Below are 56555 nucleotides of genomic sequence, written 5' to 3' on the forward strand. Positions count from 1 at the left end.
ACCGCCAGGAAGCCGCCACGCTCGCCGCCTTGGCGGAGAAGGACGCGGTGCTGGTCGGCCAGGCTGAGCTGCTGCGCTCGATGCTGGAAGGCGTGGCGGCGGATGCGATGCTGGCGGGCAGGCGCGAGATTGAGGTGGGGATTGCCGCGATTGCGGCGACGTTGCGGGAGAGGCAGACGTTTTTGTTGTGAGGGGCTGGGACTGGCGACCTTCGCCTATCCTGAATGGCTGCTTAGCGCCTCATTTCGGACCTAGGAGTCGGCCGTGCCAATGCCTGAAAGCAGACATTGCCGACGGACAACGGGCGGGTCACCAAAGCGAAAGCCCTCTTTCTGACCGAAGCCGACATACGCATCCCAGGACGCGAATGGCAGCTTGGCGTCAGAAACGGCCAACCTTCGCCAAGTCGCGAATTACCACAGTTGGGCAGCAAGTTGACGCTCGTTAACGCCCAGCCGGACCAGCCGCTCGACGACCATGCGGGCCTCTTGCCTCATCGCGAGATCCGGCTAATCGAGCTCAGCGCCACACTTGGCGGCCTTCTGGTGCGGGACTCTTCGCCTAGCTAGGAGACGGCGTTCCGTCGCCAGCGGCAGCCTCCCCTCGCTGCTTCATCTGTGTTCGATACCAGATCGACCAGAGCGTTAGCCCGCCGTAGATGCCGTAGCCGATGACCGGCGAAACGACCAGATACCGCTCGATGGGCCAATGCCATGCGAGCCAACTGCGAAGCATCGTCTCCCCGAGAGTCCAGCCCCCAGATGAGCGTCATCAATCGAATCGACGTGCGCAAGCTCGGCCGTTCACGCCAGAGTGCCTCAAAATGCTCCTGGCCGTACTCGCGTTCCCTCGCAACCGTCGCCCGCGCCAGGTAGAAAACCATCGGCTTCCGGAACGCGAGCGACAACAGGAACACGACGCCTATGGCGCCCGACACGAGCGATTCGCGAAGCAGCAGGAGCCGCGCACTGCCTCCGAGCGCCATCACCATCAGCGACAACGCGATACCGAGCAAAACGAGCGCGCTCAGCGCATCGACGCGGCGAAATCTCGCGAACTCGATTAACCCCCACGCGACAGGCGGAACGGCGGACGCATAGAGCGCTCCTATAGTTCCGAAATGAGGAAGCGCCATGCGGTACGCGAGCCACGGCAGCAGCAAATTGACCCCGAGCTCCACAACAAGACCTGCGCGTATCCTCATGATCGCTCCATGCGCCTGGAGGAATGTGCTCTAAGTATAGGATTGCGCCGTATGTGCGTGCAATTCCGGAGGCGGCCTCGCACACATGACGACGCCATTTCAACCCAGCGGCGGCTATTTGCAGCCTTGCTCGACGATGGTCGCCTTCCAGTCCGCCGCGATTCCGTCGAGGGTCTCCTTCGCCGAGCCGCCATCCTTGAGCATGTAGGGTCCGAGACGTGCGTTCATCTGGTCGACGAGCTTGGCGTAGTAGGGCTCCGCCCAGAAATCTTTGACGACAAAGAGGCTCTGGTAGAAAGCGTCGTTGTAGGGAGTAGCGTTGCGGAATCTCGGCGATGCCAAAATCCGCGCGTCGGCAGTATAGCCGCCGAGGTCCGCCCATTTCTGCTGAGTGTCATCGCGAGATAGCCACTCCAGGAACTTCCTAGCTTCCTTCTGCTTGTGCGAATAGGACACGATCGAGATGCCCTGGCCGCCGAGCGCCGTGAAACGTTCCCCACCCGGGCCTGCAGGACTGGCGAAGAACCCTGTGACGGAAGCGTTCGGATTGATCGACGGATTTGCCAGCGCTGGGAAGAAGGCAAAGAAGTTCATGCTCATTGCCGCGAGATTTCCGGTAATGGCCAGGTCTTCCTCTCGATTGGAGGTATTGGCCCAGTCCGGTGGCGTGAAGGAATAGAGTTCCTTGTAAGCCTTCAATGCCCGAACAGCCTGCGGCGAGTTGACGATGCCGTCAACCGCGCAGGTGGCATAGTCGCCGAGTTCACCCCCGTAACTGAACAACTCGGACATGAAGCCCATGATCATCCCGTCGCTGTGCTGCTCCGTATAGATGGCGACGCCGTATCGCGGCGGATTGGCGTGTGGTCGGTAGAAGAACTCGGCGATGTCGCGCAGTTGCATCCAGGTCTTCGGCGGCGCGAGGTCATAACCATATTTCTGCCTGAAGGCCTTCATCTCGGAGGGATCCTCGAACCAGTCCTTGCGATAGGCCCAGCCGACCGCGTCGGCTTCGAGCGGGACGGCCCAGTAACGGCCGCTGCCCTTCGGGTATTCCGAGTAGTAGGTCATTGAGGCGGGCGTCATGACCTTGGTGAGGTCCAGTTGCCGCACGAGATCGGTCAGCTCGGCATAGTGGCCCTCCGTCGCGCCGGCTCCCAGCCACTGCGAATCGCCAACGACCATGTCGTAGGAGTCGCCATGGGCGTTGAATTCCATGAATGCCTTGTCTTGGAAGCCGGGCCAGTTGACGGTCTCGACCGTGACTTTGACTCCGGTCTCCTTCTCGTACTCGTTGGCGAGTTCTTGCAGATAGTTGGCCGGATCCCATTCCGCCCACAGGATGGTGAGCTCGGTCGCCGCTGCCGGCGGACCCGCCGGCAGCAGCGCTAGGCCCGCAAGCAGGCCGATCCACATTTGCTTGAACATCGCGCTCCTCCCGAAAGCACCTTGGCTACGGCGCAGCCGCTGCATGCGACAGCCGTTGCAGCAGGCCTCTTGCCTCCACCAGGTCAGGCGTGTCGAAACCCTCGTTGAATGTTGCGTAGGCGGGTGCGAGCAGGTCTCGCGCCTCGCTCGCGCGGCCGCGAACGAACCAGAGTCGAGCGAGGCGAAGCGCGGATCTCAGTTCGGCCAGTTTCGCACCTTGGTCGCGGGCGACAGCCAGAGCTTGGCGAAATGAGGCTTCGACGGCATCGTCTCGCGGGTCTACCCGCAATAGCAGCTCTCCTTTGGCGCTCAACAATTCCGGCAGCTGATATTTGGAGTCAGACCTGGCGAGCGCGTCGAACGCCTGCTCCAGAAGTGCAAGCCCTTCGCTTGCCTCGCCCCGCTCGCCACAGGCGCGGGCCAACGCGCAAAGATAGTAGGCCATCCCCATGTCGGCGCCAGTCACGGCGATCGCCGCGATCCCCTCGCGCAACTGGCGAATGCCATCGTCCAGCTGACCCAGACCGGCAAGCGCCCAGCCGAAGAAGACGCGCGCCTGCCCGAGCAGCAGCGGAATGGCGAACTCGGTGCACACTGCCATGGCCTTCTCCGCCCACCGTCGACCCTCATCGGGCTCGCGCCGCATCAAATGGATGACGCTGAGGGCCATCTGCGCCTGGGCCAGGCTCATCGGGTGCGAGACGCGCTCCGCCAGGGCGACGGCTTCCCGTGACTGTTGGATCGCCCTGTCCTGCTTGCCCCGTATGCAGAGCATCTGTGCGCAGAACGACCTGCAGCAGACCCCGGGATCGTGCCCGGTATAGCCCCACGCGAGGTGGCGATGCCGCTCGTAGTCGTAAGTGGCAAGGCCATAGCTGGCGAAGGATTCCGCCGCCTCGTAGTCGCCGAGATAGAAGTTGACGCCCCAGAGCTGGTGGTGCGCCTCCAGTAGGTAGGCGGAGTCATTGGATGCCTGTGCGAGCTCCATGCCGAGCGTCTTGCATTGCACGGCGAGCGATTCGGCGATGCGCAGGTGGCCGGAAATGGTACGGAAGGCGCTCTCACCGCGGACGGCGGCGAACAGCTGGGCTTTGTCGCCTAGGCGCTCGGCGAGTTCGCGCGCGGTCGCAAATGCCTGCAGAACCTCCGGATCGGCCCAGCCTTTCACGGAGATGAGGGCCGAGCCCATTGCCATCCACAGCGAGAGCTCCTGCCTCAGACGGGTCTCGGAAGCGGGCAAGGTCACAACGAGCTCCAGCCCTTTGCCGAAGTGGGTCGCGGCTTCGCGGTTGGCAGACCTTGCCATCGCTCGCTTTCCTGCCGTCAGCCACCACGACGCGGCCTCAGCCGCCAGACCGGCAAGCGTGTAGTGCTGCGCCACGGTCTCCGGCTCGGCCTCGGCGATCTCGGCGAACTCGGCTTCCAGCGCGGCGGCGACCTTCGCGTGGATCTGTTGGCGCCGGCTCTTCAGCAGGCTCTGGTAGGCCGTATCGCGCACCAGCGCGTGTTTGAATGTATAGGTCGCCTCCGGGGCGGTGCCCCCGCGGAACACCAGCTCTGCGTGTTCGAGCTGGTTGAGGGCATCGTCGAGTCGGTCCTGGCCGGCACCGCTTACTGCGGCGAGCAGACGGTATCTGAAAACGCGGCCGATGCAGGCGCCGATCTGCGCCGTCTCTTTCACGGGCGACAACCGGTCGAGCCTCGCCATCAGCAGATCCTGCAGCGTCGAAGGGATCGCAATCGCCGGCAGCGGCCCGATCGCCAGATATCGATCGCCCGCCTCGATCAGAAGGCCGGAATCGAGCACGGTCCGCGTGAGCTCCTCGACGAACAGCGGCACCCCTTCGGTGTTGGCGAGGATGCGGTCCGCGACGTCGCGGGGCAGCTTCTTGCCACCCGCCACCCGCTCCATGATCGCCGTGCCATCGCTCGGTTCGAGCCGCCCCAGCCGCAGCACGCCGACGTGCGGCCGCGCCTTCCAGCGGGGCTCGAATTCGGACCGCGCGGTGACCACCAGCAAGGCAGGCAGGTCGGCGAGCCGTTCCACCAGTGTGTCCAGCCATTCGGCCGATGTGGGGTCGATCCAATGGGCGTCCTCGACGAGCGCGAGCAGTGGCGCCTTCGTCGCGGACGCTTCGACCAGCCGTATCAAGGTAGCCAGCGTGCGCGCCCTGAGCGTCGGTGCCGGCAACTTCGGGAGCTGGTACCGCTCGCCTGCATCGATCGAAAGCAGAGCCGCCAGTAGCGGCAGCAACTCTCCGGGCTCGACGCCGGTCTCGCCTAGCAGCGCTGCGACCTTATCGAGTCGCGTGTTGGCGTTGTCGTCGCCCATCAACCCTGCCGCTCGCTCCAAATGCGCGATGAGGGGATGGAGCGCGCTGTTGGTGTGGTAGGCCGAGCAAAAATAGCGCAGTTCGGAATGCGGCTCGGCTGCGATCTGGGCGGCGAGCGCCGCGAGTAGGCGCGACTTGCCGATGCCGGCCTCGCCGCTGAGTAGCACGACCTGGCCTTGGCCCGATGTTGCGCAATGCCACCGTTCGAGCAGGAGGGCGAACTCCTCCTGCCGACCGACCAGCGGGGGCAGGACGGTGTGCCGCGCTTCGAACCGGCTCGCGGCGCCCGTCTCCCCAGCGATACGCCAGCACCGCACTGGGGCGCTGAAGCCTTTGAGACTCTGCTCGCCGAGATAGGTCGCGGTGAACAGTCCCGCGACGAGCCTTTGCGTAACCTCGGCGATCACCACAGAGCCCGGCTCGGCCAGGGCCTGCAGCCGAGCTGCAAGGTTGGGCGTATCGCCGACGACCGCCTCCTCTTGCGCCGCACCTTCTCCGATCAGGTCTCCGACGACGACCAGTCCCGTGGCGATGCCGACACGCGCGGCCAGCGGCGTTCCTCCGGGCTCGGTCAGCCGCGCGGTGGCGGACGCGGTGGCGAGACCGGCACGCACAGCGCGCTCGGCATCGTCCTCGTGCGCTTGCGGCCAGCCGAAATAGGCGAGCACCCCATCGCCCATCAGTTTGGCGACCCGCCCCTCGTAACGGGCGATCTCGCGCGACACCGCCTGCTGGTAGGCGAGGATGACCTCGCGTGTGTCCTCCGGGTCGAGCCGTTGGGAGAGCTCGGTCGAGCCGACGAGGTCCACGAGCATCACGGTGAGTTGGCGCCGCTCTGCGCGGCAATCCGAGACCACTGGCGGTGACGAAGCCGTCCGAGGCAGGGTCGCGCCGTCAGCGAGGGACGCAATGGCGCTGAGCAACTTGCGCCGATGGCCAATCGACGTGATCCCGAGCGCGGTCAGGTCCTCGGCGGTCAGCTTGGAAAGAACCTCCAGGTCAACGTCGTTGTTGCGGAAGACCGGTGCGTACTCACCCAAGCCGAGGTCTACCAGCCATGCCTCAATATCCACAGTGCCTTCTCCCAGGCGGTAGAGGCTTTGCCGGGAAACTATATCGCAAATGGGAAGCAGGGTCGTCCGTTTTGTGCGACTAGCAATGTCAGTTTTGGGGTCGTCGCGCTGTCCGACGTCCGCGTTGGGGTCGGATCAGGAAGCTGCTCGTGCAGAACTGAAGGTCAGCTTTTATAGATCTCGCTGTTAGGAGCTGGCGGTCCGCTTGCGGCCCCTACCAAGACGTTCGAGACCTTGATGTTAAACAATGGCGTACCTGTCCCCTCACCCCCCAGCCAGCCGCGGCAGCAAAAAAATCTCCGCCCCCGGCGGCAGTTCCTTCGACCACGTATCGCGATAAATCGTCCCATCGATCGCCACCGCAATCCCGCGGTCGATCCACGGCTCAAAGCCGGGATACTGTTCAGCCAGTTTCCTGAACAGCTCCCTGATGTCCTTGGCCTCGATCTCGACCTTGCTCTTGCCGCCGGCAAGCTGGCCGAGCGCGCCCCAAAGGGTGACTTCGACCATCGGCGCTACGGTGCGCTGATATTCAGGTGAGGCCGGCCTGCAAATGGCAGGTTCCTGCGCTTCCGGCCTTCGCCGGCCGAAGCACTCGTAGCTCGCCGCGCAGTCAAGGCTACGGCCGGCGTAGGCCGGTGCTCACGTACTTCAAGTACGCTCCGCTCCGGTTCTCGGAACCCGCCACTTTCGGCTCGGCCTGACCTGAATCTCAACACACCTTATCCCTCGCTTTCGCCCCGTCAGCCTCCCCGTTCCGCCTCGATCGCCGCCAGGATGCGGGGCGGCGACATCGGGATGTGGGTCATGCGCACGCCCGCCGCGTTCGAGACCGCGTTGGCGATCGCCGCCAGCGGCGGCACGATCGAGGTTTCGCCGACGCCGCGCACGCCATAGGGGTGGTTGGGGTTGGGGATTTCCAGGATCTGCGTGTCGATCATCGGCAGGTCGGAGCAGACCGGGATGCGGTAGTCGAGGAAGCCGGCGTTCTGCAGCCTTCCGTCCTTGCCGTAAATATACTCCTCGTTGAGCGCCCAGCCGATGCCTTGCGCGGCACCGCCCTGGTACTGGCCCTCGACATAGGTCGGGTGCACCGCCTTGCCGGCATCCTGCACCACCGTGTAGCGGATCACCCGGGTCGAGCCGGTCTCGGGGTCGACCTCGATGTCGCATATATGGGTGGCGAAGGAGACGCCGGCGCCGTCGGCGACGAGCTCGCTATGGCCGGCGATCGGCCCGCCGGTCTTGCCGGATTGAGCCGCGATCTCCTTTAGCGACAGCTTGCCGAGATTGCCATGCTTCTCGCCCTTGGCGACCGCGTGGCCCTGTTCCCAGACCACGTCGTCGACGGAAATGTCCCACATTTGTGCTGCGCGCTCACGCAGGATCTTGATCGCGTTGCGGGCGGCCGAGATGGTCGCCATGGAGGAGGAGAAGGTGCCGCGGCTGCCGTCGGTCATGTCGTTGTAGCCGAGGGAGGAGGTGTCGGCGACCACCGCCTTGAGCTGGGCATAGTCGATGCCGAGCTCCTCCGCCGCCACCAGCGACAGCGAGGCGCGGGACCCACCCACGTCCACCGTGCCGACGGCCAGCGACACCGAGCCGTCCATGCCGATGTTGAGGTCGACGCAGGTCTGGCCGCCGAAATTGAACCAGAAGCCGCAGGCCATGCCCCTGCCCTGGTTCTTGCCGAGCGGCGCCTTCATGTGCGCATGGTTCTTCACCGCTTCCAGCGTCGGGCCGATGCCGATCGGCCCATAGACCGGGCCGTAGGACGAGCGCGTGCCTTCCTGCGCGGCGTTCTTGATGCGGAAGTCGACCGGGTCCATGCCGAGCTCCTTGGCGAGCTCGTCGACGGCGCTTTCCACCGCGAACGCCGCCATCGGCGCCGAGGGCGCGCGATAGGCCGCGGTCTTGGGCCGGTTGACCAGCACTTCGTAGCCGACCGTCTTGACGTTATCGAGCTTGTAGCAGGCGAACGCCGTCATGGCGCCGATCTCGGCCCAGGAGCCGGCATAGGGGCCGGCGCTGTAGCGCAGCGTCGCTTCGCGGCAGTGATCGTGCCATCCTTGCGGGCGCCGATCTTGACGTCGATCGAGGTGGCGCTGGTCGGGCCCGAGGCGCGGAACACCTCGTCGCGGGTCATCACCAGCTTCACCGGGCGTCCGGCCTTGCGCGACAGGGCAAGCGCCACCGGCTCGGCCCAGACATGGGTCTTGCCGCCGAAACCGCCGCCGATCTCCGACGAGGTGACGCGCAGCTTCGAGGCTTCCATGCCGAGCAGCTGGGCGCAGTGCTGGCGGTAGACGAAATGGCCCTGCGTGCAGACCCACAGGTCGGCGGTGCCGTCGGACGAGACGCTCGCCACGCAGGCATGCGGCTCGATATAGCCCTGGTGCGTCTGCTCGGTCTTGAAGGAGCGCTCGACGATGAAGTCGGCGTGGCCAAAGCCCTGGTGGACATCGCCATGGCCAAACTGGCTGCGCTTGGTGACGTTGGAGGGTTTTACCGGCTTTTCCTCGAGGCCCTCGGTGAAGATCGTATCGTTGATCAGCGGCGCGTGGTGCTGCATCGCCTCGTCGACATCGGTGACATGCGGCAGGATCTCGTAGTCGACCTCGATCAGCTTCAGCGCCTGCCTGGCGGTGCGGGCATCGACGGCGGCGACCGCGCCACCGCATGGCCGTCATAGAGCGCCTTGGTGCGTGCCATGCAATTGTCGAGGATGTCGTACATGGCGGCATCGCCATCGGTGAGATCAGGCAGGTCTTTCGCCGTGATGACCGCTTTCACGCCCGCAAGCTTTTCGGCCTTCGAGGTGTCGATCTTGCGGATGATGGCGTGCGCATGCGGGCTGCGCAGCACGCGGCCGACCAACTGGCCGGCCATGTTGAAATCGGCGCCGTAGCGGGCGCGGCCGGTCACCTTGTCGACGCCGTCGGGGCGGACGGGGCGTGTGCCGACGGATGTGAATTTACGCCCGGAAAAACGCGGATCGAAATTCATCTTCAGGCTCCCTTCATCACATGTGCGGCGTCCTGGACGGCGCGCACGATCTTGTCATAGCCGGTGCAGCGGCACAGGTTCCCGGCGAGACCAAAGCGGATTTCCTCCTCGGTCGGGTCGGGGTTTTTCGCCAGCAGGTCCTTGGCCGCGATCAGGAAACCCGGCGTGCAGATGCCGCATTGCAGCGCCGCATGCTCGAGGAATTTCTGCTGCAGCGTGTGCAGCTGGTCGCCCTGCGCCATGCCTTCGACGGTCTCGATGCGCCGGCCTTCGGCCTCGGCGCCGAGCACCAGGCACGAGCAGACCAGCCGGTTGTCGAGGATGATCGAGCAGGCGCCGCAGTCGCCGGTGCCGCAGCCTTCCTTGGCGCCGGTCAGTCCGAGCCGGTCGCGCAGCACGTCGAGCAGCGTCTCGTCAGGCTGGCAGAGGTACTCTGTTATGTCGCCGTTGATTGTCGTCGAGACTGCAATACCAGCCATCATTTGCCTCCTGCACGTGCGTAGGCGGTCGTGGCGGCCCGCCTGGCCAGCACGCCCGCAACCTTGCGTCTGAAATCGATGGTGCCGCGCTTGTCGTCGATGGGGCGGCAGGCGCCGGCGCAGACTTTTGCCAGCCGCTCGAGGGCTGCTTCGTCGAGCTTCCTGCCGATAAGCGCTTCGGCGGCCTCCTCCACCAGCAGCACGGTCGGTGCCGCCGCGCCCAGCGCCACGCGGGCTGCCGTGACGACGCCGTGTTCGTCGATCGTCAGGTTCACGCCGGCGCTGACCACGGCAATGTCCATCTCGGTGCGCGGAATGAACCTGAGATAGGCATCGCCCGAACGCGGCGAGCGCTTGTCGAGCAGGATCGCCTCGATGATCTCGCCCTTGGCGAGCGAGGTCTTGCCCGGCCCGACCGGTACGGCCTCGACGGCAATGGTGCGCTTGCCAGTCGGCCCGGCGATCACCGCCCTGGCGCCGGCGGCCACCAATGCCGGCACGCTGTCCGCCGCCGGCGAAGCGTTGCAGAGATTGCCGGTTATCGTACAACGGCCCTGCACCTGCTTGGAGCCGATCAGCTTGGCCGCCTCGACGACACCAGGCCAGGCCTTCTTCAGGGCCGCGTTCTCGCCCAGCACGGCGCAGGGGACAGTGGCGCCGATGCTGAAGCCATCGGCGGTTTCGCGGATTTCGCTCAAGCCGGCGATCGACTTGATGTCGACGATCAAGTCGGGCTCAACGAAGCCGCCCTTCATCCTCACCAGCAGGTCGCTGCCTCCGGCCAGGATGGCCGCCGTGCCAGCCGATCCGGCCAATTGGCCCACGGCATCTTCGATTGAAAGCGGACGTATGTAGCGCATCGTCTCCCCTTGGATATGGCAATCTGAGCGACCGTTATAAACAATCGCCTTATAATGGCTATCCGGTTCGTCATTTGCGACGATTGGTCCAGCCGCCGCAAAATCGAGTCCCAAATCGCCCTGAATTGGCCTACGCCAGTGCATGTCGCCCAAAAAATCTAGGCGCCCGTGTCGGACTGGCCAGACCCCGTTCGTCCTTGGGACATCGAACAGGCATCATGAAAGGACAGGATATGCCCGGAACCGTACGTTTGCACCGTGTTCTCACCACCAGCCCGCAGCAGGTCTATCGCGCCTTCGTCGAAGCCGATGCGCTGGCCAAGTGGCTGCCGCCGAACGGCTTCACCTGCACCGTCGATCACCTCGAAGCCAAGGTCGGCGGCACGTTCAAGATGTCGTTCCGCAACTTCACCACCGGCGGCAGCCATGCCTTCGGCGGCGAGTATCTCGAACTCGTTCCGGGCGAGCGCCTGCGCTACACCGACCGGTTCGACGACCCCAATTTGCCCGGCGAGATCCAGGTGACCGTGATCCTGAAAAAGGTCTCGGTCGGCACCGAAATCGACATCACCCAGGCCGGCATCCCCGACGTCATCCCGGTCGAGGCCTGCTATCTCGGCTGGCAGGAATCGCTGCGCAACCTGGCAAAGCTGGTCGAGCCCGAGATCAATCAATAGGCGATCCGCCGCTGCGGCGATAGCGTGCATGGCAGCTTGGCGCATGCATTGTCTTATGCTGCGCTGGTCGACCCCCACTCCGTCTCGGCTTCGCCGAGACACCTCTCCCCCGATCGACGGGGTAGAGGAAAGGCGCCAAGCTTTTTTGCCGTCAACGCTTTTCCAACTAGGCTCCCTTCCTTTCCCTCCGGAGGGGGGAAGGTGGCGCTGCGAAGCAGCGACGGATTGGGGGAACCACCTGGCAATCAAGCCTCGGCCTGATCAGTCACGCCACAGAAGATGTGCGCATAGCGTAGATGAAATGAGGGGAGAGGTGGCTCGGCGAAGCCGAGACGGAGAGGGGGAACGCCCTATGCGATTGTCCTCGCCTTGCGACCGGCATATCAAGAACGCAGTGGAGGCGCAAAGCATGACCCTGACCAACCGGGACATTGTCGAGCTGACCGAGTGGCGGCGCAAGCTGCACCGGCAGCCGGAAATCTCCAACGAGGAGGAGAAGACCGCGAATGAAGTCGTCTCCTTCCTCGCCGACACTGGGCCGGACAGGGTGCTAACCGGCCTTGGCGGGCATGGCGTGGCGGCGGTCTATGACAGCGGCAAGGCCGGCCCGACCGTGCTGTTCCGCTCCGAACTCGACGCGCTGCCGATCGAAGAACTGTCAGGCGTGCCGCATGCCTCGCAGGTGCCGGGCAAGTCGCATATGTGCGGCCATGACGGGCACACCGCGATCCTGGCCGCCCTTGGCCGCCAGCTCGGCCGCGAGCGGCCGGCCAGCGGCCGCGTCGTGCTGATGTTCCAGCCGGCGGAAGAGACCGGCAATGGTGCTGCCGGCGTCGTCGCCGATCCACGCTACGGCGAGATCGCGCCCGACTTCGCCTTCTCGCTGCACAATCTGCCCGGCGTGCCGTTCGGCGAGGTCAGGCTCAAGCCCGGCGTGGTCAACTGTGCCTCGCGCGGCATCCGCATCGTGCTGGAGGGCAAGACCGCGCATTCCTCCATGCCCGAGACCGGCATCTCGCCCATGCTGGCGATCTCGGAGCTGATGCCGGCGCTGCCCGCGCTCGGCCGCGCCACCTTCGCCGACGACGATTTCTCCATGGTCACCGTCACCCATGCGCAGATGGGCGAAGCCGTGTTCGGCATCGCGCCTGCCCACGCCGAGGTATGGGCAACGCTGCGCACCCGCCGCGACGAGCGCATGGCGGATCTCTGCGCCGCCGCCGAATCCCTGGTCAAGGACATCGCCGGCCGACATCGCCTCTCGGCGCGCTGGGATTATCATGAGATCTTCGTCGCCAGCGTCAACGCCCCGGACGCGGTGGAACACCTGCAACGCGCCCTCGACGAAGAAGGCGTCGTGCACGGGCAGGAGGCCCTGCCGATGCGCGCCTCGGAAGATTTCGGCCTGTTCGGCCACAGCGCCAGATCGGCGATGTTCTTCCTCGGGGCCGGCGAGCGCCACCCTTCCCTGCACAATCCGGACTATGACTTTCCCGACGATCTGATCCCGATCGGCTCGAAAATCTTCATGCGCACGGCGCGCAATCTGCTGGGGTGAGTTCGCCGGACGTCGTTACGCGGACCTGAGGTAAGGGCGCTTCTGGACGCCCCGCTTTGCCTGGAAACTTGCGGCGGGAACCGGACGGCCGACGCGAAAGCCCTGGATCTTGTCGATGCCGAATTCGCGCATCAGCGCGATCTGTTCGTCGGTTTCCACGCCTTCGACCAGAATCTTGTGGCCGCGATTGCGCACCAGCGCGATGATGTCCTGCAGCATGGCCATGCCTTTCGGCGTGCCGCAATCGTGCAGGAACGAGCGGTCGATCTTGACCGTGTCGAAATCGATCAGGCGCAGCCACGAAAGGCCGGCGAAGCCGGTGCCGAAATCATCGAGCCAGATCTTGATGCCAAGCAGTTTCAGGTCGCTGATGCAGCGCAGAATGTCCGAGTGCATCTCCATCTCGAGGCCTTCGGTGATTTCGAAGGCCAGCCTGTTGCCGGTCACGCCGGTCTCGCCCAGGATGGTCGCGACGGACGCGGCGAAGCCAGGCGTCTTGAGCTGGATCGGCGAGACGTTGACGCTGACGACACGCACGTGATCGTCCGCCAGCAGCTCGGCGCAGACCGTCCGTATCGCCCAGCGGCCGAGTTCCAGGATCGCGCCGGTGCGTTCCGCGACGGGAATGAACAGGCTCGGCGGAACCAGGGTTCCGTCCAGCATCTTGAGACGCATCAGCGCCTCTACCGCCTCGACACGACCCGACACGACATCCTGGATCGGCTGATAGACGAGTGAAACGAGGCCCTGCGCAATCGCGATCTTCAGCAGGGCCGCGAGGTTCTCGCTCTCGTCGCTGCTCTGCGGATCGGTCGGGTCGAACAGCCGGACGCAATTGCGGCCGCCGGCCTTGGCCAGATAGAGCGCGCGGTCGGCCTCGTGGATGATCTTTTCCAGCTTGGCGCCGGCTTGCGTCCTGGTGAAGGCAGCACCGACGCTCGCCGTCACGATCGAGACCCCGTCGCGCCTGAGCTCATGGGTGATCGCCAGGCTCTCCACCGTGCGGCAAATGGCTTCCGCCAGTTCCGTGACCTGTTCCTTCTTGTCCATGCGGGCGAGCACGATGAACTCTTCACCGCCATAGCGCCCGATCGAGCCATTGTAGTTCTTGATCAGATCGCTCAGCGCATTGGCGACATGGATCAGGCAGCGGTCGCCTTCCTGGTGGCCGTAGCAGTCGTTGAACTTCTTGAAGAAGTCGACGTCGATGAGGATCGCCGCGAACTTGCTGCCGAGCTTTTGCCAGTCGCTCCAATAATCGCGCAGCTTCTCGTCGATGGCGCGCCGGTTTTCCAGACCCGTGAGCGGATCCGTCCGCGACAGTCTGAGCAGCGCCTTGCCGCGTTCGGTGGCCTCCTTGTGCTGGATCTTGGCTTCCAGCGCGTTCAGGAAGACGTTGTAGCGCTCTTCGTTCAGCTTCCAGTTCACATAGGAGGTGAAGGTGAAGCATGAAACGTAGAACGTCCCGAATACCATCTTGTATGTCAGCGACGCTGGTACGAAATAATTCACAACGTACAAGATGGATAATATGATTGTCGACGTTATGATCGACACCTTGAAGCTGAACGTGAAGAAAAGATTGGCACTCATCATGAAAATGGTGCCGAAAACCATATAGTAGGCGACGCTTTCCTTGTCGGCCCCCATGGATGCCGGGCACAGCCAACCGATATAGCCAAAGATGATGGCCGCGGCGCAGGTCACATCAAGCCATTCCGTGGCGACGCCCCGGCGAAGCTGGGTTTCCAGGGTCAGCAGAGCGGTCAATCCCACCGCGAAGCGCGCTGTGATCGTATAGGCCGCCACGTCAGGTATCAGCAGCAGGTCCGATACCGAAAACAGCACATAGATGACGACGGCGATCCACAGCCCGGGCCTGGCGTCCTTCCTTCGCTTCGCCAGAGCTTCGACGCGGTAAAGGATGCGCAGTTCCGCCGCCCCCAATTCCTGGCGCGGATCATACGGTTCCACATCCGCCACATCGGCCAATCTGGATGACGCGCGTTCGTTCACAAGCCCCTGCGAAAGGGGGTTTTGCGCTCCGAACTCTTTTCCGGCTTCTGCCCCCACGCAGGACGACTCCTTGGGACGCGACACGATTGCCACGCGCTAAAATGCGATGGCTCCAGACAAGTTTGCGTTAACTCGAACCCAGAATCTTATCCGCAAGATTGCTAATAAATTGAGATGGTTAGCGGGAAATTAATCATAACGATAAAATGCCCCGAGGCGCCGTTGGCAAATGAAGTATTCTACGCAATAAGTTAACTGACTGTTAACCAAGGAGTCCTGGTGTGCAAACCGTGTTCGATGGCCAAAGCCTGATTACCGCCGAGATGATCGCCGGCAGTCTGCGTAAAGGCACACTCGAGCAACATGGCGAAGCGTTCGAGACCGCCCGCGCCGAGTTGGCCCTCATCCTCCACGCGACACAGCAGCAGATCGAGCAGCAGAAATTTCCCGCCGAGATCGTTCGCCGGCTGCTGTCGCTGCTCAGCGCGCTGCGCGCCAAGGTGCATCCCGACGTCTGGCAGGCCTTGATCCCGGTGGCGCAGAACCACCCGATCCTGAAGTACTTTCTCGAGGATCCGCTGACGCACTGGTCCTTCACCAAGCCCAGGGGCTATTCCGGCGACGCGCAGCTGCTCGACTACATCTATTGCGACCCGCACGTGGCCGAGAGCGTGGCCAGCGCCTCGGAGATCGGCAAGGCGCTTTACAGCCATACCCAGAACGTTCCGTCATGCGTGGCGGCACGCGAGCGGCGCGATCTCCTGACCCGCTATGTCGACGAGACCGCGGCCAGGAACGGCCCCGAAACCGAGGTGCTGGCGATCGCCGCCGGCCATCTGCGCGAAGCCAATCGCTCCGTCGCCTTGGCCGAGGGCGGCCTCACGCGCTGGGTCGCGCTCGACCAGGATCCGCAGAGCGTCGGACTGATCGCGCGCGACTTCCAGGGCACCGCGGTCGAAGCCATCGACGGCTCGGTGCGGACCGTGCTGACCAGAAGCCACAAGCTCGGCAAGTTCGACCTCATCTACGCCTCAGGCCTCTACGACTACCTCCAGCACAATGTCGCGGTGAAACTCACCAAGACCTGCCTGCAGATGCTGAAGCCGAACGGCACATTCCTGTTCGCCAACTACGCCGAAGGCACCCCCGACGCCGGCTACCGCGAAACCTTCATGGACTGGGTGCTGCTGCTGCGCTCGGAAGTCGACATGTGGAACATCGTCAACGCCAGCGTCGACCGCAACGCCGTCGAGGCAAAGGTGTATTTCGGCGAGAACCGCAATGTGCTGTATGCGGTGATTGAGAAGCGGGGGTAGGCGACGGCGCTGACATTCGGCGAGCGCGCCCTGCTAGAATTGTCGAACGCATGCGCCCAAATGTGACCTTCGTCTCGGCACGGCGAATAGCTGCTTGGCGCCTCACGCCCGCCGCTAGGCGTCCCTAGCCAGGCCCGCCAAAAGCTCCCCGTCGTTCACTAGAAGAACGAATAGGGAGAGATTCCCGATCCGGCATGAGGAAGAAGACCGTGTTGGAGATCGACATCAACTAGGTTGTACCATGTCATTCGACCTAACCAATTTACTTATCGTAGGCGCCGGATTCTCTGCGAATGCCGGCCTGCCAGTAGCGAGCGGCTTTACTCAAGATCTGCTTAACGTTAGGGGCCTTCGCCTGGACGGCCCCAGTGCGCGGCAGGTGGCGTTCATACGGAAGTTCGTGGACAAGGTCTTCGGCGAGGGCGCAAGCCGCAGCGCGGATGACTGGCCCGAGCTAGAGGACATATTTACGCTGATCGATCTTTCCGCCAACACTGGCCATCATCTTGGAACGAGGTATTCGGCGGCGGACCTTCGCGTTGTGCGTCGCGCCATCATCGTACGCATGATCCGCATGCTTTCGCAGGCTTACAGTCGTGGCCAGAAGCGGGGCGGTGTGGGTTGGACGGCGCTTGAGCGCCTGTTCACGGAGTTCGACATCACCTCCACTGCCGTATTAAGCATGAACTGGGATACGGTTTTTGAACGTGGCGTTGCCCGAAAACAAACAATCAGGCGTCTCGACTACGGTTGTCACGCGGCCGCAGTCGAATTCCTACGAGGCGAGGTCTCCTTTCGAAGCCTCAAAGGTAATGTCCTGCATATTCTGAAGCCACACGGATCGGTGAACTGGCTCTACTGCGATGCATGCAGAGAGATTTTCTGGGTCCCGCCAAGCGATACGGAGCATGTGGCCCAGGCCCTCTTCCGAAAGGAGGACTGGGGCGTCGTGCTAGGTGGATCCAAAATCAAAGCTCCGGTGACTATCTCCCCGTCCTGCCCGCATTGCGGGGCCAAAAGTCTTGGAACGCGGTTCGCGACGTTTAGCTACCGAAAGGCCCTTGATTTCCCGATGCATTCGGCGAGTTGGCGCACAGCCGAGGAATATCTCAAAACGACTGGAAACTGGGTTTTCATCGGATATTCGATGCCGCCGGCCGACTTTGAATTTAAGCACCTGCTCAAGCGCGTTCAGCTCACCGAGAAGGTGAGGCCGGACATCACGGTCATAACAGGCGGAGATCGGACCGCTGCTGACGCGACTATCGCGCGATACACAAAGTTCTTCGGCGACGTGAGCGGCGAACGCTTTTTCTTCCGAGAGGGGTTAGACGCTGCCGCGATGGCCCACCTTCGCGATATCCAGGTCCTCTCGGCTTAGGCCGGCGTCAACCCGTCAACCCGACGATGGGCAACTTGTGCCCCTCTAACCAAACGGTCGATCGAAGCTTCGCTGCCTCTACACTGCTATTCATAGGTGCAGATCTCTTGTATCTGTAGGCACTCGTTCGCTCAGCGGCAGGGACGCGTCCCAAACAACTCTGTTGTGGAGGTTTGGAAAAAAGAGATACAACCAGATGCGAGCGACCCGCTCGCCAAGCTGACCTAGGAGCAAAACGCATGGGCATCTTCCAGGGAGAGCGCGAAATCTCAAAGAATGTTGTTCAAGTTGGCTGTGAGTCTTGGGGAGAATTCAGGGGTAAAGTGATCACCGACTTCTTCTCCGACGGGTTGTTTCGGAAAGGGGACTATCTGTTTCGTGGCCAAGGAACGGACGGCTGGAAGCTAAGCACATCTTTTGATCGCTGGTATGGCGGCGACAGGGGACAAAAAGACGCTGTGGCGGACCTGCTGCTTCAGGAGTTTGCCGCCGAATGCGAACTTGAGGACATGCCGGATTCATTGCGGAATGACAAGATGGCGATGCTCGGACTCGGTCAGCACCATGGCCTTCCGACAAGACTGTTAGATTGGAGCGAAAGCCCGTTCGTTGCCGCTTTCTTCGCTTTTAGTGGTCACGTTCGCCAAGGGATCAATCTTGAAAAATACGTAGCCGTTTGGGTACTGGATGCGAAAAACGCTGCATGGACAGAGTCAGCAGGCTGTCCGATTGTGAAAGTTCCAGCAGTTTGGAACCCTAGAATAAAAAATCAATTTGGCAAATTTACCTATCTAAAAAATCCAGCTAATTCTTTGGAGGAGTATGTCGCGCAATTTGGACAGGATGAAGTACGACTTACCAAGTACACTATACCCGCAAATGATTTCCGAATCGCAATGTCGGAGCTTGACGCTATGGGATTATCTCATGCCCGTATTTATCCGGGTCTCGAGGGTTTCGCGAGAGCGGCAGAGGTCCGCGTCACGCTAGGTCGTATTTGAACTTCAATCTGGGTTCGCTCTTGCACCCAAAAACTCCGCATGAACCCTTCGGCAGAAACAGCATAGCCAGTACAATCGTCAGCCCCCGAAATCACTGGTGGGATAATCCGGCACGACGATCCGCGCCAGATCGAACACCGCGTACATCACGAAGGCACCCGGGATTGGCCCAAGCAGCGTGCCGGTGCCACCGACCACGGTCATCATCACCAGGCGAGCGTGCTACGTGAACTACCGACTGTATTTGGGCCAAAAGTGACATTCGTTTCCTACACGACGAATGGCCGCTTCGCGCCCATATCGGCCTTTGCAGTCCTCTTCGCCGCATCACCCAAATCTCGGGGTGGTCCCATATACGAATCAACGGTTTGCCTTTTCCGCAACCCGCACACGGATTGCCGCACCAAAACCCATGCGCTGCGCGCTGACCGCCCCATCGGTATCGCGGAGCCGCGAATCTGTGCTAAGCCGCCGCCCGATCAACCAACCCAAGGACGACAGCTGTGAGCGAACTGACCGTGGCCGAGGCGACCGAAAATATCTATGCCTCGCTCCGCGCGGACAATGCCGAGATCGACGCGCATATCGCGGCGCTTAAGGCAGCGCTGGCACGAGAGGGGCTGAAACAGGCAGTGTTCGATCCGACCAAGTTGGCGCAGAGCAACCGCTCGGGCCGCAAGTTGATGCAGGCCTATTTTCGCCAGCGCGGCGTGAGCGTGAGCTTTTCGGAGTAGGTGTCGATGCCGCTGGCTGGTGCTGCCAGGCAGAGCCAAGAACGGGCATCGAGCGAGATCGTCTCGCATCCGAGGACAGCCTGCCCGACAGCGGGTCTTGCCGGGGACGTTCGACATCAGACCCCGACCGCACGGGCCGCAATGACTGAAGGCATCCGATCGCAGATCGACCGCATCAGCGCGGCGGTCCTTGAGCTGGATGCGACGGACAGTCGCCGGGCAGCGATCGGCTGGTGGGCGGCGATGGTTGGGGCAGTCATCCTCGCCCGGGCGATCGACGATCCCGCGCTCTCGGATGAAGTGCTGGAGCAAACGCGTGCGTGGATCAACGCAGGGCTTGATCAACGATCAGCCAGTTAGCCATGATTGGCCCGATCTATTCGTTTGATTAGTCGCCCAGCCGCCCCTTGCTCAAGGCCCGCGCATATGTCTCCCTGTTCATGAGAGGCAGCTCGCCGGTCGCTTTGGTCGCGGCAATGTAGTTGAGCATCAGCTGCTGGGCTTCCTTGGACTGATCCCTCACAAGAAACTCAGCATGCTCGAGCTGCAAGCCCTCTTCGAGCGGGAGCGAGCTACCAAAGTATATGGATCGCTTAATGGCCCCGAGAGATTTCTTGGGTCGGCGACTCAGATATTCTGCACGTTCTATTGCGCGTTCAAGCACCTTGTCCTGAGGAACGACCTCGTCGACTGCGCCGAGCGCGAGGGCTTCTGCTGGCGTGAACGGCTTGCCTTCGAGAATGGCGGCTAACGATCGCTGGGCGCCAATTAGGCGAGGTAGTCGCTGGGATCCGCCACCGCCAGGTGTAAGCGCGAGGAGGACTTCGGAAAGGCCGATGACAAAGTCTCCGTCCGCCATGATGCGAAAATCACACGCCCAGGCGAACTCCGCGCCAACGGCAAGCGCTGAGCCGTTCAGCGCCGCAATGAAGATCGTCCTGCTAGCGTTCATCTTCAGGAAGGTCGCGTGGAAGCTGTCGAGCTGCAAAAGTGTCTTGAGTCGCGTCATTCCCGCGAGCGTTCTGACAATCGGCACTTTATTGATGAGTCTAGCCATGCGTGTGACGATTCCAGCGAGGCGTGTATTGATAGGCGGGAACCCGACACCACCCTGTTGGAGCCACGTAACATCGGAGTGGCTCAAGAACCGATCGGGGTGCGTGCCGGTGAAGACGACTGCATGAATGTTCGGGTCGCGGTCTGCGCGATCAACTAGCTCTTTTAGTTGCTTGGTAAGCGCAGCATCAAACAGTGCATGCGGGCCTCCATTGATGCGCGCGACAAGGACTGTGCCACGTTCTTCGACATCGATGTGACCATGGGTCCCTGTCTCGGTCTTACTGGATTTCGAGGCCGTCGCTGTCTCCAAAACGCTGGAGCTTTCGCCAGCGACCCGTTGTTGCATGACAATGACTTATATACATTATGATCATAATGCAATGGTGGAAATTGCGAGAGTAGACATGCGCTACGAAAAGGGCTGGAAGGCCGCATCCAACGCCGGATCGTGGAGATTGCAGCACAGAAGTTCCGCGCCACCGGTATCGCGGCCACGGGACTAGCCGGCATCATGAGCGACGCCGACCTGACCACCAACGGGGCTTTCTATCCACACTTCAAGTCAAAACGGCGCTGGTCGGCGAGAGCGTCGCCACGGTAATGGGAATCCAATCCATCCAGTTGGACGAGGCGCTGTAGGCCGGCGGGATTGAAGCGGTCATCACCGGGTATCTTTCACCCGGACATCGCGACCATCCCGGCTGGCAATTTCGGCGATGATCTCGTCGACTGTATAAGCAGCATTGATAGTGGCCGCCATGCTGTTGAACATGATTGCGGAAACGATCTGCGCCGAGCGAGGCCGTCTGGAAACGAGGGAATTGTTATCTCATCGTAATGACAACCTTGCCCTTGGCGCGTCCTGTTTCGACGTAGGCCAGCGCCTCATTGGACGCCTCAAACGGAAACACCCGATCGACCACCGGGCGGATCGTTCCGGATTCGATGAGCGAGGTGATCTTGCCCAGCTGGTCACCTTGCGCCCCCATGAAAAGGAACGAAAAGCTCACGCCATGGCGCCTGGCCTTGGCCCGGATGCCGCGACTTAGAAGGCGCAGCACCAGCCTCAGCACCAGATTCAGTCCCTTTTCCCGGGCGAATTCGGGATCCGGCGGACCGGAGATGGAGATGAGCTTGCCGCCCGGTTTCAGCACAGTGAGCGATTTTTCAAGCGTTTTGGCGTCCTGGCTGTTCAGGACGACGTCGTAGCCCGACAGGATTTTTTCGAAATCGTCTTTCCGGTAATCGACGACGACATCGGCGCCGAGCCCCTTGACCAGACCCGCACTCGCCGCGCTCGCCGTCGTTGCCACGATCGCGCCGAGGTGCTTTGCCAGCTGGATGGCGAATGTGCCGACGCCGCCGGAGCCGGCCTGGATGAAGACCTTCTGGCCTTTCCTCAAGCCCGCCCTTTCGACGAGCACCTGCCAGGCGGTCAGGCCGACCAGCGGAATAGAGGCCGCCTCTTCCATACTGAGATTTTTGGGCTTCAACGCCACGTCGGCTTCATCCATGGCGATGAACTCCGCGAACGCCCCGATCCGGCCGTCGCGCGGCCGCGCATAGACATCGTCGCCGGGTTTGAACTTGCGGACCTTCGAGCCCACGCGAATGACCTTCCCGGCCACGTCGTGGCCCAGGATGAACGGCCGGCGATAGGGCAGGATGAGCTTGAACTCTCCGGTCTTGACCTTGGAATCGAGCAGGTTCACCCCAGCGGCATGGACCTCGACCAGGACATCGCTGTCCCCGACTTCCGGTCCCGGCATCTCGGCCAGCCGCAGAACGCCCTTCTTGCTGTATTTATCGACAACGAATGCCTTCATGGCAGTGACTTTCTAAAAGTGATTTGGCGTGTCGCCCATGCGTGAAATCGTCTGCCTTCAGACCGGCAGACGGAACTGCTTGCGCAAGCCCATCCAGCCTGCTTCAGGCCGGCAGCTCGTTGATCTTCCGCAGGCTCTTGTCGACCACGGATTCGGGAAGGAAACGGCGCAGGAACCGAACCTGGCCCGCCTGTTTTCCAGCGGTGTAGCGCCTGCGCGGCATTGCATCCGTCGCGGCTTTCACCACCGCTCTTGCGACAATGTCGGGGGCATCGCCGCGTTCTATCCACTTTCGCATCAACGCTTCCATGCGAGGGCGCACCGTATCATAGACCGGAAGCAACCGATCAGGTCTCGTAACATTTTCTTCGAACGACGTTCGGGTAACGCCGGGCTCGACCAGCACCACCCGAATTCCGAACGTGCGTAGCTCGTGGTCGAGCGACTCGGAATAGCCTTCGATGGCATGCTTCGTCGATGCGTACAGCGCGTTAAAGGGAGATGGGATCAGACCCAGAATTGAACTCATGTTGATGATCCTACCCTTTCCTTGACGTCGCATGGTCGGCAACACCGCGTTCGTCACCCGCAGGACGCCGAAGACGTTCACGTCGAACAGCGCATGAGCTTGAGCGCTTGAGGACTCCTCCGCACCTCCGAGCAAACCGATGCCGGCATTGTTGACGAGCAGGTCAATGCGTTTGGCCTTGGCCAGCACCTCGTCGACCAGTTTTGACACGGAGGCTTCGTCCGTCACATCGCAAGCCAGCATGGTCACCCCATCAGGGCCGTTGCTGGCCGCACGGCGACTGGTCCCGAAGACAGTAAAGCCTGCTCGCGCCAAAGCCTCGGCGCTGGCACGGCCGATGCCCGAGGAGGCTCCGGTCACAATGGCGGTCTTGCCGGAATTCATAGTCATGTCATGCTCCAAAGCCACGAGGGCTAGCTTTTTCTCATTGATTGAATTAAGATCATAATATCAAATTACGACCATAATGCAATAGCAGAAAGGCAAGAGCAGCCATGCGCTACGAAAAGGGCCGCAAGGACGCGTCACGCGGCAGGATCATCGAAGTCGCCGCCGACCGTTTCCGGGGTGATGGCATCGCCGCGTCCGGACTGGCGACCATCATGAGCGACGCCGGACTGACCAACGGCGCCTTCTACCCGCATTTCCAATCCAAGGCGGAGCTCGTGCGTGAAAGCGTGGCGGCGGCCATGGAGCTTCAGGCCCAGCAATTGGCGCAGGCACTGGCCTCGGGTGGCCCGGAGGTGGCCATAGAGGCGTATCTGTCGGCCGAGCATCGAGACAATCCGGGGCAAGGCTGCGCGTCCGCCGCGCTGTTGCCGGAGCTGGCGCGTCAGCCACCGGAAACGCGCGCGGTCTATACCGACCGCTTGCTGGCTCTCGCGCACCAACTGGCCGCCGCAATTCCACAGGCCAAGGATCCGGAAGGCACGGCGCTGGCTGTCTTTGCGACGCTCATCGGTACGCTGCAACTGGCCCGCGCCGTCGAAGGGACGGAGTTATCGGATCGCATCCTCACAGCGGGCAAAGATGCGGCGCGGACGCTGATGCAATCGCGCTAGGACGACGCGCCAACCTTCAGGCGTCCGCACCTTGCTCTCAAAACTGCGCATCAGCCCTTGGGCAAAAACAGTACCGCCAAGATGATGGTCCGGCTGGAGATGACCGGGTGGCACCACGATCAGGGCGCCGCAGGTCGCGAAGCTGGTGGCCCAATACACCGGTCTCGGTTACTTTCAGAAGATGAACCTCCCACTTCGTCGCATCGTCCTCATCGTCGCGCTCCTCAACCTCGCCTATTTCGGGGTCGAGTTCGCTGTGGCGCTCACCATCGGATCAGTGTCTCTGTTCGCCGACAGTGTCGACTTTCTGGAAGACGCTTCGGTAAATCTCCTTGTCCTGCTGGCACTCGGCTGGTCGTTGCGCTCTCGCGCACGTGTGGGGATGGCACTGGCGCTCATCCTGCTCGTGCCGGGTCTGGCTACGCTTTTGACGGCGTGGGAGAAGTTCAACGTGCCAGTGCCGCCGCAGCCGATCGCCTTGACCTTGGCGGGACTTGGCGCTCTCGCCGTCAACCTCTCCTGCGCCTATATGCTCGCCGCCTACCGTCTTCATGGCGGCAGCCTCACAAAGGCGGCATTCCTGTCGGCCCGCAATGACGCCATCGCCAACATCGCCATCATAGCGGCCGGGTTGGTCACGGCTTTCGTCTGGCGCTCCGCGTGGCCAGATTTGGTGGTGGGTTTAGGAATCGCGGTTATGAACGCCGACGCGGCACGCGAAGTTTGGGGGCTGCCCGTGAGGAACACCGAGCGGTCGCCTGAGCCAGAGCTGTGGGCTACCGGATAGTAGCTCCTGCTAATTGAGGCGTTTCCTCGCAGTTATCCGCAGCAGCTGCCCTTGGCCGATGCAGCCATGTCCTTGAAAATCACGCAGTCCTGGCCGGGACCGCCGGCACAGGCGATGTTGCAGCGGGTCACAAAGCTTTCCAGCCGACGTTCGAGCAAGCGCAGTTCGGCGAGTTTCTGGCGGACCTCGTCAAGATGCACCTGGGCAATGTCGCGCGTCTCGACGCAATCGCGGCTGGTGCTGATGGATAGCTCCATCAGCACGCGCACCTGACCAATGCCGAAGCCAAAGTCCCGGCACTGCTTGATAAACGTCAACCGACCCAAATCGTCGTCGTCATAAATGCGTTGCCCTCCGGTCGTGCGAGGCGCGGGAGGCAGCAAACCGATCTCCTCGTAGTAGCGGATGGTCGGCGTCGTGACGCCGGCAGCCTTGGCGAGCGCTCCGATGGTGAGCACGCGGGCGTGAAGGTTCATCGCAATATACTCCTTGAACCTCAAGTTACTTGAAGGAGTACGCTATATTCGCACTGATCCAAAAGGAAGATTTCGTTGATGGGCTCTTTCGGAAATCGCGTCGCCCTCGTCCGTTGGACGTCGGCAATGCTGGCGATCTCGGCGCTCCTCTTCGCTGCCGCCGTCTTGATGGAAGGGAGCGGGCATCGGGAGCCCGCAAGCATAGCTGCGCAAAACGAAGCGGCCGGGGCTCAAGAACAGGGCGGCCATGATGAAGCGGCCGAGAGCTCTACTGCGAAACAAGGTGGCGAGAGCGCCGAAGTCGGCGAAACGGGCAGTCACCCCGAGCAAACGATCCTTGGCATCAACCTCGAAACCCCTTGGCTGACATGGGGGTTCGTCGGCATTTCGATCGTGCTCGCGGCCGCCGTTCTGAGGCTTGGCAAAGCGACCCTCTTGCTGGCCATTCTGCTGGCGGGTGCCGCGGCAATTCTCGATGGCCGCGAGGTCTTCCTGCAACTCGCTCGGGCCAACGCAGGCGTGGCGAGCCTGGCAGCGCTGACCGCCCTCGCTCACGCTGCGGTGGTCATCCTGGCCGTATTGGCCTGGCAGGCCGCTTCCACCCAAGCTGGCCCGGCAACAGGGAGAAATACGCGATGAGCAGCAGCAAGCCGATCGTTGCCCCTAGAACTCAGGCGGTCGGCGCTCTCCGCATCAGCCCTTTCGGCAAACAACTTGGTCCGGCACGCGATGCGCGCCAGATCCGCCATTCATCGGTATCCAGTGCCGCGACCGAAAGATCCGGCGTCCTTTGCCAGCACCAGTTCCGCATCGTCGGTGACATAGCGGACATAGCGATAGTCGCGGATGAAACTGATCCGCCCTTCCCGCCACTCCAGCCACATAAAATAGTCGGGCGTTGGGTTGGCCGGGTCTTCGAACACCGCGATCACCTCCCGGTCCTCAAGCCAGGCCGGCGTGAGCCATAGGCGATCGCTTCTTGCGTAAATTGTGAAGAACATGCCGACATCCGCCGCCCCTGAGCGCGGCGGGTGCAGGGACTGATGGAGTTTCACGTCGTCGGCAAGCAGCGCGCGCAAGCCGTCCCAGTCGCGCTGGTTGAACAGGGTGACATAGCGGACCACAGCGGCGGACGCGATGCGTGCATCGGGGAGCGCGGCAGCATCGGCATTGATCTCCCGAAGCCGGGCGCGACCGCGCGCCAGATGCCCCTTCACGGCATCGACCGTGATATCCAGCAGACCAGCGATCTCGGCCAGCGGCTCGTCGAGCACATCCTTCAGGATGATGACGCTGCGCTGGAGGATCGGAAGGTCCGCAAAGCGCGACACCGCGGTCTCTACGGCTTCCCTGCGCATCAGCGTCTCCATCGGGTCGGCCTTGGCGTCGTCGACAATTTCAAGGGCCGCCTCGATCGGCTCCGCGACGCGGATTGCGCGGCTGCGTAAGAGGTCCAGCGCACGGTTGTGGGCGATCCGGAACAGCCATGGTCGCAACTGCGGCACCTCGCACAGCTCGTCCAGGGCAACGAAGGCGCGGGCAAAAGTGTCCTGCACGACGTCTTCGCCGTCGATGACCGATCCCATCAGACGCGAGCAATAGCGGTGCAGCTCCGGCCGCAGTGCCGCGGCAAGGGCAAGCAGCCCCTCCCGTCGGTCGCGGTCCACTTCAGGCTTTCCGTCGCTCAAGCCGCCGTGTCCTCCATGATCGTTACGCCCGCGTCCCCATTGAGGCCGAAGACGACGCCTTCCGCATATTGCGGGTCCTCCAGCACGGAAATGACCCTGTCGCCGAATGCCCGGGGCGGCATCGGCGCGCCGAAGCGGGTCACGAATTGTTCCGGCGTGATGCCCAGCGAGCCGGCATAGGCCTCGGCCGCAACATCCCCGATTCCCGTGCCGAGGATAATCTGCCTTGGTACGATCGCCTGGAAGCGGATGCCGAGCTTCTTCTCCCGCGCCACGCCATTGGCATATTTGGCCATGAACCAGAGCATGCGCTTGGAGCCGCCATAACCGCCCGACATCTGCGACCCGCCAACGGCAGCTCCGCTCGATCCCACCAACACGCGGCTGCCTGGCTTGAGCGGCAGGTTCAGCGCCGCCTGCAGCCAGTAGAGGCCGGCTTTCACGTCAGTTTCCCAGGCAATGGAGAAATCCTCCCATTTCAGCTGATCCAATCGCCCCATGCGCTGCGTGGCACCAGCGTTCAGCACCACTATATCAGGGCGAACCTCGCCAAGGATGCGATAGGCCGCGTCCTCGTCCGTGACGTCGGCGGAGATCGTGGCGACCCCGAGCCGCGCACCGACCGCCTCCAGCGCCTCGGCGCCACGGGCGACCACGGTCACCTCAGCGCCATGTTCGACCAGTGCCTCGACCAATCCGAGGCCAAGGCCCCGGCTGCCGCCGGTAACCACGATTTTCTTGTCCTTAAGGCTCATCGACCCTGCTCCGTTGCTTCACTGTAGCTAAGACGTTTGGGGGAGGGAAAAGAGTCAGCACTGCAGTGAGATCCGGAGGTGGCGGCGGTCCGCGGCTTGCTGGCAGCGCTGGTGATAAGGCGGGGGGGAGAGGTTCGCGGCGAATAATACGCGCGGCCTCGAGGAGCGCATCGTCGCCTCTATCGCTTCCAGTCCGGCGCGCAGCAGCCCTGTCGGCCGATTGAATATGGCCCAAGGGTGACCTTCGTCTATTGCACGGCGAATGGCTGCTTCGCGCCGCCGGCGCATCCGCTCGGCTGGAGCGTGCCGCGCCACGTGCTACAATGTGATGGGTTGGGGATCCGCCATGGCACGCGTACGTCGCAAGCCGGAGGCTGCTCAAGCGAGACCGCGTGGCCTGGCTCGTAATCTGATTGCCTTTTTCGAAAAGTATCCTTTTGCGACCGCGATCGCCACGATCTCCGCCATCATCGTCGGCATTGTCGGCCTCCTGGATCTCCACGATCGCTTCGCTCCGGCTCCGCGGATCGAAGATGGACTGCATGTGAAGCTGGATGAGGAGGAGCTTGCGCCGCTGTCGGGGGGCACCATGATCAAGGTCGCCGGAGCCAGAGTCTTTTCGGAGGGCGTGAAGCTTCGCGCCCAGCTCTCGCTCAAGACTCCTGCCCCCGGATTGCCATCAACGCCATCGCCATCGCGCCGATCGACGCTGTGCCGCCCGAGGTTGTTGCGGCCGTGAAAGCAAACGCCGCCCCGCCCAATCGCAAGCCGGAAACCTGGGCAGGGGCGCGGCCGGTAAATACCTATCTCGGCGTCATAAAAGGCGGCGGGACCACGGTCGTCTACAATGACGCGAATGGGCAGTTCTTACCCTGTCGGCCGGAGAACCTCCTCGATTGCAAAGACCGGGCGCAAGTCATCGAGCTCAACCCGACCGATGCCACCTATACCCTGGACCTGCGGCTGCGCTATCTCGACGCCACGGTCAAGGGTCTCCAGATCATCGCCAGATACACTATCGATGGGGTTGATCATGAATCGCGTTCTGAGCCTCTGTATCTGCACAACTAGCCTGCTGGCGGGCGCGACATTGCCGGCCGTTGCCGGCATTGCCGATTGTCCGGTGGTTCGAAGCGAACAGCCGCTGCAGAACCTTGAGCATCTGTTCGACCTCAGGGCAGCATCGCCCTACGGCAGCCCCAACGAGGCGCCGTACCTCAACAACGAGGCGATGGAGGAGGACGGACCGGCCGACCAGAACCTCTTGAACATCTGGACGCAGCAGAACCCGGACACGCCTCTGCCCGTGGTGCGTTTTGGGGCCGCGGGAGCGCGACCGAAGTCGAGCTGCCGAGCGGCGACCTCGTGCTGCCAATCGATCGCTGGCCATGCATTCTTGCGCCGGGCGACGAAGCGATGCTGAGCGACGGCTTTACCGACCACTCAACCATGATCTTCCGGATCGAGGCCGACAAGAGGCTGGTGACCTTCATCGATCCGCGGGCCGAGGAGAACTTTCTTCTCTCCGCGAATAGCCTGCTGCAGGACTTTGGCGGCCGCTGGTTCACGGAAGGCGGCCGCAAGCTGTTCTCGGTCCCCTTCGACACCATGGACTCGGTTCTGAAGGAAGCGGTTCTCTTCCAGTCGATGGACGGAAAGACGATGATCGAAACCGCCGCAGCTCTGGCGCCGGGCGTCGCCAGGCCGGATCTCTACTATTGGCGCGACGCCGATTTCTTCGCCACGATGGACGCCTCGCAGGCGACAGGGGATATCGGATACCTCCTCGATCCACAAGCAAGCCCGCTGGTCGCCGCCCTGGGCAACTACGTCATGGCCCTTTCCGGGCTCACCAACCACCAGAACCAGGGGCTGATGGAGGGCTTCGATGAGGCGATCCAGGCCTTTCCGCACATCCTCTCGCGCAACCTCAACTTCCGTATCCTCTACGAACTGTACAGGGCAGGCGAGTACTCCCGCGCCGCCAGTTTCGCGGATTACTATCTCAAGGTGCGCGGCTTCAATGCGGACTTTGCGGTGATCGGCGCCGCCGCCTGCCATGAGATGGGCGATAGCGCCTGCGCGGAAGACCTGCGGGCCCAGGCCCGGGCCGAACTCGATCCGCGCCTGGGACGGATGTTTCGGGGCGAGACTTTTGCCGAAGACCGCGCCATGCTCGACCGGCGCGACTACGAGAACGCCAGCATCTACCTGATGCGCCGTCGCTATGAAATGCTCGAGAGCTGGTGACTTTGGGATGCTGCCCGTTCCCCCTGCGTGACATATCTTGTCGTCATTCTGGACAATTCCATCGCCTAGCGGTGCGAGCGGTTCCCGGTCCATGTGCTTGGAAAATTGAGGTTGCCAGCTTGAGACAGTCAGCCGACGGAGTTTGACTCAATCGCTCAAACCACCCGCACCCTCCCTGCAAAACTGCGCATCAGTCCCTTCGGCAAAAACAGCATCGCCAGGATAATCGTCAGCCCCGAAATCACCGGGTGGTAATCCGGCACCACGATGCGGGCCAGGTCGAACACCGCGTACATGACGAAAGCGCCGAGGATCGGCCCAAGCAGCGTGCCGGTGCCGCCGACCACGGTCATCATCAGCGGCAACAGCATCCAGTCGAGGTCGAAGACCGAATCCGGCCCGACATGGAAGATGTAGTAGGTGTAGAGGCTGCCGGCGACTCCGGCGATGAAGGCGCTGCCGGCGAAGGCGGCGACCTTGACCTTGAGCACGTCGATGCCGTTGGCCGACGCCGCCATCTCGTCGTCGCGCACGGCAATCAGCGCCAGCCCGTAGCGCGAGCGCATCAGGAGGCGGATGGCGAGTGCCGTGCCCACCATCAGGCCGAGCCCGACCAGATAGTGCGGCAACAGCGTGTCGAAGGTGCCGGCGGGCGCGATGACCCCGAAGGCGCCGCCGGTGAAGTCGCCGCCATTGATGAACATCACCTTGACGATCTCGCCGAAGCCGAGCGTGCCGAGCGCGAAATAGTCGCCGCGCAGTTTGGACAGCAGCGGCAGGCCGATGATGATGGCGGCGACGGCTGCGACCAGCCCGCCCAGCACCATCGTCACCGGATCGAAATAATAGATGCGCGGCCAGGCGTCATAGAGCGAGCCCCAGAGGTAATTGCCGCTCCACAGGATCGCGGTGGTGTAGGCGCCGAGCCCGAAGAAGGCGTGGTTGCCCAGGCTGATCTGGCCACCGAAGCCGGCGACGAGGTTCCAGCCTTGCGCCATGATGGCGTAGATGAAGACGAAGAACAGGAAGGAGAAGGCGTAACTATCGATCGCGCCGGGCAGCAGCGGCAGCAGGGCGAGCCCCGCGACGACGGCGACGGCTATCCCTATCCAGGCTTGTTTCGGCCATGCCCGTTCCAAGAAGACTTGCTTCAACATGGCGCTCAAGCCTTCTTGTAGGGCCGGCTGAACAGGCCTTCCGGCTTGAACATCAGCACCGCCAGGAACACGCCGTAGGCGATGGCATTGGTCCAGCCGCCGCTGATGAAATACTGCACATAGGCCTCGATGAGACCGAGGATGATGCCGCCGGCCAGCGCCCCGGCGACATTGCCGATGCCGCCCAGCGCCAGCGCCACCAGCGCCTTGAGGCTGAAGATGAAACCGGCGAACGGGTTGAACGGGAATGTGGTCGCCACCGCTACGCCGGCCGCGCCGGCCAGCGCGATGCCGATGGCAAAGGCGATGGCGTTGACGCGGTGCGGGCTGATGCCCATCAGCGTCGCCGCTTCCATGTCCTCGGAGGCTGCGCGCACCGCCTTGCCGACAATCGTCTTGCGCAGGAACAGCACCACCAGCCCGGTGCCGGCGAGCGCGATCAGGAAACCCATCGAGCGCGTGAAGGAGGTGCGCACGCCCAATATCTCGATGCCGCTCGCCGTGTAGGAGGTGACCACCGCGGCCGTGTTGCCACCCCAGACTACCGTCATCAGATTCTGGATCAGGAACATCAGGCCGACGGCGATGAGCAGCGAGATGTTGCGGTCCTCCTCGGCCGCCGCCCGGCGAAACAGGCCCTGATAGACCAGCCAGCCGACGCCGAGCCCGACCGGCACGACGATCAGCAGCGACAGGAACGGGTCGATGCCCAGACTGTAGAACAGCGCCCGCACGAAATAGGCGGCGAGGATGATCATCGCGCCCTGCGCCAGGAAGATCAGCCGCATGGTGCCGAAGATGAGGCTCAAGCCCACGGCGGCGACGCCGTACATGGCGCCGCCCAGCGCGCCGTTGAGCGACAGCTGCAGCAGGATGTCGGGAGGCGGAATGTTCTGCATCATTGCACCTCCAACACGCCCATATAGGCCTTCTGGATTTCAGGATCGGCGATCAGCTCGGCGCCCGTGCCTTGCATGGCGAGCTCGCCGGTCTTCAGCACGAAGCCGTAATCGGCCACTTTCAGCGCCTGATGGATGTTCTGCTCGACCAGCAGGATCGTGACGCCCTGTTTGTGCAGCGTCTCGATCAGCGCGAACATCTGCTGCACCACGATCGGGCTCAGACCCAGCGACGGCTCGTCGAGGATGAGCAGCGAGGGGTCCGACATGGTGGCGCGCGCGATCGCCAGCATCTGCTGCTCGCCGCCGGAGAGCGAGCCGGCCTTCTGCCCTGCCCGCTCCTTCAGCCGCGGAAACAGCGTGTAGGCCCTTTCGAGCGACTGCCTGAAGTGCTTACGCACCTTGGGCTGGAAAGCGCCGAGCTCGAGGTTCTCCAGCACCGTCATCTGGCGGAACAGACCGCGCCCTTCCGGCACATGGGCGATGCCCATGCCGGCGATCTCCTCCGGCGCCTTGCCGGCCAGCGGCACGCCCGTGAGAAAGATCTCGCCGCGCTTCGGCTTCAGCAGGCCGGAAATGGTCTTCAACAGCGTCGTCTTGCCGGCGCCATTGGCGCCCACGATGGCCACGATCGTGCCGGGGTCGACATGGATCGACACGCCCCACAGCGCGCCGACATCGCCATAGGCGACTTCCAGGTTTTTCACGTCAAGCAGCCGGTTCGCCAAGATAGGCCTCGATCACTTTGCGGTTGGCGACGATTTCGCGCGGGCTGCCGTCGGCGATCTTCTCGCCATGGTCGAGCACGATCACCCGGCTGCACACTTTCATGATGGCGTCGACCTTGTGCTCCACCCACAGGATCGAGACGCCGCGCTCAGTGCGCACACGGCGGATGACATCGACCATGCGCTGGATCTCGGTCGGGTTCAGCCCTGCCATCGGCTCGTCGAGCAATAGCAGCGCCGGGCTGGAGGCCACCGCCCGGGCGATCTCCAGCAGGCGCCGGTCGGACAGCGTCATATGCGCGGTGCGAACATCGCGTTTTGCGGTCAGCCCGACAAGCTCCAGCGCTTCTTGCGCTGCCGCCGTCGCATGCTTGACGCGCCCGCCTGATCCATAGACCGCGCCGACCATGATGTTCTCGAACGCTGTCATGGTGAGGAATGTGCGCACCAGCTGGAAGGTCCGCGCGATGCCCAGCCGGCAGATGCGATGCGGTGCCGTGCCGGTGATGTCCTGGTCGCGGAAGCGGATGCGCCCTTGCGTCGGCGTGTAGAGCGCGGTGATCAGGTTGAACAGCGTCGACTTGCCGGCACCGTTAGGACCGATCAGCCCGATCAGCTCATTGGCGCTGACGGCGATGTCGATGTTGTTGAGCACGACAAGCCCGCCGAACCGCTTCTGGACCGCCTCGAGGCGAAGCAGGGTTTCGTCAGGCTGCATCGTGTTTCCGTTTCTCCGGTGGACGTTGTCTTGTACGGAATTTGTCGAAGTCAGCGCCGCCCCTCACCTGCCTGCCCGTCCTCCACAGCAGCTGCCGTTGCAGCTGCGGAGGGTGGACCGGCATCCTCTCCCCGTAAACGGGGCGAGGAATGCTATCTCTTTCTCCCCGTTCACGGGGAGTTGAGGAACGGTCCGCGCAGCGGACGAAAAGCCAATTGCTTGGCTTTTCGAGTGACGAACACCCGGCAGGGCAATGAGGGGCAGCGCCGACGGCCGGACGAGTGTGCCCGCCCTCGTTCAGCGCTTGTCCCAGGCTGGCGCCGGTTTGTAGGTCCAGTTGCCGTCCGGGAAGATCAGCTGGTGCTTGCCTTGCCACCATTGCGTGGCGACGCTGGGGATGAGCGCAAAGCCGGTCTGGTCGAATTTGAGGTCACCAACCACCGTGTCCTTGAACTCCTGGCCGAAGATCGCGTCGTGGATCGCGCCGGCATCGGTCGAGCCGGCCTTCTCGATCGCTTGCGCCAGCACCTGTGCGTTGGCGTAGAAGGCGCCGACGGTCACGGAGTCCTTCTTGAACTCGGCCTCGTAGCGGTCGCCGAGTTCCTTGGCGCCATGATAGGGATAGCTTGACGACCAGAAGCCGTCGGTCAGGATGTAATCGGAATCCGCCCCGAGCGCTTCGTGGAACTCGCCCGTCCAGGTGCCCTTCCAGCCGTGCAGGTAAGGCACAGAGAAGCCGAGCTCCTTCATCTGGCGCAGCAGCGTCACCGTGTCGGCCGGCGAGCCGAACACCAGCATGGCGTCGACGTCTGCGGCCTTGAGCTTGGTGATCAGCGCCGAATAATCGGTGGCGCCGATCGCCCAGGGATCGTCGACGGCGAAAGTGTAGCCATACTTCTTGGCCGCCGCCTCGAAGGCGCCGCCAAAGCCCTTGCCGTCGGGCGAATCCTCGGAGACCAGCGCCGGGTTCTTCGGCTTCTCATTGGCCGGCAGCTTGTCCCAGATCTCGAACGGCACCTCGGCGCCCGGCCCCGGATGGAAGAAGAACAGCGCCGAATATTTCAGCTTCAGCGGCTGCCATTCGAACGGGAAGGCCGTCGTGATCATGTAGAATTTCTTGTACTTCTCCGCGACGATGGCGCCGGCAATGTTCATCGGTCCCGAATGGGTCGACAGCAGCGCATCGACCTTCTGCACCTTGATCAGGTTTTCCAGCGCCGACGCCACCTTGCCTTCCGAGCTTTCGTCGTCGGCGACGACGAGGCGCACCGGCAGCTTCTTGCCGGCCGACTTGACCATGATGCCGCCGGCCTTGTTGATGTCGGCCACTGCCTGCTCATAGGCCCATTTCTGCTCCTTGCCGTCGCCGGCCAGCGGCCCGGTCAAGGAGATCGGCGCACCGATGACGATCTCGGTATCGCCGGCATTCGCCATACCGGTGCCGGCCGCGAACGCGGCCGACAGGACCAGGCCCGCCAGCATTACTTTCAGACTGCTTCCCATTTCATCCTCCCAGGTTTTGGATCGGACGGACACCGTCGGTGTCCGCAGGCATGCCTCAGACGGTCGCTGCCGCGACCAGCCTGGTGTCGGTGAACTGCTCGAAACTGAGCGCCTTGCCGTCCTCCATTTCCCAGACATGGACGACGCGCGCCGACATCGGCTTGCCGGTCTTTTTGTAGACACCCGAATAGGTGCCGATGCCGACGATGGTGGTGCCGCCATCGACCAGTTTTTCGAGCTTCAGCGCGTAGCCGTCCCACTCCTCGCCGATGCGCTTGAAGACGCCTTCAATGACGGCGTCCGGACCGACATAGGTGCCGGCATAGGGAAAGCCCGCCATCTCGGTCCAGGCGGTGCGGCTGGTGACCGGCGCCATCATCGCCGCCAAATCCTTGGCGTCGGAGCCGGCATAGTGCGCCTTGATCGCTTCGTAGTTTTTGTTCATGGCGTTCCCCCGCGCGGTCAGACCGGTGCCTTGCCTTTGTCGTAGGCGGTTCTGGATTTCTTCTCGATGTGGGCGCCGGCCGGCTTGTTCTCGATCTTGCCCTGGCTTGTCACGCCGAGGAATTTCCCCGTCGAGAGCATGACGTCCCAATTGTAGAAGAACAGCGAGGCGACCGGGATGATGAACTCGCGGAAGCCGAACACATACTGGTTCTCGGCGAACTTCCAGGTCGTCGCCAGGTCGACGTCGCCATGGCCGCGCTGGATGCCGACGAGGTTCTGCCAGGCATAGCGCTCGGAAGAGAGATAGATGTGCTCGTAGATGTGATTGGGGCTGTATGTGTAATGCGCGGTGAGCCCGATCAGGTCCCGTGTCGGCGCCGGCGCGATGCCGGTCGGCGCGACCGAGGGATCGCCGAGCACGCCGGCCGACCAAATCTGCGCCACGCGCGGCTCGCCCGGGGCCTCGCCGGCTTCACGCACCCGTTCACGCACCGACAGCACGCGGCGCGTGCTGGTGTTGACGATGAAGGCCTCGTCTTCCGTTGGCCGGGCCGAGAAGATCATGTTGATGAAGAACACGTTGGAGGCGACCTCCAGCGCCTCGTACCAGTCGGCGCCCGCCTCGCTGCCTTCGCTCCACGCCACCGTGTCGAGCGATGTGAAGGCAAGGTCGATGGTGCGGCCGGTGTCGAGCGTGATCCTGAAAGTCTGGCCGCGCAGCGCATCCGTCGTCGCCTGCCGGTTGGTGGCGATGCCGGCGGCGAAATCGTCGAAATGCTTCCAGTCCGCCGGTCTGTTCTGGTCGTTCATCGCACTCTCCACATCAATCGGCAAAGGCCCCAATCAATCCACAAAAGCGAGCGTGGGCAGGTCGACGACGGTGGCGCCGCCATCGACGGTCAGGATCGAACCGTTCATCATCGCCGCCTCGCCGGATGCAACGAAGCAGATGACGTTGGAAACCTCTTCCGGTGTCGCCGGTCGGCCGAGCGGCACGTCCTTCGTCACCAGGCGATAGGCTTCCTCGATCGAGCCAAGCCCGTGCTTCTCGACGATCACCTCCATCTGCTCGTCGGCCATGTCGGTCGACACCCAGCCCGGGCAGATGATGTTGGTGCGCACGCCCTTGCGGCCATAGTCGCGCGCCAGCGATTTGCCGAAGCCGATGCAAGCATGTTTCATGGTGACGTAGCCGGCCGCATCCGGCCCGGCGAACAGGCCGGCGATCGAGGCGACGACGACGATGTTGCCCTTGCGCGCAATCAGGTCAGGCAGGCATTCGCGGGCGCAGACGAAGGCGGTGTCGAGATTGCTGCGCGTCGCCAGGCTCCAGGTCTCATCGCTCATCGAAATGGTCGGGCCGACGCCATGACCGCCGGCATTGGCGACGAGGATGTCGACCGGTCCGATCTTTTCATGCACTTCGGCAAGGGCCGCGCGCACCGCCTGGGGATCGGCGGCATCGCCCTGCACCACCAGCCCACCAATATCCCTGGTCACGGCCTCAAGCGGCTCGCGCCGCCGGCCCATCAACACCACCTTGGCGCCGTCGGCGGCCATGCGCCTGGCGACCGCCGCACCGATGCCGGTGCCGCCGCCGGTGATGAAGGCCGTCTTTCCAAGAAATCGCATGGTTCCATCCCGATTGCTGAGTGCGCCGGCTATGCGCCGATCTTCGCTGGGGATAGTGCGGCATCCCCGATTTGGCGTCTTGTCCGAGCGGGAACTTTGTTTTGACTGAGCGCGCACTTCGCGCCTGTCTGGTGTGACGTGCCGCGCAACCTTTCGATCGCGCGGCGGCCACCGCGCTAACTGCCGGCGGCCTATTTCTTCACCGCTTCGAGATCGATGACGATGTCGACATCCGGGCCGAGGCCGAAGCCGGACGCGGCCTTGGCCATCGGGAAGTCCGCGGTGCTGACTTTGCCGGTGGCGGTGAACGCCGCCTTGGTCAGTGTCGCATCCCACGGCGCCGGCGCTTCGTTGACCAGCGTCACGTCGAGCGTGATCTCCTTGGACACGCCGCTGATGGTGAGGTTGCCGGTGACCTTGCCGGTCTTGTCGTCGACCTTCTCGACCTTGGTGCTTTCGAAGGAGATCGCCGGGAATTCGGCGGCGTTGAAGAAGTCGGGACCTTTGAGATCGCTATCGCGCTGGTCATAGGCGGTGTGCACCGAGCCGACATCGAGCTCGGCCTTGACGCTGCTCTTCGACGGGTCGGCCTTGTCCATCACGATGGCGCCCTTCACCGCATCGAACTGGCCATGCGCGGTGCCATAGATGCCGTGCTTGATGGTGAAGGTGACCCAGGCATGCTGGCCGTCGATCTCGTAATTCTCGGCATAAGCCGCCGATGCGAAGGCGCACATCGAGGCAAAGGCAAGCGCGGCCGTCAGTTTTCTCATCGTCACGTAACTCTCCCCATTGTTGGTTGTCATTCCCTGGCTCAGGAAAAGCCAAGCGCGGCTCCGTGCGGCGCAAACAGCAGCGCCGTCAGGATCGCCAATATCGCCGGTATGGCGATCAGCAGACCGGCAACCAGCGGCCGCAACGGCCGGGCACCGGAAACAAGGCCCCGCAGCGGACCGGGCACCAAGGCGGCCACGGCAAGCGGCAAGGGCGAAAGCATGAGCGCCACCGGGTTCGCCTTCGGCGCCAGCAGCGCCACCTGGATCAACACCGTGGCGGCGGCAAAGATGAGGATCAGCTCGGCGCCCTTGCTCCAGCCGGCGGCCGTGCCGCCGCGCAGCACCGCGATGTACTGGACGAGGCACCAGCCGCCCGCGAGCGCGGCCAGCGATCCCAGCAATTGCCCGGTGACGATCGAGGCGCCGAGCACCGAGATGATCGCGCCGGCCAGGCATATAGCGAGCATGGCTGCAGGCACCAGGAACGGCTCCTCTGCCAGAGGCGATGGCGAGGCTTTCAGGGACAGCAGCATCGCGGCGCCGACGATCGCCAGCAGGCCGGCGATGAGCGCGGCGATCATCTGCAGGTCCAGCGCACCGCCGGCGATACGGCGCCAGCCGAGCCACAGCAGCGCGGCCGCAAGCATGACGGCGACAAGGTTGCTGGCGACGGCGGCGCTGAGCAGGCGTTCGGGCAAGAGCCCGGCGACGATGCCGGCAAAGGCGAGATAGATCAGCTTCTGGCTGGCCGCGACCGGCGGCACCACGGGCGGGCCAAGCGTGTCCCAGTAGAAGAACAGCAACAGGGCGGCCGCCACCAGCGAAAGCACGTGCGAGAACGGCGGCAGGGCAAACCGCGCCAGCAGCGCCATGACCATGCCAAGCACAAGCGGCAGCGCCGCCGTGGTGACCATCGGATTGCCCAGCAATGCGCTCAATGGCCGACACCTCTTTGGACATCTGGGAGGCTCGCGCAAAACGCGCGGCTTGATGCGACCTTGATCTAGGTCAACCGATCGCCGGGCGTCTTGTCCGAGCGGGAACTTTGTTTTGACTGAGCGCGCACTCGCGCCGCCTTCGGCTTGAAGCTGGCCGATACGCTCCATAACCCTCGGCATGACTGTTCATCAGCAATCGAGGAGGATGGCGTGAACGAGAGAATTGTGCCGCCGATCAGCGCCGCAGCAGCCGCCTTCCTGGCGCGTTCGCACCGGCCTTACATCAATGGCCGTTTCGTCGACGGCCTTTCCGGCGAAGGCCTCGCTGTCGACGATTCCGCCTCCGGCGAGATCGTCGCCCGCGTCCCCGAAAGCGGCCCCGAACTGGTCGACCAGGCGGTGCGCGCGGCGCGTGCCGCGCTCGAAGGCCCATGGGCGTCGATGCGGCCGGTCGACCGCCAGAACCTGATGCTGAAACTCGCCGATGCCGTCGAGGCCGACGCCGATCTGCTCGCTGAAATCGAAAGCATCGAGAACGGCAAGTCGCTCGGCGTCGCCCGCATGCTGAGTGCCGGCGGCACCGTCGACTGGCTGCGCTATTATGCCGGCTGGGCGACCAAGATCGAGGGCTCGACTTTCCAGGTCTCCATTCCCGTGCCACCTGGCGCCAGGCACCAGGCGATGACGGTGATGGAGCCGGTCGGCGTCGTCGGCGCCATCGTGCCATGGAATTTCCCGCTGCTGATCGGCATGTGGAAGATCGCGCCGGCGCTGGCCTGCGGCTGCACGGTGGTGCTGAAGCCGCCGCAGGAAACGCCGCTTGGCCTGCTCAGGCTCGCCGACCTGATCGAGGCATCGGGCTTCCCGCCCGGCGTCGTCAACATCGTCACCGGCAGCGGATCCGTCACCGGCGAGGCGCTGATCCGCCATCCCGGCATCGACAAGCTGACCTTCACCGGCTCGACGGAGGTCGGCAAGCGCGTCGGCCACGCCGCGGTCGACCGTGTCGCCCGCTTCACGCTGGAGCTCGGCTCGAAATCGCCGATGATCCTGCTCGCCGACATGCAGGAAGGCATCGAGCCGCTTATTGCCGGGCTCGGCATGTTCTTCAACCAGGGCCAGGTCTGCACCTCGGCCTCGCGGCTGCTGATCGAGAAGTCGATCTACGACCGCACGCTTTCGCGGCTGGCCGAGATCGCCGACGGGATGACGCTGGGTGCCGGCCGCGACGCTGGGGCCCAGATCAACCCGCTTGTCTCGGCCAAGCACCGAAGAAGCGTCGAGGGCTTTGTCGAGCGCGGCCTGGCGGCGGGCGTCGAACGGGTCAGCGGCGCACGGCCGGTGCCCGGCAAGGGCCACTATGTGGCGCCGACCATCCTGCATAATGTCCGGCCCGACATGGAGATCGTGCGCGAGGAGGTGTTCGGGCCGGTGGTGGCGGCGATGCCGGTCGCCGATCTCGACGAGGCGATCCGCATCGCCAACGACACGCGCTATGGTCTCTCGGCCTCGATCTGGACCCGCGACATGGGCAAGGCGATGACCGCCATCCACGGCCTCAAAGCCGGCACGGTATGGGTCAATTCGCACAACACGCTCGACCCCAACGCGCCGTTCGGCGGCTTCAAACAGTCCGGCATCGGCCGCGAGCACGGACGTGCGGCGATTGAGGGCTATCTCGAAACCAAGACCGTCATCATGCGGTATGCCTGAACCAAGACCGTCATCATGCGGTATGCCTGACACGATGAGCGCTGCGTACGACTACATCATCGCCGGCGCCGGCTCGGCCGGCTGCACGCTGGCCAACCGGCTGGTCAATGCCGGTAAGCGCGTGCTGGTCGTCGAGGCCGGCCCGGCCGACAACACCAGGCTCATCGACATGCCCGCCACCTTCGCCAAGGTGATCGGCACGGCGCGCAGCTGGATCTACGAATCCGAGCCCGAGCCCAGCGTCGGCGGCCGCCGGCTGCCGGTGCCGCAAGGCCGCACGCTGGGCGGTGGCTCTTCCATCAACGCCATGCTCTACATCAGGGGCCAGCCGCTGGATTACGATGGCTGGCGCGACCTCGGCTGCCCCGGCTGGGACTGGGACGAGGTGCTGCCTGTGTTCCGGCGGCTGGAGCGCAATGAGCGCCTGGCCGGTGAACGCCACGGCACCGAGGGACCGCTGCCGGTCTCCGATCCCCGCCACCGCCACCCGCTGTCATTGGCCTATGTGCAAGCCGCGCAGCAGGCCGGCTATCGCTACAATGACGACTTCAACGGCGCCGCGCAGGAAGGCGTCGGCTTCTACCAGACGACCACGGCGAATGGGGAAAGACAGTCGGCGGCAAAGGTGTTCCTGCGGCCGCTGGCCGGCAATGCCAACCTCACCGTCATCACCGATGCGCTGGTCACCGGCGTGACGCTGGAAAACGGTGCCGCAAGCGGCCTCGCCTACACCACGGCGGACGGCCAGAACCACGCGGCGACGGCAAAGGCCGAAGTGATTCTCACGGCAGGCGCGCTGGCGACGCCCAAGCTGATGATGCTATCGGGCCTCGGCCCGGCCGAGCATCTGACCGGGCTCGGCATTCCCGTCATCCGCGACATGCCCGCGGTCGGCCGCGACCTGCAGGACCATGTCGCCGCTCCCGTCTATGCGCTGACGCGGCAGCCGATCTCGCTGCTGGGCCAAGATCGCGGCCTGCGGGCGCTGCGCCATGGCTTGCAATATCTGATGTTCCGCACCGGCCTGCTCACCTCCAACGTCGTCGAAAGCGGCGGCTTCTTCGACACCGATGGCGATGGCCGGCCCGATATCCAGTTCCATGTCCTGCCGGTGATGATCGAAAGCGCCGAGCACGGCTCGATCGAGCGCCACGGCATGGAGCTCAACCCGTGTGTGCTGCGGCCAAAATCGCGCGGTACGGTCAGCCTGCGCTCGCGTGATGCGGCGGACCCGATCCGCTTCACCACCGGCTTCCTCTCCGACCCGGACGATCTTGCCTTGCTGCTCGCTGGCATGAAGATCGCCCGCACCATCCTGCGCCAGCCGGCACTGCGGGCGGTGGTCGCCGAGGAACTGTCGCCGGGCGCGGACGCCGACCTCTCCGACCAAGCGATTACAGACCACATCCTCGAACACGCCAAGACGGTCTATCACCCCTGCGGCACCTGCCGGATGGGCAGCGATGACGACGCGGTGGTCGACCCGCAACTGCGCGTGCGCGGCGTACCGCGCCTGCGCATCTGCGACGCCTCGATCATGCCGCGCCTGATCAGCGGCAACACCAACGCCCCGGTGATTATGATCGCCGACCGCTGCGCGGATTTTATTTTGGGCGGGTAAAGCGGCTGTTCAAGCCCTGCCGTTCGCAGCCTGTGCCGGCATGTTGAGCAACTGGCTCGTATTGTCGATCGAGAACTGCACACGTCCGCTGGCGCTCCGATGGCCGCCAGCCTGCTGTCCCTGGTGCCGGTCATAGTGCTAAGCCTGCTCGCGCAGCGCTTCATCGTCGATACGCTACGCGAAAAGCAGGGATCATGAGCACAGTCATCGTTATCGGCCATGTCAATTACGACCAGGTCTGGTCGTTGTCCTCGCCCCTCGCCTCGGGCGCGCGCATCGTCTATTCCGGCCGCAGCGTCAGGCTCGGCGGCGGCGGCTTCCACACAGGCACCCAGTTGGCCAGGCTCGGCAACCAGGTCCGGCTGATCAGCAATCTGATGGATGACGACCATGGCCGGGCAGCGCTCGCCAAATTGCAGGCGAGCGGCATCGATACCGGCTACGTTACCCTATGGGCCGGCGAAACGCGGTTCACCGAAATCCTGCTCGAGCCCAATGGCGAGCGCACCATTTTGAACCCCGGCGGCCAGATGCGCCCGCCCTTCGCCGCACCGGAGCCTGTCAGCGGCGACGCCGCCTACCTCAACGCCCTGGTGCTCGATGCCGGCCTCGTTGCCTCGCTGCGGACGATCCCGCTTGTCATTTCGCAGTTTCCGCTGCGCAGCGCCTCGCCTCGCCCGGCCGACATCGTCATCGGATCGCGCGCCGATTTTCCCGGCGAGGACACGCGAGCGATCTGGGAGCGAGCAGCAGTGATCGCCGGCCCTCGCCTGAAGACGCTGGTGCTGACCGACGGAACGCGCCCGATCTCGCTCTATGACGGCAAGGTGCTCAACCACGTCACGCCGCTGAAGCAGGTCTCCGTGCCCGACACGATCGGCGCCGGCGACTGCTTTACCGGGATCTTCCTGCACGGCCTGCTGCAGGGGCTGAGCCTTGAGCTTTCCGCCGAACAGGCCAGCCAGCAAACCGCCGAATGGCTGTCAGAACGATTCCGTACCGGCTGAGACAGGCGGTCCGGCAAGGCCGACTTTCATGAAAATGTCATAAAAATCAAATGGAAACCGGCATTCGGGTGAACTAGAAAACATGTCCTGGAGAGATCGTGACCGAGGCGGCGGCAAGCCGGCGCATCGTCGCCATGATCGGCGTCTTCCACCACCCAACGATGTCGCCGACCTTGTCGCCCGCGAAATCCATCCTGAAACCGCTTCCTTGCAAGAGACGTGACATGTGGCTGAGTGAATTCGAAATCGTCCTGCGCGACCGCGTCATTCCGAACGGCGCCGTCAGGATCGAAAACGGCCGGATCGCCGAGATCCGCGACAAGCCCGTCGAGCATGCCGACATAGAGGGTGGCGGCCGCCTGTTGCTGCCTGGCTTCATCGACATGCATGGCGACATGGTGGAGAGGGAAGTCGAGCCGCGCATCGGCGTGCATGTACCGATGCCGATCGGCATTGCCGAACTCGACAAGAAGCTCGCCTCCTGCGGCATCACCACCGCCTACGCCGCGCTCTCCTTCATCGGCGCCAGCGCCACCAGCGGCGTGCTGCGCTCGGAAGATCACACATCAGCGATCATCGACATCATCGCCGGGATGAAGGACGAATTGCTGGTCGACCATCGCATCCATGCCCGCTTCGAAGTGACGTTCACCCCGGCGATTCCCAGGCTGCAAAAGCTGATGGATGCCGGCAGGCTGCATCTGATCTCGCTGATGGATCACACGCCCGGACAGGGACAGTATCGCGACGTCGAACTCTACATCGCCCGCATCGCCAAGGAACGCGGCATGTCCGTCGCGGACGCATCCGAGGTCGTCGGCAAGCGCATGGCCGGCCGCAACGGCCAGGGTGATGTGCTGAATGCGCTGCAGGACCTGTCGGCCCGCGCGCGGGCCGCCGGCGTCGTGCTCGCCTCGCATGATGACGACACGCTGGAAAAAGTGGAACTGGTCCATGGCCTGGGTGCCGCGCTCTCGGAATTCCCGGTGACGCTGGAAGCAGCACAGGAAGCCCGCAGGCTCGGCATGCACACCGCCATGGGCGCCCCCAACGCGCTGCCTGGCGGATCCTATTCCGGCAATCTTTCCGCCCGCCAGGCCTATGAGGCCGGGCTGCTCGACATGCTGGCCAGCGACTATCATCCGGCCTCGATCCTGCCTGCCGTGCTAGGCCTGGCGGAACTGCGGGGCGATGGCCTCGCGGCGGCGACGGCACTGACCAGCGCCAACCCGGCGAACGCCCTGGGGCTCACCGATCGCGGCGCCATCGAGCCTGGCCTTCTAGCCGATCTCGTCGTGGCGGACCGCCATCCCGTGCCCCGCGTGCGCGCCACCTTCCGCGCCGGCCGCATGATCTACGGCGATGGCACGCTTGCACAGGCGGGGAGAGTAGAACGCCTTCCCCTCGCCATGGCTGAACGGCTACCGGCTGCCTCCCGGGAAAGCGCATAGCGCTTTCCCTCGGGAATTGCGTCAAAACAAAGAGATAGAGCAAGAGCAATTCCAGGAAAGTATGAGCGGTTTTTGGAGTGCGCCCCTCGGAGCGGACAGGATCAAGCGGCAGTTTTGACCATCTTCCGGGCGTGTTGGTCTTCGAACTGTTGCGGGCTGAGATAGCCGAGCGCTGAATGCAATCGGCGGGTGTTGTAGACCTCATCAATGAAGCGGGGAAGGTCCTCAGCGACGTCGGTGAAGGTTTCATAGGCCATCGGATAGATGGCTTCGACCTTCATCGTCTTCATGAAGCTTTCCGCTTTGGCATTATCGTAGGGATTGCCGCGCCGACCCATCGATCCAATAAGATCGTGCTCGGCGAGAAGATTGCGATAGAGGAGCGCGGCATATTGCGCCCCTCGATCCGAGTGATGGACGCAGCCCGGCGGCGGCTTTCGCCGTTCGATTGCCGCCTTCAATGCTGCAACGGTCAAGCGCGCGTCGATCGAACGGCCGATGGCGTAACCAACGACCTTGCGGGACCAGGCATCCAAGATGACCGCGACGTAGACGAAGCCTGCCGCAATCGCCACGTAGGTTATGTCGCTTACCCAAAGCCGGTTCGGGCCATCGAGTGTCACGTCCTTCGCCAGGTTCGGGAAGATCGGCAATTCATGATTGCTGTCCGTGGTGGCGATGAAGCGTCGCCTGATCCTGGGCTGCAGATCATGCTCGCGCATCAATCGTCTGATCTTCTTGTGGTTCACGACAATGCCGCTCTGCCGCAGCGCCGCCTGCATGCGGCGATAGCCGTAGGCTTCGAAGCTGTCGGAGATCTCACCCATCGTCTCGACGAGCGCTGTGTCATCCACGGCGGTTTCGGGCTGATCGTAGTAGGTTGATCGCGCGATCCCCATCAGCCGGCATCCTTCAGCGATGGAGACACCGCGGGGCCGGTGATCACGGATGTAGGCCCGCTTCTGGGACGTGGTGCGCTTTTCAGAGCCCCCTTTAGAAACTCGATTTCCAAGGCTTGCCGGCCTACCAGCCGCTCCAGCGCGGCGATCCGAGCCTCATAGGTCTGCATCGTCTCGGCCGCCGCTACATCCTCGTCGAAGGCGCCGGCCTCGTATTTCTGGACCCAGATACGGATCAGGTTACGCGCTAGTTCGTGCCGCCTGGCCAGACCATGAAGCGTCTCGCCGGAGAGGAACTCTTGCACTACCTGACGTTTGAACTCGATGCTGTGCGCGCGATGTGCAGTCATGGCTTCCATCTTTCGAAAGCCCGGCTTCCAAGTCAATTCTGCTTAGTCAAGCTGTCCGCTCCGAAGGGCGCATTCCATTTCCCGGGAAAAGTGTGAAACGGCTTTCGCACAGAAGTTGCGTCAAAACAAAGAGTCTAAACGTCGAGCACGACCATCATGCCGCGCACTTCGGCCATTTCCAGCAGCATGTCCTGCAGGGTTTCGACGGTCAGCGCTGCACCCGTTATGGCCACCAGCTCGGTGATACTCTCTCTCATGGAAATGACCGCGACTCCGGTTTTCTCGGAAAGCAGTCGTCCAATGGCTGCTCGGATCTGGGCATTCTGGTCAGGCATGATTCCCCCTTCATGCTGGATGACGATATAAGTTTTCTCCAACGGTATGCTTTTTTCGCAACTTCTGCGAGCTTTAGCCTAGGCTTGCAAGCCGTCTTGGCATGTCTGATCTCTATTATTTGTCCGACAGTTGCTTAGCGACGACAGTGACGGCGGCGCCCACGGCTTGCCGTCCGCTTCCATGACCGCAAGCAGGGCCAGCGGCACTTCGTGCCGACTGAGCCCGATGAGGGGCTTGTCTTGCACCGTTACCGGCAATTCCGTGGATGTGTCGAAAATGCAGCACATGCCTGTCGGCTCGTTCAGAATCTCAAAACGGTCCAATGCAAGCCTCTCCATCCCCCGGGAGCCTTGTAACGCGCGCGCCCATCAGAGGTTGCATGAGGGTGGACGTTTTTTGCGGCAGTGAACCGTGGATCGTACGGCATGCGGCCCGACAGGACCGCCCATGGCGCCATGGAAATCGCTTCGCACCATTTTAAATCTTGACGCGTGTCAATTTTTTATAAAACATGCGCAAACGCTGATGGGGCTAGGTCAGCGCTCTGGGAGGAGAAATGCCTGGCATGGAAAAGGTCCCGACCGGGTCCGTTGTCCGCGAGACGTTCGGCGCTCGCAGGGCCGGAGGCCGCGCGGCGTCGCCAATCCCGGTATGGCTCTCGCAGCACCAGCCGCGGGCGTCCGTGGGCATGCCGATGAGACACATCAAACAAACAAGAAGCGGAGGAACAAAATGCGTATCTTCAACGGCCTGACGCTTGGCGCGGGCCTGCTGGCAGCCATCATCTCGGCGCCGTCTTATGCCGAGGACGCACCGAAGGTCGCGGCCATCGTCAAGGGCCTCGACAACCCCTTCTTCCAAACCATGCAGAAAGGCATCGAAGAGCAGGGCAAGGCCAGCGGCGTCAATGTCAGCGTCCAGGCCGCCGCCAATATGGGTGACGCCACCGGCCAGGCCGACCGCCTGACCGCCATGGCCATGCAGGACTTCGATTGCTACCTGGTCAACCCGATCAGCGTCTCCAACCTCGTCCAGGCGCTGGTTCCGGTCGCCCAGAAGAAGAAGCCGATCGTCAACATCGACTCGACCATCGACGCCGAACAGGCCAAGGCCGCCGGCTTTGCCGTCTCCACCTATATCGGCACCGACAATGTCGCCGCCGGCGCGCTGGCCGGCGAGGAAATGCTGAAGCTGGTGCCGAAGGGCGGCAAGGTCGCGCTGATTGCCGGTATCGTCGGCGATGTCGGCTCAAATGCCCGCATCAAGGGCTTCAAGCAGGCCGTCGAAGGCAAGCTCGAGGTGGTGGTGATGGTGAGCGCTGACTGGGATCGCGAGAAGGCGTTGACGGCAGCCACCGACATCCTCGCCGCTCATCCGGACCTCGCCGGCTTCTTCGCCGCCAACGACATTATGGCGCTCGGCGTCGAACGCGCCGTGCAGACCTCGGGCAAGGACGTCAAGGTGATCGGCCTCGACGGCATCGTCGATGCGCTGAAGTCGATCGCAGCCGGCGAGCTCTCGGCCACCGTCGCCCAGTATCCCTATGTCGTCGGCGCCATGGGCGTCGAGGCCTGCCAGGCGGCGGTCAAGGGCAAGCAACTGCCCGCCAACGTGCCCGCGCCCGTGCTGCTGATCAACAAGGCCAATGCCGAGGCCTCGCTGAAGAACTTCCCGCGCCCCGGCGGCGACTATCCCGATCCGCTGCGTGAGCTGTTGAAGTGAGCAATTCCACAGACAACGCGCCCGTCGCCCATTCGGCGGGCGCGGCGGAGGAGAGCCGCCCCTCCCTGTCGGCTCTCCTCCTGGATCCTTCCTTCTGGGCCGACTGGGCGTCCGTCGTCGGCCTGGTCGGTCTCGTCATCATCTTCGGCATCGCCCAGCCGGTCTTTCTCAGCGTCGCCAATTTGCAGGCATTGCTGCTGGCATCGGCGATCCTGGTTGTGCTGTCGATCGGCCAGACCTTCGTCGTCGCGACATCAGGCATCGACCTGTCGCTGGCGGCTGCCGTCATGCTCGGCGCCATCATCCTCGGCCTCGTCAATGCGGCGGGCTACGGCATCGTCATCGCCTGCGTGCTGGCGGTGCTGGCCACCAGCGCCATCGGCTTCCTCAACGGCCTCATCATCACCGTCGGCAAAATCCCCGATTTCGTGGTGACGCTCGGCACGCTGTCGGCCATCACCGGGCTTGGCCTCATCCTGTCGGGCGGCGAACCGACCATGGTCGGCTCGACCTTCCTGTTGAAGCTCGCTTCCGGCTCCTTCGGACCGTTCGGCTATCCAGTCTGGGTGGCGATTGCAGCGGTGGCGGTGGCGCATATCGCGCTCTATCACACGCGCTTCGGCGTGCATCTGCTGGCGACCGGCGGCCAGGTCGAGAGCGCCGGCGCACTCGGCATCCGCACCAACCGCGTCAAGATCGCCGCCTACACCATTTCGGGGTTCTGCGCCGGACTCGCGGCAATCCTTCTGGTGGCGCGCATCGGCTCGGCCGAACCGCAGATCAACACCAGCCTGCTCCTGAACTCCGTGGCGGCGGTGGTGCTGGGCGGCGTCAGCCTGTTCGGCGGCCGCGCCAGCATCCTCGGGCCCGCGATCGGCGCGCTGATGCTGACCGCGCTGGTCAACGGGCTGACGCTGCTCAGCGTGTCGGCCTTCTATCAACCGCTTGCCGTGGGCGCCATCGTGGTGCTGGCGGCACTGATCATGCGGTACCAGAAATGAGCGCCGTCATCCCCTTCCCTGCCTCGGACGCGATCATCGCTTGCGACGGCCTGAGCAAGCATTTCGGCGGCGTGCGCGCCTTCACCGATGTCGCCTTCCAGGCGCGCCGCGGCGAAGTCACCGCCGTCATCGGCGACAATGGCGCCGGCAAATCGACGCTGATCCGCTGCCTGGTCGGCGTGCATGTGCCGGATGCCGGCTCGATCGTCTTCGACGGCCGCGAGCACCCCTTCTCCAATCCGGACGGCGCGCGCAAGGCCGGCATCGAGACGGTGCACCAGAACCTGGCGCTGATCGACGAGCTGACGGTGGCGCAGAACCTGTTCCTCAACCGCGAACTCGTGCGCCGCATCGGCCCCTTCGCTTTCCTCGACCGCAAAGCGATGAAACGCGAGGCCCGCTCGATGCTGTCGCGCCTGTCGATCAACGTACCGTCGATCAACCAGCGTGTGCGGCGCCTATCAGGCGGCCAGCGGCAGGCGATCTCGATCTGCCGCGCCGTCGGCTCCGGCGCCAAGCTGGTGGTGATGGACGAACCGACGGCAGCGCTCGGCGTGCAGGAGACCGCCAATGTCGAGGCGCTGATCCGGCGCCTGCGCGAACAGTCGGTCTCGGTCATCCTGGTCAGCCACAATTTCGATCAGGTGCGGCGCCTGTCCGACCAGATCTGGGTGATGCGGGCGGGAAAGATGGCAGCGACGGTGCGCGCGTCGGAGACCACGGGCAACGAACTCGTCGCGCTGGTCACCGGCGCGGCGTGACCGGGGCAATCATGAAATTGATGTCTGGCCCTCATGGCCGGCCCGAAATGAAATCAAGGGAGTTTGAGAGTGGCACCACTTCGTGTCGGGCTTGTGGGTCTTGGAGAAGTCGCGCAGTCGATCCATCTGCCTGTTCTGGCCGACCAGCGCGACCGCTGGCAAATAGCGGGAGTCCATGACGTCTCGCCAAGCCTAGTGACGCTCATAACGTCGGAATATGCCGGGGTGAAAGCCTATGAGAGCGCTGAAGCGCTGATCGCTTCACCCGATATCGACGTGGTCTTCGTGCTGTCGTCCGACGACACCCACAGCCGCTTCGTGCGCGCGGCCATGCAAGCCGACAAGCACATCCTGCTGGAAAAGCCCGCCTGTCTCACGGTGCGCGAGATCGACGAATTGCTGGCGCTGATGCCGGCCTACAAGAAAGCCCTGTTCGTCGGCTACATGCGCCGCTACGCGCCGGCCTATCTCCAGGCCAGGGACGAACTGCCCGCCTATGCCGACATCACCCATGTCCGCATCTTCGACCTGATCTCGGAAGGCCGGCATTTCCTGAAGAAGAGCCAGAACATCCTCTATCCCCGGGACATCGACCCTGCCCTGCTGGCACGCGGCGCCAAGGAGCGTGACGCGCTGATCCGCGAAGTGGTGGGCACCGATGCCCCCGCCGACCTGGTGCGCGCCTATCGCGGGCTGACGGCTCTGTCCTCGCACCACATCTCGGCAATGCGCGGGCTCATCGGCGAACCGAAAGGCGTGGTGGCCGCGCACCGCACCAATGGCGGCGCCAACACGTCGGTCACTTTCGACTATGGCCATTTCGCCTGTCTCTATGACGCGGTGGTCGACGATCTCGGCCTGTTCGACGCCATGATCGAGGTGCGCTCCAACACCAGGCGCGTGCGCATCATCTACGACACGCCCTATATCCGCAGCCTGCCGACCCGGCTTGAGGTGACCGAGGCCGGCCCGCTCGGCCCGGTGACGAAAAGCTTCGGGCCGCTTTACGGTGACGCCTTCTCCAACGAGCTGGAGATTTTCCACCGCCACATCGCGGAAGGCACCAAGCCGCTGACCGACCTCGCCGACTCGCGGCGCGACCTGGCGCTGATGGCCGAGATCATCGAGCGCATGAAAGAGAGCGGCGGAGAGTCCTGAGCACTGCCGGCAAGATGTCTGCAGGAACAACACGTTCCGACAAAGACTGCTGATTGGCTCTTGCCGAAGCCGGCGGCCTCGCTCATCCATTGCGGGCGACAACAGCCCGAGACCAGTGATGACCGACGCCAGCCTTCATCTCGTCGAAGCCACGATCGACCAACTGCGCCGTGCGCTCGATGAAGGCACCGTCACCAGCGTCGAACTGGTCGCGGCATATCTCAGGCGCATCGCGCATTTCGACCGGCATGGCATCAGCCTCAACGCCGTCCCGGTGCTCAATCCTGATATGTTCGAGGAGGCCGCCGCTTCCGACCAACGGCGCCGCAATGGCGCCCTGCTCGGGCCGCTCGACGGCATCCCCTACACCGCCAAGGACAGCTACAAGGTCAAAGGCCTGACGGTGGCCGCCGGCTCGCCGGCCTTCGAACATCTCGTCGCCAATGAGGACGCCTTCACCATCGCCCGGCTCAGGGCCGGCGGCGCGGTGCTGATCGGCCTCACCAACATGCCGCCCATGGCCAATGGCGGCATGCAGCGCGGTGTCTATGGCCGCGCCGAAAGCCCCTACAATGCCGACTATCTGACCGCTGCCTTCGCCTCGGGCTCGTCCAACGGCTCGGGCACCGCGACGGCGGCCAGCTTCTGCGCCTTCGGGCTCGGCGAGGAGACCTGGTCGTCCGGCCGTGCGCCGGCCACCAACAACGCGCTGGTCGCCTACACGCCGTCGCGTGGTGTCATCTCGGTGCGCGGCAACTGGCCATTGGTGCCGACCATGGATGTCGTGGTGCCGCACACGCGGACCATGCCCGACATGCTGGAGCTGCTCGACGTCATCGTCGCCGACGATCCCGAGACGCGAGGCGATTTCTGGCGCGCGCAGCCTTGGGCCGCCCTGCCGAAGAGTTCTGAGGTACGGCCGCGGCGCTATACCGATCTGACGCTTGCCGGCTCGCTGAAAGGCAAGCGGCTCGGCGTGCCCCGCATGTACATCGGCCGCGACAGCGGAGCCGACCGGCCGATCGAAACCCGTGCCTCCGTGCTCGCCCTGTGGGAGCAAGCGGCAGCCGATCTGAAGCGACTTGGAGCGGAGGTGGTGGAGGTCGACTTTCCCGTCGTCTCCAATTACGAGCGCGACCGTCCCGGGGCGCGCACGATGATCGAGCGCGGGCTGGTGCCGCCGGATTTCGCCGACCGCGAACTCTGGGATCTCTGCATCTGGGGCTGGGACGACTTTTTGCACGCCAATGCCGACCCTGACACCCCCGATCTCGCCTCGGTCGATGGCCCGAAAATCTTCCCGCAGCCGCCCGGCACGTTACCTGATCGCTACGAAGGTGGCTTCGACCTGGGGGAGTATGTCGAGCGCGCCAAATCCGGCGTCACACCCTTCAGGGATATCCCAACCGTTGCAGAGGGCCTGAAGGGGTTGGAAGCGACAAGGCGCATCGATTTCGAGGACTGGCTCGATGCACAAGGCATCGACGCCGTGGTGCTGCCCGCCGCCGCCGATGTCGGCCCGGCGGACGCCGACATCAACGAGGCTTCGGCTGATTTAGCCTGGCGCAACGGCACCTGGGTCGCCAACGGCAATCTGGTCTGGCGCCATTTCGGCATCCCGACCGTGACCGTGCCGATGGGCACGATGGCCGATATCGGCATGCCGGTCGGCCTGACCTTCGCCGGCAAGGCCTATGACGACGAAAGCCTGCTGCGCATGGCCGGCGATTTCGAACAATCGACACAACGCCGTACGCGGCCGGCGCGCACGCCTGAGTTGGCGGACGATGTTTTTTCAGGGCGGAGCGCCAAGGCTGGTGGCAGCGCGGCGCCGCCATTTGCCATCGCGCTCGCCACTGAGACGCGGGCTTCGGGCGACTGGGACGAGATCGCGATCACACTCGACCTGCCAGCCGAGGCGGAGAACGCCAGCATCGCACTGCATGTCAACGGAGAGCCCGTCGCGATGCACCGCAGCGGCGGCCGCTTCAGCGGGCGTGCACTCGTGCCGACCGCCGAGCATAAGCGGTTCCACAGCGTCTGGCGCGGCTCTTATGGCTCGATCGTGACGGCGGTGGTGCGGCTGGAGGATGGGCGTAGTGCCGGCGCCTATGTGGTTACGGGTGGGATTGGGTGAGCGGAGCGGAAAAGCCAACACCCACCGTCGAGTTCCGTCACGCCCCCTCTGTCCTGCCGGACATCTCCCCCCACGAGGGGGAGATTAGCAGCTTTGGCGCCTCGCCTTTTCCTGCAACTTTGAAAATTCGCGAAGGCCGTGATGACAGCCGATCTCCCCCTCGTGGGGGAGATGTCCGGTAGGACAGAGGGGGCGCCGTAGAGCGCCAACATCGCCGCTACCCCCGCGCCGCCCAGAGCAAACCGCGCTCGACAATCAGCGCCATCTCAGGCACCGCGAACTCATCCGCCGTGTGCCCAAGCGAACTGTAAAACACCTTCCCCGCGCCATACCGGCGCTTCCACACCACCGGCATAACGACACCATCAATGCCTGGGAAATGCGCGTCGCTGAAAGTCGTTGTCGCCAGCACCTCGTTGCTCGGGTCGACATGCATATAATACTGCTCCGACCGGTAGGCGAAATCGCTGATGCCACTGGTGATCGGGTCGTCCGGTTGTGTGATCACCACACGATAGTCGATGATGTTGCCGGGATGCGCGACCCATTGGCCGCCGGTCATGAACTGGTAGTCGGGCTCGTTGCGGAAACTGTCGCCCATCGTGCCGTGGAAGCCGCCGAGCCCGCTTCCCCCGCGAACGGCCTGCGTCAGGTTCTGCAGCTCGGCCTTCTCGATCGTGGACATCGTAATGACAGGCACGATGAGATCGAACGACGACAGCTCCGGATCGGCGAACAGCGCCGTGCCTTGGCCCAGCGTGACATCAAACCCGTTGCGCTGAAGCAGCGCGCGGATGATGTTGGCGCTGCGCTCGGGCGTGTGGCCTTCCCAGCCGCCCCAGGCAATCAGGGCCTTCTTCGCCATGCCGTGAACCTCCTGAATCGCCCGCCGCGATCGATGGTTACACGGCGCGGCGGTCAGCGCCAGCCCAGCGCCGGCGCGACATGGGTCAGGATCGCCTCGAGGACATGGGCGTTGTAGTCGACGCCGAGCTGGTTGGGCACGGTGAGCAGCAGCGTGTCGGCCTCGGCGATCGCCTCGTCCTGCGCCAATTCCTTGATCAGCACATCCGGCTCGGCGGCATAGCTGCGGCCGAAGATTGCCCTTGTGTTCTCCTCGATGAAGCCGATCTGGTCGCGGCTCTCATTGCCACGGCCGAAATAGGCGCGGTCGCGGTCGTCGACCAGGGCGAAGATGCTGCGGCTGACCGAAACGCGCGGCTCGCGCTCGTGGCCGGCCGCTTTCCAGGCCTCGCGATAGATCCGGATCTGTTCGGCCTGCTGGATGTGGAACGGCTTGCCGCTCTCGTCGAATTTGAGCGTCGAGCTCTGCAGATTCATGCCGAGCTTGGCCGCCCACTCCGAAGTGGCGTTGGTGGCAGCGCCCCACCAGATGCGCTCGCGCAGGCCCTCCGAATGCGGCTCGAGCCTGAGCAGGCCGGGCGGGTTGGGGAACATAGGCCGTGGGTTGGGCTGGGCGAAGCCGACCCCGCGCAGCGTGTCGAGGAAAACCTCGGCGTGATGCCGCGCCATGTCGGCGTCGCTTTTGCCTTCCTGCGGCTGGTAGCCGAAATAGCGCCAGCCATCGATGACCTGCTCGGGCGAGCCACGGCTGATGCCGAGCTGCAGCCGGCCGCCGGCGATGATGTCGGCGGCACCCGCATCCTCGGCCATGTAGAGCGGATTCTCATAGCGCATGTCGATGACCGCGGTGCCGATCTCGATGCGGCTGGTCTTCGCGCCCACCGCCGCCAGCAGCGGGAATGGCGAAGCGAGCTGGCGGGCAAAATGATGCACACGGAAATAGGCGGCGTCCGCACCAAGCTGCTCGGCCGCGACAGCGAGATCGATGGACTGCAGCAGCGCGTCGGAAGCCGAACGCACTTGCGATTGCGACGAGGGCGTCCAGTGCCCGAATGACAAGAAACCGATTTTTTTCATGGCCCTGAAGTATATGCGGGCGGCACGTGCTTCAATGCCAAAACAGCGGGGTTACACACCGTCACCTCGCGCCATACTCTGGGGTTGAACGCCGTGGAGGGTGGAATGCTGAAGGGGACGCGAATCGTCGAGATCGAGGCACTCGGGCCGGCACCCTTCGCCGGCATGCTGCTCGCTGATCTCGGCGCCGATGTCATCGTCGTGCACCGCAAGCAGGCGCCCATGCCGGGCCTGCCCGAACGCGCGCTGCTCGATCGCGGCAAACGCTCCATCGCGCTCGACCTCGGGGATGCCGAGGATGTCGCCCTGGTGATGCGCCTCATCGCCACCGCCGATGGGCTGATCGAGGGATTCCGGCCCGGCGTCATGGAGCGTCTCGGCCTCGGCCCGGATGCCTGCCTGGCGGTCAATCCAAAGCTGGTCTATGGCCGCATGACCGGCTGGGGCCAGGATGGACCGCTGGCCCACACCGCCGGCCACGACATGAACTATATCGGCGTGTCGGGCGCGCTCTGGTACGCCTCCTTGCCGGGCGAGCCGCCCATGGCGCCGCCGACGCTGGTCGGCGATATAGGCGGCGGCGCGCTCTATCTGGTGATCGGTATGCTCGCCGGCATCATGAACGCGCGCGCCGGCGGTGAAGGCACCGTGGTCGACGCGGCAATCGTCGATGGCTCGGCCCACATGATGAACCTGCTGATGGCGATCGGCCAGTCCGGCGCGCTCGTCGCCGAACGCGGCCAAAGCCTTCTCGACGGGCCGCATTGGTGCCGCGTCTACCGCACATCCGATGGCGGCTTCATCAGCGTCCAGTGCGTCGAGCCGAAATTCTATGCGCTGTTCCTCGCCATGCTTGATCTCACCGGCGATCCGCAATTCGCCAGGCAATTCGACCGCGATCTCTGGCCGGAGCTCGGCAATCGGCTGGCGGCGATCTTTGCCGAAAGACCGCGCGACGAATGGGCCAGGCTGTTCGAAGGATCGGACGCCTGCGTCGCCCCTGTGCTCAGCCCGCAAGAGGCAGCACGGCATCCGCACATGGCCGCGCGCGGCTCGTGGCTGACGATGGACGGCATTTTGCAAGCCGCCGCCGCTCCGCGTTTTTCCGTATGGGCGCAAAAGACGCCGGCGAAAGGTCCGGCACGCGACGAACATGGCGCAGAGATTCGTGCCGAACTGGCGGATCCAACGGCACTCCGTTGAGGCCGCTCTGTCGGTTCCAGCCTTTCCATGATTCGCTGGCCTCATGGACAATTGCCCACGCCGGACCCTGCCCTCGAGCGGCCCGCTTCCTATTTCCCGCAATGGTGGTCGTTGATCTTGTTTATCGCATTCGCGTCCGGCCCCACCCGATTGTAGGAGCAGGCGCCGGCGGCGGTGGTGAACAGCTGCTGGTCATAATAGCGCGGGCCGCCGAACAGGAAGCCGATGAGATCGTCATCGGCGGGAACATAGCGTTCCGGCTCGGCCTGATTGTAGTAGTGGTTCTGAGTGTGGTGCCGGTGATGGTGGCGGTGCTTGGCCCCGGCGGATGCCGGCGCGGTCATGCCGCAGGCCGTCGCCAGGGCAAGAGCGCAGATCGCAAAGCGTTTCGTCGTCATCGGCAACACCCTCCTGGCCGTTCACACTTCCTATATAGGCAAAATCACCAGCCGAACAAAGGTTCCCTGGCAAGGGTTCGCCTGCCCCGCGATTTGCATGCCTCACCTGAATATCGGCATACCCCTCAGTCGGTCTGGATCCAGACCGACTTGGTCTCGAGATACTCATGCAGATGTTCGATGCCGCCTTCGCGGCCATAGCCGGACATCTTCATGCCGCCGAACGGCACGGCGGGGTCGATGGCATGGTACATGTTGACCCAGACCGAGCCGGCCTTGATGCGGCGCGCGAGCTTGTGCGCGGTGCCGAGATGGGTGGTGAAGATGCCGGCGGCCAGCCCATAGGGCGTCGCATTGGCGCGCGCCACCGCTTCATCCAGCGTGTCGAAAGGCATGGCGGAAATGACCGGCCCGAAAATCTCCTCGCGCGCGATCGTCATCTTGTCCGACACGGCACCGAAGACGGTCGGCGCGATGAAATTGCCGCCATCATAGAGCGCACCCGTCAGCCGCGAGCCGCCGGCGACCAGTTCCGCGCCCTCCTCGCTGCCGGCCTTGATGT

The 56555-nt window shown here is 63.6% G+C and carries 54 protein-coding genes and 3 pseudogenes (2 of these 57 only partly in view); 25 read left to right on the forward strand and 32 right to left on the reverse strand.

All coding sequences use genetic code 11. The features are described 5' to 3' along the window. Positions 1 to 191, forward strand: partial view of a hypothetical protein gene (locus HB778_RS04790; protein ID WP_183461909.1) — the end only. 346 nt of this gene lie to the left of the window's left edge; only the last 191 of its 537 coding nucleotides appear in the window; its start codon lies beyond the left edge, outside the window; the stop codon is at positions 189 to 191. 374 nt (positions 192 to 565) lie between these two features. Here HB778_RS04790 and HB778_RS04795 read toward each other — a convergent pair whose 3' ends face one another. The 7 genes and pseudogenes from HB778_RS04795 to HB778_RS04825 form a co-directional block, all read right to left on the reverse strand. Further along, positions 566 to 1204, reverse strand: a complete 639-nt coding sequence (locus tag HB778_RS04795) for a VC0807 family protein (protein WP_210308062.1) — start codon at positions 1202 to 1204, stop codon at positions 566 to 568. 114 nt (positions 1205 to 1318) lie between these two features. Beyond that, the gene (locus HB778_RS04800; RefSeq protein ID WP_244661962.1) at positions 1319 to 2620 is read right to left on the reverse strand and encodes an ABC transporter substrate-binding protein; all 1302 of its coding nucleotides are present in this window, start codon (positions 2618 to 2620) and stop codon (positions 1319 to 1321) included. 37 nt (positions 2621 to 2657) lie between these two features. Further along, the gene (locus tag HB778_RS04805) at positions 2658 to 6038 is read right to left on the reverse strand and encodes an ATP-binding protein (protein WP_183461911.1); all 3381 of its coding nucleotides are present in this window, start codon (positions 6036 to 6038) and stop codon (positions 2658 to 2660) included. 264 nt (positions 6039 to 6302) lie between these two features. Then, the gene (locus HB778_RS04810; protein WP_183461913.1) at positions 6303 to 6548 is read right to left on the reverse strand and encodes a MoaD/ThiS family protein; all 246 of its coding nucleotides are present in this window, start codon (positions 6546 to 6548) and stop codon (positions 6303 to 6305) included. Positions 6549 to 6781: 233 nt separating this feature from the next. Beyond that, positions 6782 to 9044, reverse strand: a pseudogene (locus HB778_RS04815) (xanthine dehydrogenase family protein molybdopterin-binding subunit). 2 nt (positions 9045 to 9046) lie between these two features. Then, positions 9047 to 9523, reverse strand: a complete 477-nt coding sequence (locus tag HB778_RS04820; protein ID WP_183461915.1) for a (2Fe-2S)-binding protein — start codon at positions 9521 to 9523, stop codon at positions 9047 to 9049. Then, the gene (locus HB778_RS04825; RefSeq protein ID WP_183461917.1) at positions 9523 to 10383 is read right to left on the reverse strand and encodes an FAD binding domain-containing protein; all 861 of its coding nucleotides are present in this window, start codon (positions 10381 to 10383) and stop codon (positions 9523 to 9525) included. Before HB778_RS04825 ends, HB778_RS04820 begins: the two co-directional genes overlap by 1 nt. Positions 10384 to 10616: 233 nt before the next feature. On the opposite strand from HB778_RS04825, the gene HB778_RS04830 reads away from it, so the two are divergent. Continuing rightward, positions 10617 to 11060, forward strand: a complete 444-nt coding sequence (locus HB778_RS04830) for an SRPBCC family protein (protein ID WP_183461925.1) — start codon at positions 10617 to 10619, stop codon at positions 11058 to 11060. 409 nt (positions 11061 to 11469) lie between these two features. Continuing rightward, on the forward strand, positions 11470 to 12618 hold the full coding sequence (locus tag HB778_RS04835; RefSeq protein WP_183461927.1) for an amidohydrolase: 1149 nt from the start codon (positions 11470 to 11472) through the stop codon (positions 12616 to 12618). 15 nt (positions 12619 to 12633) lie between these two features. Here the strand turns inward: HB778_RS04835 and HB778_RS04840 are convergent, their stop codons facing one another. Next, a complete protein-coding gene (locus HB778_RS04840; protein ID WP_432421234.1) occupies positions 12634 to 14634 on the reverse strand; it encodes a putative bifunctional diguanylate cyclase/phosphodiesterase in 2001 nt (666 codons plus the stop codon). Between the two features lie 281 nt (positions 14635 to 14915). Between HB778_RS04840 and HB778_RS04845 the strand changes: the two genes are divergently transcribed. The 3 genes from HB778_RS04845 (at position 14916) to HB778_RS04855 (ending at position 18332) form a co-directional block, all read left to right on the forward strand. After that, positions 14916 to 15950: a class I SAM-dependent methyltransferase gene (locus HB778_RS04845; protein ID WP_183461929.1), complete on the forward strand. Its 1035-nt coding sequence runs from the start codon at positions 14916 to 14918 to the stop codon at positions 15948 to 15950. A gap of 241 nt (positions 15951 to 16191) precedes the next feature. Then, positions 16192 to 17331 (forward strand): hypothetical protein, encoded by a 1140-nt coding sequence (locus HB778_RS04850; protein ID WP_183461931.1) that lies wholly within the window; start codon positions 16192 to 16194, stop codon positions 17329 to 17331. 239 nt (positions 17332 to 17570) lie between these two features. Next, positions 17571 to 18332 (forward strand): FRG domain-containing protein, encoded by a 762-nt coding sequence (locus tag HB778_RS04855; RefSeq protein WP_210308063.1) that lies wholly within the window; start codon positions 17571 to 17573, stop codon positions 18330 to 18332. A 78-nt stretch (positions 18333 to 18410) separates the two neighbouring features. On the opposite strand, the gene HB778_RS42745 is transcribed toward HB778_RS04855, so the two are convergent. Further along, positions 18411 to 18539 carry a hypothetical protein gene (locus HB778_RS42745; protein ID WP_280515952.1) on the reverse strand — a complete coding sequence of 43 codons (129 nt, stop codon included), beginning with the start codon at positions 18537 to 18539 and terminating at the stop codon, positions 18411 to 18413. A 296-nt stretch (positions 18540 to 18835) separates the two neighbouring features. On the opposite strand from HB778_RS42745, the gene HB778_RS04860 reads away from it, so the two are divergent. Then, on the forward strand, positions 18836 to 19066 hold the full coding sequence (locus tag HB778_RS04860) for a hypothetical protein (RefSeq protein WP_095200414.1): 231 nt from the start codon (positions 18836 to 18838) through the stop codon (positions 19064 to 19066). Positions 19067 to 19132: 66 nt separating this feature from the next. Continuing rightward, positions 19133 to 19426, forward strand: a pseudogene (locus HB778_RS04865) (TetR/AcrR family transcriptional regulator); the annotation flags it as partial. 28 nt (positions 19427 to 19454) lie between these two features. Here the strand turns inward: HB778_RS04865 and HB778_RS04870 are convergent. The 3 genes from HB778_RS04870 to HB778_RS04880 all read right to left on the reverse strand — a co-directional run bounded on the left by HB778_RS04870 (position 19455) and on the right by HB778_RS04880 (position 22870). Further along, entirely contained in the window at positions 19455 to 20471 is a 1017-nt protein-coding gene (locus tag HB778_RS04870) for an enoyl-CoA hydratase/isomerase family protein (RefSeq protein ID WP_183461933.1), read from the reverse strand. Positions 20472 to 20949: 478 nt separating this feature from the next. Next, the gene (locus HB778_RS04875; protein WP_183461935.1) at positions 20950 to 21951 is read right to left on the reverse strand and encodes an NADP-dependent oxidoreductase; all 1002 of its coding nucleotides are present in this window, start codon (positions 21949 to 21951) and stop codon (positions 20950 to 20952) included. 103 nt (positions 21952 to 22054) lie between these two features. Beyond that, positions 22055 to 22870, reverse strand: coding sequence for an oxidoreductase (locus tag HB778_RS04880; RefSeq protein WP_183461937.1), 816 nt, complete (start codon positions 22868 to 22870; stop codon positions 22055 to 22057). Between the two features lie 104 nt (positions 22871 to 22974). On the opposite strand from HB778_RS04880, the gene HB778_RS04885 reads away from it, so the two are divergent. Next, complete coding sequence (locus tag HB778_RS04885; RefSeq protein WP_183461939.1) at positions 22975 to 23541, forward strand: TetR/AcrR family transcriptional regulator; 567 nt, start codon at positions 22975 to 22977, stop codon at positions 23539 to 23541. A 181-nt stretch (positions 23542 to 23722) separates the two neighbouring features. Further along, positions 23723 to 24303, forward strand: a pseudogene (locus HB778_RS04890) (cation transporter). Positions 24304 to 24360: 57 nt separating this feature from the next. On the opposite strand, the gene HB778_RS04895 reads toward HB778_RS04890, so the two are convergent. After that, positions 24361 to 24804 (reverse strand): MerR family transcriptional regulator, encoded by a 444-nt coding sequence (locus HB778_RS04895; RefSeq protein WP_183461941.1) that lies wholly within the window; start codon positions 24802 to 24804, stop codon positions 24361 to 24363. A 126-nt stretch (positions 24805 to 24930) separates the two neighbouring features. On the opposite strand from HB778_RS04895, the gene HB778_RS04900 reads away from it, so the two are divergent. After that, entirely contained in the window at positions 24931 to 25443 is a 513-nt protein-coding gene (locus HB778_RS04900) for a hypothetical protein (protein WP_183461943.1), read from the forward strand. Positions 25444 to 25553: 110 nt separating this feature from the next. On the opposite strand, the gene HB778_RS04905 is transcribed toward HB778_RS04900, so the two are convergent. Both HB778_RS04905 and HB778_RS04910 read right to left on the reverse strand, forming a co-directional pair. Beyond that, positions 25554 to 26492, reverse strand: coding sequence for a sigma-70 family RNA polymerase sigma factor (locus tag HB778_RS04905; RefSeq protein WP_183461945.1), 939 nt, complete (start codon positions 26490 to 26492; stop codon positions 25554 to 25556). After that, positions 26489 to 27247 carry an SDR family NAD(P)-dependent oxidoreductase gene (locus HB778_RS04910; RefSeq protein WP_183461947.1) on the reverse strand — a complete coding sequence of 253 codons (759 nt, stop codon included), beginning with the start codon at positions 27245 to 27247 and terminating at the stop codon, positions 26489 to 26491. Before HB778_RS04910 ends, HB778_RS04905 begins: the two co-directional genes overlap by 4 nt. Positions 27248 to 27509: 262 nt before the next feature. Between HB778_RS04910 and HB778_RS04915 the strand changes: the two genes are divergently transcribed. The 4 genes from HB778_RS04915 to HB778_RS04930 are packed head-to-tail and all read left to right on the forward strand — an operon-like array spanning position 27510 to position 29497. After that, positions 27510 to 27986, forward strand: coding sequence for a hypothetical protein (locus HB778_RS04915; protein WP_183461949.1), 477 nt, complete (start codon positions 27510 to 27512; stop codon positions 27984 to 27986). Then, positions 27983 to 28318 (forward strand): hypothetical protein, encoded by a 336-nt coding sequence (locus tag HB778_RS04920; RefSeq protein ID WP_183461951.1) that lies wholly within the window; start codon positions 27983 to 27985, stop codon positions 28316 to 28318. The genes HB778_RS04915 and HB778_RS04920 overlap by 4 nt, the downstream gene beginning before the upstream one ends. Then, positions 28281 to 28670, forward strand: a complete 390-nt coding sequence (locus HB778_RS04925; protein ID WP_183461953.1) for a hypothetical protein — start codon at positions 28281 to 28283, stop codon at positions 28668 to 28670. The genes HB778_RS04920 and HB778_RS04925 overlap by 38 nt, the downstream gene beginning before the upstream one ends. A 59-nt stretch (positions 28671 to 28729) precedes the next feature. Beyond that, positions 28730 to 29497 carry a hypothetical protein gene (locus tag HB778_RS04930; protein WP_183461955.1) on the forward strand — a complete coding sequence of 256 codons (768 nt, stop codon included), beginning with the start codon at positions 28730 to 28732 and terminating at the stop codon, positions 29495 to 29497. A 155-nt stretch (positions 29498 to 29652) separates the two neighbouring features. Here HB778_RS04930 and HB778_RS04935 read toward each other — a convergent pair whose 3' ends face one another. The 10 genes from HB778_RS04935 to HB778_RS04980 all read right to left on the reverse strand — a co-directional run bounded on the left by HB778_RS04935 (position 29653) and on the right by HB778_RS04980 (position 38295). Next, positions 29653 to 30654: a branched-chain amino acid ABC transporter permease gene (locus HB778_RS04935; RefSeq protein ID WP_183461957.1), complete on the reverse strand. Its 1002-nt coding sequence runs from the start codon at positions 30652 to 30654 to the stop codon at positions 29653 to 29655. A gap of 5 nt (positions 30655 to 30659) precedes the next feature. Beyond that, positions 30660 to 31556 (reverse strand): branched-chain amino acid ABC transporter permease, encoded by an 897-nt coding sequence (locus HB778_RS04940; RefSeq protein ID WP_183461959.1) that lies wholly within the window; start codon positions 31554 to 31556, stop codon positions 30660 to 30662. Next, positions 31553 to 32260, reverse strand: coding sequence for an ABC transporter ATP-binding protein (locus HB778_RS04945; RefSeq protein ID WP_432421235.1), 708 nt, complete (start codon positions 32258 to 32260; stop codon positions 31553 to 31555). Before HB778_RS04945 ends, HB778_RS04940 begins: the two co-directional genes overlap by 4 nt. Position 32261: 1 nt before the next feature. Next, on the reverse strand, positions 32262 to 32999 hold the full coding sequence (locus HB778_RS04950; RefSeq protein ID WP_183461961.1) for an ABC transporter ATP-binding protein: 738 nt from the start codon (positions 32997 to 32999) through the stop codon (positions 32262 to 32264). Between the two features lie 297 nt (positions 33000 to 33296). Then, entirely contained in the window at positions 33297 to 34502 is a 1206-nt protein-coding gene (locus HB778_RS04955; protein ID WP_183461963.1) for an amino acid ABC transporter substrate-binding protein, read from the reverse strand. A 55-nt stretch (positions 34503 to 34557) separates the two neighbouring features. Continuing rightward, complete coding sequence (locus HB778_RS04960) at positions 34558 to 34947, reverse strand: nuclear transport factor 2 family protein (RefSeq protein WP_183461965.1); 390 nt, start codon at positions 34945 to 34947, stop codon at positions 34558 to 34560. 17 nt (positions 34948 to 34964) lie between these two features. Continuing rightward, complete coding sequence (locus HB778_RS04965) at positions 34965 to 35759, reverse strand: MoaF C-terminal domain-containing protein (protein WP_183461973.1); 795 nt, start codon at positions 35757 to 35759, stop codon at positions 34965 to 34967. A gap of 33 nt (positions 35760 to 35792) precedes the next feature. Further along, entirely contained in the window at positions 35793 to 36581 is a 789-nt protein-coding gene (locus HB778_RS04970) for an SDR family NAD(P)-dependent oxidoreductase (RefSeq protein ID WP_183461975.1), read from the reverse strand. 191 nt (positions 36582 to 36772) lie between these two features. Continuing rightward, on the reverse strand, positions 36773 to 37354 hold the full coding sequence (locus HB778_RS04975; protein ID WP_244661963.1) for a YceI family protein: 582 nt from the start codon (positions 37352 to 37354) through the stop codon (positions 36773 to 36775). A 41-nt stretch (positions 37355 to 37395) separates the two neighbouring features. Continuing rightward, positions 37396 to 38295, reverse strand: coding sequence for a hypothetical protein (locus tag HB778_RS04980; RefSeq protein WP_183461979.1), 900 nt, complete (start codon positions 38293 to 38295; stop codon positions 37396 to 37398). A 210-nt stretch (positions 38296 to 38505) separates the two neighbouring features. On the opposite strand from HB778_RS04980, the gene HB778_RS04985 reads away from it, so the two are divergent. The 4 genes from HB778_RS04985 (at position 38506) to HB778_RS05000 (ending at position 44087) form a co-directional block, all read left to right on the forward strand. Then, a complete protein-coding gene (locus HB778_RS04985; protein ID WP_210308065.1) occupies positions 38506 to 40008 on the forward strand; it encodes an aldehyde dehydrogenase family protein in 1503 nt (500 codons plus the stop codon). Positions 40009 to 40042: 34 nt separating this feature from the next. Continuing rightward, positions 40043 to 41629, forward strand: a complete 1587-nt coding sequence (locus HB778_RS04990; protein WP_183461981.1) for a GMC family oxidoreductase — start codon at positions 40043 to 40045, stop codon at positions 41627 to 41629. Positions 41630 to 41823: 194 nt separating this feature from the next. Next, positions 41824 to 42636 carry a PfkB family carbohydrate kinase gene (locus HB778_RS04995; RefSeq protein ID WP_183461982.1) on the forward strand — a complete coding sequence of 271 codons (813 nt, stop codon included), beginning with the start codon at positions 41824 to 41826 and terminating at the stop codon, positions 42634 to 42636. Positions 42637 to 42860: 224 nt separating this feature from the next. After that, positions 42861 to 44087, forward strand: a complete 1227-nt coding sequence (locus HB778_RS05000) for an alpha-D-ribose 1-methylphosphonate 5-triphosphate diphosphatase (RefSeq protein ID WP_183461984.1) — start codon at positions 42861 to 42863, stop codon at positions 44085 to 44087. A gap of 101 nt (positions 44088 to 44188) precedes the next feature. Here HB778_RS05000 and HB778_RS05005 read toward each other — a convergent pair whose 3' ends face one another. From HB778_RS05005 to HB778_RS05015, 3 genes are all read right to left on the reverse strand, one after another. Continuing rightward, positions 44189 to 45037, reverse strand: coding sequence for an IS3 family transposase (locus HB778_RS05005; protein WP_183465006.1), 849 nt, complete (start codon positions 45035 to 45037; stop codon positions 44189 to 44191). Continuing rightward, positions 44986 to 45336: a transposase gene (locus HB778_RS05010; RefSeq protein WP_183460044.1), complete on the reverse strand. Its 351-nt coding sequence runs from the start codon at positions 45334 to 45336 to the stop codon at positions 44986 to 44988. Before HB778_RS05010 ends, HB778_RS05005 begins: the two co-directional genes overlap by 52 nt. 134 nt (positions 45337 to 45470) lie before the next feature. Next, on the reverse strand, positions 45471 to 45671 hold the full coding sequence (locus tag HB778_RS05015; protein WP_095200683.1) for a hypothetical protein: 201 nt from the start codon (positions 45669 to 45671) through the stop codon (positions 45471 to 45473). A 733-nt stretch (positions 45672 to 46404) separates the two neighbouring features. Between HB778_RS05015 and HB778_RS05020 the strand changes: the two genes are divergently transcribed. The 5 genes from HB778_RS05020 (at position 46405) to HB778_RS05040 (ending at position 52451) form a co-directional block, all read left to right on the forward strand. Continuing rightward, a complete protein-coding gene (locus HB778_RS05020; RefSeq protein WP_183461986.1) occupies positions 46405 to 47394 on the forward strand; it encodes a sugar ABC transporter substrate-binding protein in 990 nt (329 codons plus the stop codon). Next, positions 47391 to 48395, forward strand: a complete 1005-nt coding sequence (locus HB778_RS05025; RefSeq protein WP_183461988.1) for an ABC transporter permease — start codon at positions 47391 to 47393, stop codon at positions 48393 to 48395. Before HB778_RS05020 ends, HB778_RS05025 begins: the two co-directional genes overlap by 4 nt. Then, the gene (locus HB778_RS05030) at positions 48392 to 49156 is read left to right on the forward strand and encodes an ATP-binding cassette domain-containing protein (protein WP_183461990.1); all 765 of its coding nucleotides are present in this window, start codon (positions 48392 to 48394) and stop codon (positions 49154 to 49156) included. The genes HB778_RS05025 and HB778_RS05030 overlap by 4 nt, the downstream gene beginning before the upstream one ends. Positions 49157 to 49225: 69 nt before the next feature. Beyond that, positions 49226 to 50314 carry a Gfo/Idh/MocA family protein gene (locus HB778_RS05035; RefSeq protein WP_183461992.1) on the forward strand — a complete coding sequence of 363 codons (1089 nt, stop codon included), beginning with the start codon at positions 49226 to 49228 and terminating at the stop codon, positions 50312 to 50314. A 118-nt stretch (positions 50315 to 50432) separates the two neighbouring features. Beyond that, positions 50433 to 52451: an amidase gene (locus tag HB778_RS05040; protein ID WP_183461994.1), complete on the forward strand. Its 2019-nt coding sequence runs from the start codon at positions 50433 to 50435 to the stop codon at positions 52449 to 52451. A 217-nt stretch (positions 52452 to 52668) separates the two neighbouring features. Here the strand turns inward: HB778_RS05040 and HB778_RS05045 are convergent, their stop codons facing one another. Both HB778_RS05045 and HB778_RS05050 read right to left on the reverse strand, forming a co-directional pair. Further along, entirely contained in the window at positions 52669 to 53316 is a 648-nt protein-coding gene (locus HB778_RS05045; RefSeq protein ID WP_183461997.1) for a ThuA domain-containing protein, read from the reverse strand. Positions 53317 to 53369: 53 nt separating this feature from the next. Continuing rightward, positions 53370 to 54392, reverse strand: coding sequence for an LLM class flavin-dependent oxidoreductase (locus tag HB778_RS05050; RefSeq protein WP_183461999.1), 1023 nt, complete (start codon positions 54390 to 54392; stop codon positions 53370 to 53372). Between the two features lie 105 nt (positions 54393 to 54497). On the opposite strand from HB778_RS05050, the gene HB778_RS05055 reads away from it, so the two are divergent. Next, positions 54498 to 55595 (forward strand): CaiB/BaiF CoA transferase family protein, encoded by a 1098-nt coding sequence (locus HB778_RS05055; RefSeq protein ID WP_183462002.1) that lies wholly within the window; start codon positions 54498 to 54500, stop codon positions 55593 to 55595. A gap of 89 nt (positions 55596 to 55684) precedes the next feature. Here the strand turns inward: HB778_RS05055 and HB778_RS05060 are convergent, their stop codons facing one another. Together HB778_RS05060 and HB778_RS05065 are read right to left on the reverse strand one after the other, a co-directional pair. Next, positions 55685 to 55993, reverse strand: a complete 309-nt coding sequence (locus tag HB778_RS05060) for a hypothetical protein (RefSeq protein WP_183462004.1) — start codon at positions 55991 to 55993, stop codon at positions 55685 to 55687. A gap of 125 nt (positions 55994 to 56118) precedes the next feature. Beyond that, positions 56119 to 56555: the 3' portion of an aldehyde dehydrogenase family protein gene (locus HB778_RS05065; RefSeq protein ID WP_183462006.1), read on the reverse strand. Its footprint extends 1060 nt past the window's final position; only the last 437 of its 1497 coding nucleotides appear in the window; the start codon falls outside the window, past its right edge; its stop codon occupies positions 56119 to 56121.

Source organism: Mesorhizobium huakuii (assembly GCF_014189455.1).
GTDB lineage: Bacteria > Pseudomonadota > Alphaproteobacteria > Rhizobiales > Rhizobiaceae > Mesorhizobium > Mesorhizobium huakuii_A.

What these genes read in the sequence shown, in the direction of transcription:
- HB778_RS04975 (WP_244661963.1), bottom strand. Translation starts at nt 37,354, where the DNA reads ATGAGAAAACTGACGGCCGCGCTTGCCTTTGCCTCGATGTGCGCCTTC.
- HB778_RS04800 (WP_244661962.1), bottom strand. Translation starts at nt 2,620, where the DNA reads ATGTGGATCGGCCTGCTTGCGGGCCTAGCGCTGCTGCCGGCGGGTCCG.
- HB778_RS04855 (WP_210308063.1), top strand. Translation starts at nt 17,571, where the DNA reads ATGGGCATCTTCCAGGGAGAGCGCGAAATCTCAAAGAATGTTGTTCAA.
- HB778_RS04960 (WP_183461965.1), bottom strand. Translation starts at nt 34,947, where the DNA reads ATGAACAAAAACTACGAAGCGATCAAGGCGCACTATGCCGGCTCCGAC.
- HB778_RS04830 (WP_183461925.1), top strand. Translation starts at nt 10,617, where the DNA reads ATGCCCGGAACCGTACGTTTGCACCGTGTTCTCACCACCAGCCCGCAG.
- HB778_RS04795 (WP_210308062.1), bottom strand. Translation starts at nt 1,204, where the DNA reads ATGAGGATACGCGCAGGTCTTGTTGTGGAGCTCGGGGTCAATTTGCTG.
- HB778_RS05015 (WP_095200683.1), bottom strand. Translation starts at nt 45,671, where the DNA reads ATGCCTGACCAGAATGCCCAGATCCGAGCAGCCATTGGACGACTGCTT.
- HB778_RS04880 (WP_183461937.1), bottom strand. Translation starts at nt 22,870, where the DNA reads ATGACTATGAATTCCGGCAAGACCGCCATTGTGACCGGAGCCTCCTCG.
- HB778_RS04950 (WP_183461961.1), bottom strand. Translation starts at nt 32,999, where the DNA reads ATGCAGCCTGACGAAACCCTGCTTCGCCTCGAGGCGGTCCAGAAGCGG.
- HB778_RS04895 (WP_183461941.1), bottom strand. Translation starts at nt 24,804, where the DNA reads ATGAACCTTCACGCCCGCGTGCTCACCATCGGAGCGCTCGCCAAGGCT.
- HB778_RS05020 (WP_183461986.1), top strand. Translation starts at nt 46,405, where the DNA reads ATGCGTATCTTCAACGGCCTGACGCTTGGCGCGGGCCTGCTGGCAGCC.
- HB778_RS04965 (WP_183461973.1), bottom strand. Translation starts at nt 35,759, where the DNA reads ATGAACGACCAGAACAGACCGGCGGACTGGAAGCATTTCGACGATTTC.
- HB778_RS05000 (WP_183461984.1), top strand. Translation starts at nt 42,861, where the DNA reads ATGTGGCTGAGTGAATTCGAAATCGTCCTGCGCGACCGCGTCATTCCG.
- HB778_RS04940 (WP_183461959.1), bottom strand. Translation starts at nt 31,556, where the DNA reads ATGATGCAGAACATTCCGCCTCCCGACATCCTGCTGCAGCTGTCGCTC.
- HB778_RS05040 (WP_183461994.1), top strand. Translation starts at nt 50,433, where the DNA reads ATGACCGACGCCAGCCTTCATCTCGTCGAAGCCACGATCGACCAACTG.
- HB778_RS04875 (WP_183461935.1), bottom strand. Translation starts at nt 21,951, where the DNA reads ATGAAGGCATTCGTTGTCGATAAATACAGCAAGAAGGGCGTTCTGCGG.
- HB778_RS04870 (WP_183461933.1), bottom strand. Translation starts at nt 20,471, where the DNA reads ATGCAACAACGGGTCGCTGGCGAAAGCTCCAGCGTTTTGGAGACAGCG.
- HB778_RS04810 (WP_183461913.1), bottom strand. Translation starts at nt 6,548, where the DNA reads ATGGTCGAAGTCACCCTTTGGGGCGCGCTCGGCCAGCTTGCCGGCGGC.
- HB778_RS05010 (WP_183460044.1), bottom strand. Translation starts at nt 45,336, where the DNA reads ATGACTGCACATCGCGCGCACAGCATCGAGTTCAAACGTCAGGTAGTG.
- HB778_RS04820 (WP_183461915.1), bottom strand. Translation starts at nt 9,523, where the DNA reads ATGGCTGGTATTGCAGTCTCGACGACAATCAACGGCGACATAACAGAG.
- HB778_RS04995 (WP_183461982.1), top strand. Translation starts at nt 41,824, where the DNA reads ATGAGCACAGTCATCGTTATCGGCCATGTCAATTACGACCAGGTCTGG.
- HB778_RS04835 (WP_183461927.1), top strand. Translation starts at nt 11,470, where the DNA reads ATGACCCTGACCAACCGGGACATTGTCGAGCTGACCGAGTGGCGGCGC.
- HB778_RS04825 (WP_183461917.1), bottom strand. Translation starts at nt 10,383, where the DNA reads ATGCGCTACATACGTCCGCTTTCAATCGAAGATGCCGTGGGCCAATTG.
- HB778_RS04990 (WP_183461981.1), top strand. Translation starts at nt 40,043, where the DNA reads ATGAGCGCTGCGTACGACTACATCATCGCCGGCGCCGGCTCGGCCGGC.
- HB778_RS04970 (WP_183461975.1), bottom strand. Translation starts at nt 36,581, where the DNA reads ATGCGATTTCTTGGAAAGACGGCCTTCATCACCGGCGGCGGCACCGGC.
- HB778_RS04915 (WP_183461949.1), top strand. Translation starts at nt 27,510, where the DNA reads ATGGCTGCTTCGCGCCGCCGGCGCATCCGCTCGGCTGGAGCGTGCCGC.
- HB778_RS05050 (WP_183461999.1), bottom strand. Translation starts at nt 54,392, where the DNA reads ATGAAAAAAATCGGTTTCTTGTCATTCGGGCACTGGACGCCCTCGTCG.
- HB778_RS04935 (WP_183461957.1), bottom strand. Translation starts at nt 30,654, where the DNA reads ATGTTGAAGCAAGTCTTCTTGGAACGGGCATGGCCGAAACAAGCCTGG.
- HB778_RS04850 (WP_183461931.1), top strand. Translation starts at nt 16,192, where the DNA reads ATGTCATTCGACCTAACCAATTTACTTATCGTAGGCGCCGGATTCTCT.
- HB778_RS05045 (WP_183461997.1), bottom strand. Translation starts at nt 53,316, where the DNA reads ATGGCGAAGAAGGCCCTGATTGCCTGGGGCGGCTGGGAAGGCCACACG.
- HB778_RS05030 (WP_183461990.1), top strand. Translation starts at nt 48,392, where the DNA reads ATGAGCGCCGTCATCCCCTTCCCTGCCTCGGACGCGATCATCGCTTGC.
- HB778_RS04885 (WP_183461939.1), top strand. Translation starts at nt 22,975, where the DNA reads ATGCGCTACGAAAAGGGCCGCAAGGACGCGTCACGCGGCAGGATCATC.
- HB778_RS04900 (WP_183461943.1), top strand. Translation starts at nt 24,931, where the DNA reads ATGCTGGCGATCTCGGCGCTCCTCTTCGCTGCCGCCGTCTTGATGGAA.
- HB778_RS04910 (WP_183461947.1), bottom strand. Translation starts at nt 27,247, where the DNA reads ATGAGCCTTAAGGACAAGAAAATCGTGGTTACCGGCGGCAGCCGGGGC.
- HB778_RS04925 (WP_183461953.1), top strand. Translation starts at nt 28,281, where the DNA reads ATGAATCGCGTTCTGAGCCTCTGTATCTGCACAACTAGCCTGCTGGCG.
- HB778_RS04955 (WP_183461963.1), bottom strand. Translation starts at nt 34,502, where the DNA reads ATGGGAAGCAGTCTGAAAGTAATGCTGGCGGGCCTGGTCCTGTCGGCC.
- HB778_RS42745 (WP_280515952.1), bottom strand. Translation starts at nt 18,539, where the DNA reads ATGATGACCGTGGTCGGTGGCACCGGCACGCTGCTTGGGCCAATCCCG.
- HB778_RS05055 (WP_183462002.1), top strand. Translation starts at nt 54,498, where the DNA reads ATGCTGAAGGGGACGCGAATCGTCGAGATCGAGGCACTCGGGCCGGCA.
- HB778_RS05060 (WP_183462004.1), bottom strand. Translation starts at nt 55,993, where the DNA reads ATGACGACGAAACGCTTTGCGATCTGCGCTCTTGCCCTGGCGACGGCC.